The 56588-nt window shown below is 67.1% G+C and carries 53 protein-coding genes and 2 pseudogenes (2 of these 55 cut by a window edge); 25 read left to right on the top strand and 30 right to left on the bottom strand.

The features are described 5' to 3' along the window. The 3 genes in view from ACIGII_RS15880 to ACIGII_RS15870 are tightly spaced (at most 16 nt apart) and all read right to left on the bottom strand, a layout consistent with a single transcriptional unit that may run on beyond the window. Positions 1-544, bottom strand: partial view of an O-antigen ligase family protein gene (locus ACIGII_RS15880; RefSeq protein ID WP_399639705.1) — the 5' portion only. Its footprint begins 779 nt before the window's first position; only the first 544 of its 1323 coding nucleotides appear in the window; the start codon lies at positions 542-544; the stop codon falls past the left edge of the window. Further along, positions 525-1637 carry a glycosyltransferase gene (locus ACIGII_RS15875; protein WP_399639678.1) on the bottom strand — a complete coding sequence of 371 codons (1113 nt, stop codon included), beginning with the start codon at positions 1635-1637 and terminating at the stop codon, positions 525-527. The genes ACIGII_RS15880 and ACIGII_RS15875 overlap by 20 nt, the downstream gene beginning before the upstream one ends. A gap of 16 nt (positions 1638-1653) precedes the next feature. Then, positions 1654-1851, bottom strand: coding sequence for a zinc-finger domain-containing protein (locus tag ACIGII_RS15870; RefSeq protein WP_399639676.1), 198 nt, complete (start codon positions 1849-1851; stop codon positions 1654-1656). A 326-nt stretch (positions 1852-2177) separates the two neighbouring features. Between ACIGII_RS15870 and ACIGII_RS15865 the strand changes: the two genes are divergently transcribed. Then, positions 2178-5516 carry a GH92 family glycosyl hydrolase gene (locus ACIGII_RS15865; RefSeq protein ID WP_399639673.1) on the top strand — a complete coding sequence of 1113 codons (3339 nt, stop codon included), beginning with the start codon at positions 2178-2180 and terminating at the stop codon, positions 5514-5516. Between the two features lie 530 nt (positions 5517-6046). On the opposite strand, the gene ACIGII_RS15860 is transcribed toward ACIGII_RS15865, so the two are convergent. Both ACIGII_RS15860 and ACIGII_RS15855 read right to left on the bottom strand, forming a co-directional pair. Then, entirely contained in the window at positions 6047-8335 is a 2289-nt protein-coding gene (locus tag ACIGII_RS15860) for an NADP-dependent malic enzyme (RefSeq protein WP_399639670.1), read from the bottom strand. Between the two features lie 232 nt (positions 8336-8567). Then, positions 8568-9917 carry a dicarboxylate/amino acid:cation symporter gene (locus ACIGII_RS15855; RefSeq protein WP_095363097.1) on the bottom strand — a complete coding sequence of 450 codons (1350 nt, stop codon included), beginning with the start codon at positions 9915-9917 and terminating at the stop codon, positions 8568-8570. A gap of 260 nt (positions 9918-10177) precedes the next feature. Between ACIGII_RS15855 and ACIGII_RS15850 the strand changes: the two genes are divergently transcribed. After that, positions 10178-11344, top strand: coding sequence for an OprO/OprP family phosphate-selective porin (locus ACIGII_RS15850; protein WP_399639668.1), 1167 nt, complete (start codon positions 10178-10180; stop codon positions 11342-11344). Positions 11345-11445: 101 nt separating this feature from the next. On the opposite strand, the gene ACIGII_RS15845 is transcribed toward ACIGII_RS15850, so the two are convergent. Then, complete coding sequence (locus ACIGII_RS15845) at positions 11446-12024, bottom strand: hypothetical protein (protein ID WP_399639665.1); 579 nt, start codon at positions 12022-12024, stop codon at positions 11446-11448. A 137-nt stretch (positions 12025-12161) separates the two neighbouring features. Between ACIGII_RS15845 and ACIGII_RS15840 the strand changes: the two genes are divergently transcribed. Next, entirely contained in the window at positions 12162-14810 is a 2649-nt protein-coding gene (locus ACIGII_RS15840) for a PAS-domain containing protein (RefSeq protein ID WP_399639662.1), read from the top strand. 207 nt (positions 14811-15017) lie between these two features. On the opposite strand, the gene ACIGII_RS15835 is transcribed toward ACIGII_RS15840, so the two are convergent. From ACIGII_RS15835 to ACIGII_RS15790, 10 genes and pseudogenes are all read right to left on the bottom strand, one after another. Further along, positions 15018-15353: a hypothetical protein gene (locus ACIGII_RS15835; RefSeq protein ID WP_399639660.1), complete on the bottom strand. Its 336-nt coding sequence runs from the start codon at positions 15351-15353 to the stop codon at positions 15018-15020. A gap of 432 nt (positions 15354-15785) precedes the next feature. Beyond that, complete coding sequence (locus tag ACIGII_RS15830) at positions 15786-16055, bottom strand: hypothetical protein (protein WP_399639658.1); 270 nt, start codon at positions 16053-16055, stop codon at positions 15786-15788. A 30-nt stretch (positions 16056-16085) separates the two neighbouring features. Then, on the bottom strand, positions 16086-16283 hold the full coding sequence (locus tag ACIGII_RS15825) for a hypothetical protein (protein ID WP_399639656.1): 198 nt from the start codon (positions 16281-16283) through the stop codon (positions 16086-16088). After that, positions 16283-16633: an ankyrin repeat domain-containing protein gene (locus ACIGII_RS15820; protein ID WP_399639703.1), complete on the bottom strand. Its 351-nt coding sequence runs from the start codon at positions 16631-16633 to the stop codon at positions 16283-16285. The genes ACIGII_RS15825 and ACIGII_RS15820 overlap by 1 nt, the downstream gene beginning before the upstream one ends. A gap of 85 nt (positions 16634-16718) precedes the next feature. Then, a pseudogene (locus ACIGII_RS15815) lies at positions 16719-16814 on the bottom strand (transposase); the annotation flags it as partial. Positions 16815-17886: 1072 nt separating this feature from the next. Beyond that, positions 17887-18330, bottom strand: coding sequence for a hypothetical protein (locus ACIGII_RS15810; RefSeq protein ID WP_399639654.1), 444 nt, complete (start codon positions 18328-18330; stop codon positions 17887-17889). Between the two features lie 506 nt (positions 18331-18836). Further along, on the bottom strand, positions 18837-19493 hold the full coding sequence (locus tag ACIGII_RS15805) for a LuxR C-terminal-related transcriptional regulator (RefSeq protein ID WP_399639651.1): 657 nt from the start codon (positions 19491-19493) through the stop codon (positions 18837-18839). 219 nt (positions 19494-19712) lie between these two features. Beyond that, positions 19713-20750, bottom strand: a complete 1038-nt coding sequence (locus ACIGII_RS15800) for an ABC transporter substrate-binding protein (RefSeq protein WP_399639701.1) — start codon at positions 20748-20750, stop codon at positions 19713-19715. Then, positions 20750-22135, bottom strand: coding sequence for a sensor histidine kinase N-terminal domain-containing protein (locus ACIGII_RS15795; protein WP_399639648.1), 1386 nt, complete (start codon positions 22133-22135; stop codon positions 20750-20752). The genes ACIGII_RS15800 and ACIGII_RS15795 overlap by 1 nt, the downstream gene beginning before the upstream one ends. Further along, entirely contained in the window at positions 22122-22811 is a 690-nt protein-coding gene (locus ACIGII_RS15790) for a response regulator (RefSeq protein ID WP_399639645.1), read from the bottom strand. Before ACIGII_RS15790 ends, ACIGII_RS15795 begins: the two co-directional genes overlap by 14 nt. Positions 22812-23026: 215 nt before the next feature. Between ACIGII_RS15790 and ACIGII_RS15785 the strand changes: the two genes are divergently transcribed. Genes ACIGII_RS15785 through phbB form a run of 3 tightly spaced genes read left to right on the top strand, consistent with a single transcriptional unit; the run spans position 23027 to position 26329 of the window. Further along, positions 23027-24208 carry an OprO/OprP family phosphate-selective porin gene (locus tag ACIGII_RS15785; RefSeq protein WP_399639643.1) on the top strand — a complete coding sequence of 394 codons (1182 nt, stop codon included), beginning with the start codon at positions 23027-23029 and terminating at the stop codon, positions 24206-24208. 33 nt (positions 24209-24241) lie between these two features. Then, on the top strand, positions 24242-25567 hold the full coding sequence (locus ACIGII_RS15780; protein WP_399639699.1) for a CitMHS family transporter: 1326 nt from the start codon (positions 24242-24244) through the stop codon (positions 25565-25567). A gap of 21 nt (positions 25568-25588) precedes the next feature. Continuing rightward, complete coding sequence (phbB, locus tag ACIGII_RS15775; protein WP_145479238.1) at positions 25589-26329, top strand: acetoacetyl-CoA reductase; 741 nt, start codon at positions 25589-25591, stop codon at positions 26327-26329. A 116-nt stretch (positions 26330-26445) separates the two neighbouring features. On the opposite strand, the gene ACIGII_RS15770 is transcribed toward phbB, so the two are convergent. After that, positions 26446-28740 (bottom strand): TonB-dependent receptor, encoded by a 2295-nt coding sequence (locus tag ACIGII_RS15770; protein ID WP_399639696.1) that lies wholly within the window; start codon positions 28738-28740, stop codon positions 26446-26448. Between the two features lie 168 nt (positions 28741-28908). Continuing rightward, complete coding sequence (locus tag ACIGII_RS15765) at positions 28909-30150, bottom strand: flavohemoglobin expression-modulating QEGLA motif protein (protein ID WP_399639640.1); 1242 nt, start codon at positions 30148-30150, stop codon at positions 28909-28911. A 128-nt stretch (positions 30151-30278) separates the two neighbouring features. Between ACIGII_RS15765 and ACIGII_RS15760 the strand changes: the two genes are divergently transcribed. Continuing rightward, complete coding sequence (locus tag ACIGII_RS15760; protein WP_399639638.1) at positions 30279-30851, top strand: antitoxin Xre/MbcA/ParS toxin-binding domain-containing protein; 573 nt, start codon at positions 30279-30281, stop codon at positions 30849-30851. Beyond that, entirely contained in the window at positions 30848-31324 is a 477-nt protein-coding gene (locus ACIGII_RS15755; RefSeq protein ID WP_399639635.1) for an RES family NAD+ phosphorylase, read from the top strand. The genes ACIGII_RS15760 and ACIGII_RS15755 overlap by 4 nt, the downstream gene beginning before the upstream one ends. A gap of 19 nt (positions 31325-31343) precedes the next feature. Here the strand turns inward: ACIGII_RS15755 and rsgA are convergent, their stop codons facing one another. Then, positions 31344-32432 (bottom strand): ribosome small subunit-dependent GTPase A, encoded by a 1089-nt coding sequence (rsgA, locus tag ACIGII_RS15750; RefSeq protein WP_399639633.1) that lies wholly within the window; start codon positions 32430-32432, stop codon positions 31344-31346. 147 nt (positions 32433-32579) lie between these two features. Here rsgA and ACIGII_RS15745 point away from each other — a divergent pair, with 147 nt between their 5' ends. From ACIGII_RS15745 to ACIGII_RS15730, 4 genes are read left to right on the top strand one after another with little or no spacing between them, the layout of a single operon-like run. Further along, complete coding sequence (locus tag ACIGII_RS15745; RefSeq protein ID WP_399639631.1) at positions 32580-33854, top strand: pyridoxal phosphate-dependent aminotransferase; 1275 nt, start codon at positions 32580-32582, stop codon at positions 33852-33854. A 4-nt stretch (positions 33855-33858) separates the two neighbouring features. Continuing rightward, the gene (locus tag ACIGII_RS15740; RefSeq protein WP_399639694.1) at positions 33859-34482 is read left to right on the top strand and encodes an SGNH/GDSL hydrolase family protein; all 624 of its coding nucleotides are present in this window, start codon (positions 33859-33861) and stop codon (positions 34480-34482) included. Positions 34483-34538: 56 nt separating this feature from the next. After that, positions 34539-35180 carry a methyltransferase domain-containing protein gene (locus tag ACIGII_RS15735; RefSeq protein WP_399639628.1) on the top strand — a complete coding sequence of 214 codons (642 nt, stop codon included), beginning with the start codon at positions 34539-34541 and terminating at the stop codon, positions 35178-35180. Beyond that, positions 35177-35527, top strand: a complete 351-nt coding sequence (locus tag ACIGII_RS15730) for a hypothetical protein (protein ID WP_399639626.1) — start codon at positions 35177-35179, stop codon at positions 35525-35527. Before ACIGII_RS15735 ends, ACIGII_RS15730 begins: the two co-directional genes overlap by 4 nt. A gap of 19 nt (positions 35528-35546) precedes the next feature. Here the strand turns inward: ACIGII_RS15730 and ACIGII_RS15725 are convergent, their stop codons facing one another. After that, on the bottom strand, positions 35547-36329 hold the full coding sequence (locus tag ACIGII_RS15725; RefSeq protein ID WP_399639623.1) for a polysaccharide deacetylase family protein: 783 nt from the start codon (positions 36327-36329) through the stop codon (positions 35547-35549). Positions 36330-36389: 60 nt separating this feature from the next. Between ACIGII_RS15725 and grxD the strand changes: the two genes are divergently transcribed. Continuing rightward, on the top strand, positions 36390-37316 hold the full coding sequence (gene grxD / locus ACIGII_RS15720; protein ID WP_399639621.1) for a Grx4 family monothiol glutaredoxin: 927 nt from the start codon (positions 36390-36392) through the stop codon (positions 37314-37316). Between the two features lie 64 nt (positions 37317-37380). Here grxD and ACIGII_RS15715 read toward each other — a convergent pair whose 3' ends face one another. Further along, the gene (locus tag ACIGII_RS15715; protein WP_399639619.1) at positions 37381-37920 is read right to left on the bottom strand and encodes a DUF924 family protein; all 540 of its coding nucleotides are present in this window, start codon (positions 37918-37920) and stop codon (positions 37381-37383) included. 53 nt (positions 37921-37973) lie between these two features. After that, entirely contained in the window at positions 37974-38750 is a 777-nt protein-coding gene (locus ACIGII_RS15710; protein ID WP_399639617.1) for an AMP nucleosidase, read from the bottom strand. 183 nt (positions 38751-38933) lie between these two features. On the opposite strand from ACIGII_RS15710, the gene ACIGII_RS15705 reads away from it, so the two are divergent. The 8 genes and pseudogenes from ACIGII_RS15705 to ACIGII_RS15670 all read left to right on the top strand — a co-directional run bounded on the left by ACIGII_RS15705 (position 38934) and on the right by ACIGII_RS15670 (position 46423). Beyond that, positions 38934-40343 (top strand): amidohydrolase, encoded by a 1410-nt coding sequence (locus ACIGII_RS15705; RefSeq protein ID WP_399639616.1) that lies wholly within the window; start codon positions 38934-38936, stop codon positions 40341-40343. Further along, the gene (locus tag ACIGII_RS15700; RefSeq protein ID WP_399639613.1) at positions 40340-41605 is read left to right on the top strand and encodes an amidohydrolase family protein; all 1266 of its coding nucleotides are present in this window, start codon (positions 40340-40342) and stop codon (positions 41603-41605) included. Before ACIGII_RS15705 ends, ACIGII_RS15700 begins: the two co-directional genes overlap by 4 nt. A gap of 10 nt (positions 41606-41615) precedes the next feature. Further along, complete coding sequence (locus tag ACIGII_RS15695; RefSeq protein WP_399639611.1) at positions 41616-42251, top strand: 2-hydroxychromene-2-carboxylate isomerase; 636 nt, start codon at positions 41616-41618, stop codon at positions 42249-42251. Positions 42252-42334: 83 nt separating this feature from the next. Then, positions 42335-43279, top strand: coding sequence for a DegV family protein (locus ACIGII_RS15690; RefSeq protein ID WP_399639609.1), 945 nt, complete (start codon positions 42335-42337; stop codon positions 43277-43279). 73 nt (positions 43280-43352) lie between these two features. Further along, positions 43353-43688 (top strand): hypothetical protein, encoded by a 336-nt coding sequence (locus ACIGII_RS15685; protein WP_399639606.1) that lies wholly within the window; start codon positions 43353-43355, stop codon positions 43686-43688. Between the two features lie 97 nt (positions 43689-43785). After that, the gene (locus ACIGII_RS15680; RefSeq protein ID WP_399639604.1) at positions 43786-44751 is read left to right on the top strand and encodes a L,D-transpeptidase family protein; all 966 of its coding nucleotides are present in this window, start codon (positions 43786-43788) and stop codon (positions 44749-44751) included. 6 nt (positions 44752-44757) lie between these two features. Further along, positions 44758-45426, top strand: a pseudogene (locus ACIGII_RS15675) (M23 family metallopeptidase); the annotation flags it as partial. 136 nt (positions 45427-45562) lie between these two features. Then, positions 45563-46423 carry a PA4780 family RIO1-like protein kinase gene (locus ACIGII_RS15670; RefSeq protein ID WP_399639601.1) on the top strand — a complete coding sequence of 287 codons (861 nt, stop codon included), beginning with the start codon at positions 45563-45565 and terminating at the stop codon, positions 46421-46423. 23 nt (positions 46424-46446) lie between these two features. Here ACIGII_RS15670 and fghA read toward each other — a convergent pair whose 3' ends face one another. From fghA to ACIGII_RS15655, 3 genes are read right to left on the bottom strand one after another with little or no spacing between them, the layout of a single operon-like run. After that, entirely contained in the window at positions 46447-47277 is an 831-nt protein-coding gene (gene fghA, locus ACIGII_RS15665) for an S-formylglutathione hydrolase (RefSeq protein WP_399639599.1), read from the bottom strand. 18 nt (positions 47278-47295) lie between these two features. Continuing rightward, a complete protein-coding gene (locus tag ACIGII_RS15660) occupies positions 47296-48405 on the bottom strand; it encodes an S-(hydroxymethyl)glutathione dehydrogenase/class III alcohol dehydrogenase (protein WP_102945081.1) in 1110 nt (369 codons plus the stop codon). Between the two features lie 55 nt (positions 48406-48460). Further along, positions 48461-48736, bottom strand: a complete 276-nt coding sequence (locus ACIGII_RS15655) for a metal/formaldehyde-sensitive transcriptional repressor (RefSeq protein WP_399639691.1) — start codon at positions 48734-48736, stop codon at positions 48461-48463. A gap of 122 nt (positions 48737-48858) precedes the next feature. Here ACIGII_RS15655 and ACIGII_RS15650 point away from each other — a divergent pair, with 122 nt between their 5' ends. From ACIGII_RS15650 to ACIGII_RS15640, 3 genes are all read left to right on the top strand, one after another. After that, the gene (locus ACIGII_RS15650; RefSeq protein WP_399639596.1) at positions 48859-49149 is read left to right on the top strand and encodes a hypothetical protein; all 291 of its coding nucleotides are present in this window, start codon (positions 48859-48861) and stop codon (positions 49147-49149) included. A 73-nt stretch (positions 49150-49222) separates the two neighbouring features. Continuing rightward, positions 49223-50173: a cation diffusion facilitator family transporter gene (locus ACIGII_RS15645; protein ID WP_399639593.1), complete on the top strand. Its 951-nt coding sequence runs from the start codon at positions 49223-49225 to the stop codon at positions 50171-50173. Between the two features lie 111 nt (positions 50174-50284). Further along, the gene (locus ACIGII_RS15640) at positions 50285-53065 is read left to right on the top strand and encodes a PAS domain-containing protein (protein ID WP_399639688.1); all 2781 of its coding nucleotides are present in this window, start codon (positions 50285-50287) and stop codon (positions 53063-53065) included. A 24-nt stretch (positions 53066-53089) separates the two neighbouring features. Here the strand turns inward: ACIGII_RS15640 and ACIGII_RS15635 are convergent, their stop codons facing one another. The 4 genes from ACIGII_RS15635 to ACIGII_RS15620 form a co-directional block, all read right to left on the bottom strand. Beyond that, positions 53090-54046 carry a helix-turn-helix domain-containing protein gene (locus tag ACIGII_RS15635; RefSeq protein WP_399639590.1) on the bottom strand — a complete coding sequence of 319 codons (957 nt, stop codon included), beginning with the start codon at positions 54044-54046 and terminating at the stop codon, positions 53090-53092. 95 nt (positions 54047-54141) lie between these two features. Further along, positions 54142-54411 (bottom strand): DUF2845 domain-containing protein, encoded by a 270-nt coding sequence (locus ACIGII_RS15630; protein WP_399639587.1) that lies wholly within the window; start codon positions 54409-54411, stop codon positions 54142-54144. A gap of 93 nt (positions 54412-54504) precedes the next feature. After that, positions 54505-55509: a glycoside hydrolase family 43 protein gene (locus tag ACIGII_RS15625; RefSeq protein WP_399639586.1), complete on the bottom strand. Its 1005-nt coding sequence runs from the start codon at positions 55507-55509 to the stop codon at positions 54505-54507. A gap of 94 nt (positions 55510-55603) precedes the next feature. Next, positions 55604-55987, bottom strand: coding sequence for a VOC family protein (locus tag ACIGII_RS15620; RefSeq protein ID WP_399639584.1), 384 nt, complete (start codon positions 55985-55987; stop codon positions 55604-55606). A gap of 130 nt (positions 55988-56117) precedes the next feature. Between ACIGII_RS15620 and ACIGII_RS15615 the strand changes: the two genes are divergently transcribed. Further along, positions 56118-56525: a VOC family protein gene (locus tag ACIGII_RS15615; protein ID WP_399639582.1), complete on the top strand. Its 408-nt coding sequence runs from the start codon at positions 56118-56120 to the stop codon at positions 56523-56525. Between the two features lie 10 nt (positions 56526-56535). On the opposite strand, the gene ACIGII_RS15610 is transcribed toward ACIGII_RS15615, so the two are convergent. Then, positions 56536-56588: the end of a glutaredoxin family protein gene (locus ACIGII_RS15610; RefSeq protein ID WP_399639579.1), read on the bottom strand. It continues 358 nt past the right edge of the window; the window shows 53 of its 411 coding nt (coding positions 359-411); the start codon falls outside the window, past its right edge; it ends in the stop codon at positions 56536-56538.

Genomic DNA, 56588 nt, shown 5'->3' with positions numbered 1-56588 from the left:
GATCGGCCGTGGCCATCTCCGCCGGCGCGCACAAACCGTACCCGCTGATTGCCCACTTCAACTGGTCCATCGACCAGAACAGCGGGCTGGTACCGAACGCGGCCTGCGCCCCGGCATCCAGCGTCCACAGGCCGGTGATCACCGCGATACCCTTCAGGGTCAATGCACGCCGCTCCGGGGTGGCCACCGCAATTGCGACCAGCCACATGAACGGCAGGTAGCGCAGGCCGGCCGCCGTCTTGCGCCAGGCCGTACCGGGGTCGATCGCATCGATGCTGGAAAATGCCTGCGGCAGCCAGTACCCAAGGAACAGGATGCTGGTCAGTGCCCAGGCCGGGCTGCTCAGCATGCGCTGCTTGCCCTGTACCCGCAGCTGGACCATGCGCGCGGCCGCGTACAACGCACCGAGCACCAGCACGGTTTCCGCAATGCCCGGCAGCGGAAGCAGCGCCACGAACGCGATCACCCACCACGGCGCCCAGCGACCGGCACGGAAGCCCGGCGATCCGGGTACCTTCAGCGGCTCAGCCAGCGAGGGAGGTATAGAGCTGGAGCGTGTCACGTTGCATCGCCTGCAGGGTGAACGGAATACGCGAAGGCAGCGAAGGCGGCTGCGCCAGCAACTGCAGCGCGCGCGCCCGCAATGCCTCGGCGTCGCCCAAGGGTACCGCGCCCGATGGCTGCAGGTGGTGCAGCAGTTCCCCCACCCCGCCCTGGTTCCAGCCCAGTACAGGTCGGCCCACCGACAGCGCTTCGACCACGGTGCGACCGAAGGCTTCAGGCTTGTCTGACAGTTGCAGGACCAGATCGCTGGCGGCGTAAGCCTCGGCGATGCGCGACGTGGGCGCCGTCATCAGCACGGCGTCGGCGATGCCGAGCGCGCGCGCCTGTGCTTCCAGCTCCGCCACATAGCGCTCGCGCCCGGGCTCGCGGGTACCGGGCATCCACAGCAGCGCCGGCACGCCGGCCGCATGCAGCCCAGCCAGCAGGGTCAGCGCGTGGCCATGGCCCTTGAGCCGCGTGCCGCGTCCGGGCAGCAGCAACAGCGGTGCGTCACCGGCCAGGGCCGGATGCTGCGCGGCCACCGCCAGGCGCGGGCGCCGATCCTTGGCCCCCACGCGCGGGAACTGCGCCGGATCCACGCCGCGCGGAATCACCTGCAGCCGCTCCGGGGGCACGCTCGGGTAATGGGTCTGTACGAACGTACGCACGCAGTTGGACACGCAGATCACCCGCTCGCCGCTGGTCATCACCGCGCTGTAGCGACTCGGCGAGTTCAGCCCATGCACGGTGGTGACCCAATGCGGACGCGTGGCGGCCGGCAGGTTGCGCACCGCGTACAGGCCCAGCCAGGCCGGCAGGCGCGAGCGCGCATGCACGATATCGGCGCGGGTTTCCGCCAGCAGGACGCGCAGCGTGCGCACGTGGCGCAGCGTCCACAGCGACTTCCTGCCGATATCCAGGGTGAGGTGTTCGGCGCCACTGGCCAGCAACGGCTCGACCAGGCGGCCGCCGGCCGACACCACGATCGCGCGGTGCCCGGCCCCGACCAACGCGGCGGCGATTTCCAGCGTGGAGCGCTCGACCCCGCCCGAGTGCAGTGCCGGCAGCAGCTGCACCACGGTCAGTCGGCGCACGTCCGGTGCCGCCAGCTCAGTCGGCCAGCACGAAGACCGACCCGCAGTACGGGCACGCGGCTTCGCCGTTCGGCTCGTCTTCGATCGGCAGGTACACGCGCGGGTGCGAGTTCCACAGCGCCATTTCCGGCGTCGGGCAGCTCAGCGGCAGCTCGCTGCGGTGCACGGTGTAACGCTTTTCGGCATTGGCGGGCGCGGTGGCGGTATGGCTCATGGCGGGGGCACGGGAAGGAATTGCGAGGGCCCCGATTCTAGCACCCGGGGCAGCAGGCGCGGCGTGGCCGGTCAGGCGCCGCCGCCGCCGGGGAAAACGCCGATTTGCGATTTTTCCGGGTTTAGATCGAACTAATTTCACTTGCCAGACCCGCTCCCGGTGTTGCAGGATCGGATGCGTTCCGATCAAACACCCGATCGCATGGCCCGTCCCCCGCCGGGCCTGCATCGCGTCGACTGCCCCTGCGGGCGGCCGGCGTGATGCTGTCTGCCGAGGTCGCCGATGCGGGCTTCGCCTGCCGCCTGTCCCACCCGGGAGATCCCTGCATGACCCAGCCGCACCCCCGCCCTGCCCGCCGCGCCCTGCTTCCGCTCGCGCTTGCCCTGGCCTGCTCGCCTGCCTTCGCGCAGGGCCTGCAGACCTCCTTCGAGCCGGGCGAACCGGCACCGCAGGCCAGCCAGGGCGGCGTGCAGGTCAAGATCGGCAAGGGCCCGGAAGCGCCGTATGCGGCCAAGCCGGGCGTCGGCTACAGCGGGCTGCGCGCCCTGCATTACGCCAGCGCCGGCGGCACGGCCAGCACCCGACTGTTCACCACCGATGTCACCATCGAGGCCGATACCACCCTGTCGTGGCTGGTGTTGCCGGAAATCGTGGGCGGCGACACCGTGGCCTCCACGTATGTGTCGCTGGACCTGCTGCTGGATGACGGCAGCCGCGTCTCGGCCAGCGATGCGCGCGACCTGCATGGCGTCGCGCTGGGTGCCAGGGCGCAGGGCGACTCCAAGACGCTGTACCCGCAGCAATGGGCGCACAAGTCCGTGCGGCTGGGTGACGTGGCCGCCCTGCGCGGCCGCCGCGTTGTCGGCGTGGAACTGGCGCTGGCCAGCGCCGACGGCGCGCCGGTGTCGGGCTGGATCGATGACGTGCGCCTGGACACGTCGCCGCGCAACGCCCCCGCCCGCCCCTCCGACTGGGTGCTCACCACCCGCGGCACCCAGGCCAACGGCACCTTCTCGCGCGGCAACAACTTCCCTGCCACGGCGGTGCCGCACGGCTTCAACTTCTGGACCCCGGTGACCGATGCCGGTGCGCTGAACTGGCTGTATCGCTGGAACGAACAGAACAACGCCGCCAACCGCCCGCAGCTGCAGGCCCTGGCGCTGAGCCACCAGCCCAGCCCCTGGATGGGCGACCGCCAGACCTTCCAGGTGATGCCCTCGGCCACCCGCGGCGTGCCGGAAGCGGACCGCGCCAAGCGCGCGCTGTCGTTCTCGCGCGACAACGAGAGCGCACGCCCCTACCGCTATTCGGTGCGCTTCGACAACGGCATCGCCGCGGCCATCGCGCCGACCGACCATGCCGCGCTGTTCCAGTTCGACTTCCCGAAGGACGGCGACGCCAACCTGCTGTTCGACAACGTCGATGCGCGCGGCGGGCTGACCCTGGATGCGGCCACACAGACCCTCTCCGGCTACACCGATACGCGCAGCGGTCTGTCCAACGGCGCCACCCGCATGTACGTGGTGGCGAGCTTCGACCGACCGTGGCGCAGCAGCGGCACCATCGCCAACGGCCGGCCCACCGGCTACATCAAGTTCGACCCGGGCAGTGACCGTCGGGTGACCATGCGCATCGCCACCTCGCTGATCTCGGTCGAGCAGGCCCGCCACAACCTGGCGCTGGAAATTGCAGCCGGTGACACCCTGGACACGGTGGCCGGCCGTGCCCAGGACGCGTGGGACCAGCGCCTGGCCCGCTTCGACATCGGCCAGGCCAGCGACGACCAGAAGACGACGCTGTATTCCAGCCTGTACCGCCTGTATCTGTACCCGAACTCCGGCCATGAAAACGCGGGCACCGCCGCTGCCCCGGACTGGCGTTACGCCAGCCAGGCCAGCGCCGAGGACAACAACACCGACGGCAGCGCGGTGCGCAGCTTCGCGCCGATCCGCGACGGCAAGGTGTACGTCAACAACGGTTTCTGGGACACCTTCCGCACCACGTGGCCGGCGTATGCGCTGTTCACCCCGGACGATGCCGGCCAGCTGGTGCAGGGCTTCCTGGAGCAGTACCGCGCCGGTGGCTGGGTGGCGCGCTGGTCCTCGCCCGGCTATGCCGACCTGATGGTGGGCACCAGTTCGGACGTGGCCTTCGCCGATGCCTTCCTCAAGGGCATTAAGGGCTTCGATCCGGATGAGGCCTACCAGGCCGCATTGAAGAACGCCACCGTGGTGCCGCCGGACCGCCATGTCGGGCGCAAGGGCATGGATAAATCCACCTTCCGTGGCTACGCCAGTGCCGACGTGCATGAAGGCATGTCGTGGACGATGGAAGGCGCGCTCAACGACTTCGGCATCGCCAACATGGCCGACGCACTGGCCCAGCGTGCCGGCACCGCCGCCCTGCGCGAGCGCTACAGCACCGAAGCCGATTATTTCCGCCACCGCGCCGGCACCTACGCCACCGTGTTCGACCCGGCCGCCGGCTTCTTCCAGGGCCGCAAGGACGATGGCAGCTGGCGCGTGCCTGCGAAGGACTACGACGCACGCGTGTGGGGCCACGATTACACCGAATCCAACGGCTGGACGTTCGCCTTCACCGCCGCGCACGATGGCGAAGGCCTGGCTGGCCTGTACGGTGGCCGCGAAAAGCTGGCCGGGAAGCTGGATACGTTCTTCAGCACCCCGGAAACCGCCGACCCGAAATTCTCCGGTTCCTACGGCGGCACCATCCATGAAATGACCGAAGCGCGCGATGTGCGCATGGGCATGTACGCGCACAGCAACCAGCCCTCGCACCACATTCCGTGGATGTACCTGTACGCCGGGCAGCCGTGGAAGACCCAGCAGCACGTGCGCGAGATCCTGTCGCGGCTGTATGTGGGCAGCGAGATCGGCCAGGGGTATCCGGGCGATGAAGACAACGGCGAAACCTCGGCGTGGTACGTGCTGGCCTCGCTGGGCCTGTACCCGCTGCGCATGGGCGCGCCGGAATATGCGATCGGTTCGCCGGCCTTCAAGCACGCCAGGGTGGAGCTGCAGGGCGGTGCCGTGCTTACCGTGAACGCACCGGAGAATTCGGACCGCAACATCTACGTGCAGTCGCTGAAGATCAACGGCAAGCCGTGGACGAAGACCTGGGTACCGCATGAGGTGATCGCCAAGGGCGCCACCCTGGACTTCGCGATGGGACCGGCGCCGTCCACGTGGGGCACCGGCCCGGACGATGCACCGCGTTCGCTGACCGCGCGTGGCGAGCGCCCGGCGCTGCTGCATGACCTGCTGGGCAGCGGTGCGCGTGCGCAGCTGGAGGATGGGAAGGTGCTGGCCGCGCTGGTGGATGACGATGCGGGCACCGTGGTCCCGTTCGGTGGCAAGGGCAGCGTGGTGTTCACCGGCGTGGCCGATGGCGCGCCGACGATGTACACGTTGACCAGCGGCAATTCGCCGATCCGTGGCGGCAAGTGGACGCTGGAAGCGCGCAAGGCTGGCGGCAGTTGGGTCACCGTGGACCAGCGCAGCGGTGAAACGTTCGAGTGGCAGCAGCAGACCCGTCCGTTCCGGATCGCCAAGCCGGGCCGTTATGCCGAGTACCGGTTGCGCATTGAAGGGCCGGGCCGGATGCAGCTGGCCGAAGTGGAGTTGTTGGCGCCGGCGGCGCCGTAATGCATCGGGCGTGTCGGGACCGCGTAGGGACACGCCATGCGTGTCCGAGCACCGCCAGAACCCGAGGTAGAGCCACGCCCTGCGTGGCTTCGCGGTGCCGGAGCGACGTGCAGCCGGGCAGAGCCGGCTCTACCGGGCGCCGACCAGGCCGGCGTACAGCGCGAACAACTGCTTGAAGTAGCGTTTTGCAGGACGACGGCGCATGGCGCGTTTCCGGAGGGGGGAAGTGGTCGGGCCCGGGGTGGCAGGGTCCTGTGGACCACCGCCAAGCCGGGCCGCGTGGACATATTGGGCCAGCGGGAGGTTGCACCGGGGTTACGGCGGGGCTGCGGGAAGGTTGCGGTGGCCGACGGCGGGTAGAGCCGACCGTTGGTCGGCTGAACGGAGCCGCAAATGCAGAAGGGACCGGTGCGCTGCACCGATCCCTTCTTCAAGGTCTACCGACCAACGGTCGGTAGCTACCCATTCGCGTTTCGCTGCGCGAAACCGGAACGCGCAAGGCGCGTTCCGAGCTGGAATCAGAAAAGGCCTCAGGCCTTTTCCGCTTCCAGCTGTTTGCGAATTTGCGCATCCACCGCGGCGATCGCGGTCATGTTGAGCACGCGGCGCGAGGTGGCGCTGGTGGTCAGGATGTGCGCCGGCTTGGCCACGCCCATCAGGATCGGGCCGATCGCCACGCCGTCGGTGAACACGCGCACCAGGTTGTAGGCGATGTTGGCCGCTTCCAGGTTCGGCAGCACGAAGAGGTTGGCACGGCCCTTCAGCGTGCTGTCGGGCAGCAGCTTCTGGCGCAGCGCTTCGTCCCACGCGGTATCGCCCTGCATTTCACCGTCCACGTTCAAACGCGGGTTGCGCTTGAGCAGCAGCTCGCGCACGGTGCGCATCTTCAACGCATCCTTGGAATCGTGGCTGCCGAAGTTGGAGTGCGACAGCAGCGCCACCTTCGGCTCGATCCCGAACAGCTTCATGCGGTAGGCCGCCTGCAGCGTGGCTTCGCAGATCTGTTCGGCGGTGGGATCTTCCTGCACGTGCGTATCCACGAAGAAGAACACGCCCTGCTGGTTGATCACGCCGGTCATCGCCGAGGTCGAGGTGACCTTCGGCTCCAGCGGCAGCACGCTGCGTACGTAGCCCAGCTTCTTGTGGAAGCGACCCACCACACCGGTCAGCAGCGCGTCGGCTTCACCACGCGCCACCATCACCGCTGCGATCAGGGTCGGGCGCGAGCGCATCAGGTTCTTGGCCGCCGCCACCGTCACGCCGCGACGGCCGGTGAGGTTGTGGTAGTACTGCCAATACTCGTTGAACCGCGGATCGTCGTTGATGTTGGTGACGTCGAAGTCGGTGCCCGCCTTCATGCGCAGGCCCATGCGCTCGATGCGCGATTCGATCACGTCCGGGCGGCCGATCAGGATGGGGAACGCCAGGCCTTCATCGACCACGTTCTGCACCGCGCGCAGCACCACTTCTTCTTCGCCTTCGGCATACACCACGCGCTGCTTGTCGGCGCGCGCACGGTCGTACACCGGCTTCATCATCAGGCTGGTGCGGTAGACGAACTGGGCCAGCTTCTCGCGATAGGCGCCCATGTCGGCGACCGGCCGGGTGGCCACGCCCGAATCCATCGCGGCCTGGGCCACGGCGGCCGACAGCTCCACCAGCAGGCGGCGGTCGAACGGACGCGGAATCAGGTAGTCGCGGCCAAAGCTCGGGGTGTCATCGCCATACGCCGAACCGAGGTCGCTGGCCTCGCGGCGCGCCATCGCGGCGATCGCGTGAACGCAGGCGATCTTCATTTCCTCGTTGATCGCGGTGGCGCCCACGTCCAGCGCACCGCGGAACAGGTACGGGAAGCACAGCACGTTGTTGATCTGGTTCGGGTAGTCCGAACGACCGGTGCCGATCAGCGCGTCCGGGCGCACTGCGCGCGCCACTTCCGGCATGATTTCCGGGGTCGGGTTGGCCAGCGCGAAGATCACCGGGTCCTTGGCCATGGTCTTGACCATGTCCGCGGTGAGGATGCCCGGGGCCGACAGGCCCAGGAAGATGTCGGCGCCGTCGACGATCTCGGCCAGCGTGCGCTTGTCGGTGTCGCGTGCGTAGCGCTTCTTTTCCGGGTCCAGGTCGGCACGGCCGGTGTGGATCACGCCCTCGCGGTCGAAGGCCAGGATGTTTTCCGGCTTCAGGCCCAGCGAAACCAGCATGTTCACGCAGGACACGCCGGCCGCGCCCATGCCGGTCGTGGCCAGCTTCACCTCTTCGATCTTCTTGCCGGTGACCACCATGGCGTTGAGCACCGCCGCGCCGACGATGATCGCCGTGCCGTGCTGGTCGTCATGGAACACCGGGATGTTCATGCGCTCGCGCAGTTTGCGCTCGACGATGAAGCACTCCGGCGCCTTGATGTCTTCCAGGTTGATGCCGCCGAAGGTCGGCTCCAGCGAGGCGATGATGTCGACCAGCTTGTCCGGATCGTTTTCGTTGATCTCGATGTCGAATACATCGATGCCGGCAAACTTCTGGAACAGCACGCCCTTGCCTTCCATCACCGGCTTGCCCGCCAGCGGGCCGATGTTGCCCAGGCCCAGCACGGCGGTACCGTTGGAAATCACCGCCACCAGGTTGCCGCGGGCGGTCAGCTCGCTGGCCTGCTGCGGGTCGGCCATGATGGCTTCACAGGCGTGGGCCACGCCCGGCGAGTAGGCCAACGACAGGTCGCGCTGGGTCAGCATCGGCTTGGTCGCCGTGACCTTGATCTTGCCCGGCGGCGACATGCGGTGATAGTCGAGGGCGGCCTGTTTGAAATCTTCGTTGGACATCGCTTTCTGCAGATGAATGGGCGAGAGGAACAGGGGATCATACCCCCGTTGGCGGGGCCGGACCTGTCGCTACGCTGTCGCGATCGTGCTGCGACTGCACAAAACAGGCCGTTCGCTGGCGTATGTAATGCCAGCCTGCCGGGCCTGATGACAGACGACACCATCAGGATACTGCACGGAAAACGCCGGGCCCCGGCACCCCGTCAGGGGTACCGGGGCCCGGCCCGGTGGCTCAGCGGGCGGGCGCGGTCAGCGGCGACGGCAGGTCGTCGGTGGCCAGCGGCGGCAGCTCGGCTTCGCGGCCGTCCAGGGCCAGCGCCAGGCGGTTACGGTCCAGCGCGCCTTCCCAGCGCGAGACCACCACGGTGGCCACCGCATTGCCGATGAAGTTGGTCAGCGAGCGGCATTCGCTCATGAAGCGGTCCACGCCCAGGATCAGCGCCATGCCGGCCACCGGCACTTCCGGCACCACCGCCAGGGTGGCGGCCAGGGTGATGAAGCCCGCGCCTGTCACGCCGGCGGCGCCCTTGGAGCTCAGCATCGCCACCAGCAGCAGCGCGATCTGATGGCCCAGGGTCAGTTCGGTATTGGTGGCCTGGGCGATGAACAGCGCGGCCAGGGTCATGTAGATGTTGGTGCCGTCCAGGTTGAACGAGTAGCCGGTCGGCACGACCAGGCCCACCACCGACTTGCTGCAGCCGGCCTTTTCCATCTTTTCCATCAGCGACGGCAGCGCCGATTCCGAGGACGAGGTACCCAGCACCAGCAGCAGCTCGGCCTTCAGGTAACGGGCCAGCTTGAACACCGAGAACCCGCACAGGCGGCAGACCACGCCCAGGATCACCGCCACGAACAGGAACGCGGTGAGGTAGAACGAGCCCACCAGCCAGGCCAGGTTGATCAGCGAGCCCACCCCGTATTTGCCGATGGTGAAGGCGATGGCGCCGAAGGCGCCGATCGGCGCGGCCTTCATCAGGATGTGGACCAGGCGGAACACCGGGGCGGTCAGCGCCTCCAGGAAGGTCAGCACCGGGCGGCCGCGCTCACCCACCAGGGCCAGCGAAATGCCGAACAGCACCGCCACGAACAGCACCTGCAGGATGTTGCCATCCACGAAAGCGCTCACCAGCGTGGACGGGATGATGTCCATGACGAAGCCGGTGAGGGTCAGCTCATGGGACTTTTCCACGTAGCTGTGCACCGCGGTCTGGTCCAGGTCGGCCGGGTTGATGTTCATGCCGGCGCCGGGCTGCACCACGTGCGCCACCACCATGCCTACGATCAGGGCCAGGGTGGAGAAGAACAGGAAGTAGGCCATCGACTTGGCGAAGACCCGGCCCACCGTACGCAGGTGGGTCATGCCGGCGATGCCGGTGACGATGGTCAGGAAGATCACCGGGGCGATGATCATCTTCACCAGCTTGATGAAGCCATCGCCCAGTGGCTTGAGCGATTCGGCGAAGGCCGGCTCGTAATGGCCGAGGATGGCGCCCAGGACGATGGCCACCACCACCTGGAAATACAGCTGGCGGTAGAACGGCAGCGGCTTGGCCGCAAGGGGGGCAGCGGTGGGAACGTGCATGGGAAACTCCGGCAGTGTCACGGGGATGCCGGCCGCGGGCGGCGGCATCGGGCGTCGCCTTTTTACGCCCGCTGCATCCAGACGCAGATAACCTATTGGTACTAGACCCCCTGTTCAGCCAGCTGCAGTGCCTACACTGCACCGGCACCGCGCCCCCACGGCGGCGGGTGGCCGTGTCGTTCCGGGCCTTGTTGCCCAACAGTTTTCCTGCTCGCGGCCGTTGTTGTTCTGCCCCACTTTTAGAAGCCAGACCCTATTCCATGCGCCTGACCCCTCTGTTCATCGCTCTTACCGCCCTGTCCGCCCCGCTGGCCGCTTCGGCCGCCGACTGGGACAACTGGCCGACCAAGGTGTCCTTCAGCGACGGCACCGAACTGGCCGCCACCGGCAACATCGCCTACGACCTCAACGACTTTTCCGGCGCCGACGCGTTCGAAGATGACGACGCGGTGCGCCGCAAGGAGTTCGGCGCGACCCTGAAGAAGAAGGGCGTGTACGACGCGATGGTGTACTACGACTTCCAGGCCGACACCTGGCTGGACGTGTTCTTCCGCTTCGAGAGCAAGGCGCTGTTCGGCAAGGACGTGGGCCGCTTCCGCTTCGGTTACATGAAGACCCCGGTCGGCCTGGATTCCAACACCTCCTCGCGCGCCGGCAGCTTCGTGGAAACCGCCCTGCCCGTGCAGGCCTTCTACGCAGGCCGCCGCACCGGCGCCGAGTGGGTGCTGGAGCGCCCGGCCTACCTGATGCAGGTGGGTGCCTACGGCGGCAAGGACCTGCAGGGCGACAACCCCGGCACCACCCAGGCCGTGCGCGGCGTGTGGACCCCGGTGAAGGCGCCGGGCGACGTGATCCACCTGGGCCTGGCCTATTCGCAGGAAAACCCGCGCGGCTACCGCGATGGCCGCGACGTGCATTTCGACGCCAGCGCCCGCCTGCGCGCACGCCCCGAAGCCGGCCTGACCGACATCCGCCTGGTGGATTCGGGCGCGCTGGTCACCGCCGACCAGATCCGCCGCACCGGCCTGGAAGGCATCTACATCAAGGGCCCGTTCTCGGTGCAGGCCGAAGCGCTGCGCACCACCGTCACCCGCGATGGCAAGCCGGATTACACCGGTGATGGCCAGTACGTGATGGGCAGCTGGATCGTCACCGGCGAATCGCGCCCGTACAGCGCCGGCGCCGTGGCCAACGTGAAGCCGGCCCACAACTACGGCGCGGTGGAACTGCTGGCCCGTTACAGCCGCATCGACCTGGATGACGCCGACGTGTTCGGTGGCCGCCAGCACGACTGGACCGTGGGCGCCAACTGGTACCTGACCAGCCACTTCAAGTTCCAGGCCAACTACGTGTGGGCCGATGCCAGCCGCCGTGGCGTGCGGACGAAGCCGGAGATCTTCGAGCTTCGGGCGCAGGTCCACTTCTGATGAATCCGAGCGGGTGCACGCAACGTGCACCCGCTTTCGCTCGTTTGACTGACGCGCCGTGTTGACCGTGATGGTGCGGGGTGCACCGTCCCGCCGAAGAATCAATCGATACACGTTTCCTGGTTTGACTCCAGCAAGGAAACCACTTCACCGCTTTTGCGCTTCAGCGTTGCGGTGACTCGTAGATCGGGCGGCGTCGCACGCCCAAACGGACGGGCTATTGTGTTCACGTGGATGCTTAGCAGCGACAGCGCCCTCCCGGACTTGTCGATGCACACTTGCGGCGCATCGATTGCGCCGGTCACGTAGTTGATTCCATTCCTGTCGGGCCTCTCAACGCTCCAGGCCCCGAATTCAATACAGGCCTGTTGCCCTTCCTCGACGGCCAAGTGTCCGAACTTGAGCTCGACGGGCGCCCTGTTCGCATATCCCACACTCAGCGTCGCGGACTTTAGGTCATATTCGGTCTGCAGCTTCTGCGAATTCACAGGCGCCATCCCGTATACCGACACCCAGTAAACCGTAGCCGACCGATCCCAATCCGCCACACCCGTTGGAGGGTCGGGCACTTCCTTCGACTCACTAATATGCATCCGCCCTTGCCCCGGCTCACACTCTTTTGCGTTCGCGGCAGGCAGCACCAACACGAATGACATCGCGGCGATCATCGCGGATTTCATGAATTACCCCCGGGCGCATGGGCCCCAGATCAACGAAACGCCCCCGTTTCAGCGGACCCGCGATGCAGTCGGGGCCCGTGGGTGAACTATCATGCAAAGCAGTAAATCCTGCGTGAAATCCAGCTGCCCTGCCCCCCATGTACCGCGCCGCCCGCTACCGCCCCCTGCTGCTGACCCTGCTGGTGATGATCGGCGGCACGTTGCTGGCTGCGCTGGTCGCCGGACGCTATGCGCAACAGCGCGCGTTGGCCGCTGAGAGCACACAGGTGCGCCGCCAGCTGGACCTGTACGCGCAGACCCTGCAGCAGCGGATCGATCGTTTCGGCACCCTGCCCCAGGTGCTGGCGCTGGACCCGGACCTGCAGCAGGCCCTGCGCCAGCCACTGGATGCCGCCGAGCGGCAGCGGCTGAACCTCAAGCTGCAGCAGGCCAACAATGTCACCCGCGCCTCGACCCTGACCCTGATCGACCGGCGTGGCGTCGCCGTGGCCGCCAGCAACTGGGACCAGCCCACCACCAACGTGGGCGAGGACTACAGCTACCGCCCCTATTTCCAGCAGGCCATGGCCAAGGGGAGCGGCCGCTTCTACGGCATCGGCATGACCACCGCCGTGCCCGGCTACTTCCTCTCGCAGGCGATCCGCGACGACACCGGCAGTGTGCTGGGCGTCATTGCGATCAAGATCGAGCTACGTGCACTCGAACAGGAATGGCTGCAGAGCACCGACATCGTGCTGGCCAGCGATTCCCATGACGTGGTGTTCCTGGCCAACGGCGATGCCTGGCGCTACCGCCTGCTGCGCCCGCTGGCACCGGCCGAACGCGCCGAGATGATGGCTACCCGGCAGTACGCCGACCGCTCGTTGAAGCCACTGGAAGCCCGCACCCTGACGCTGCTGGAAGACGGCGGGCGCATGGTGCGGGTGATGCAGCCGTCGCTGCCCAGCCCGGTGCTGTGGCAGACCTACGTACTGACCGACCCGCACTGGAAGCTGCACCTGCTGCACGATGCCGGCGCCAGCGGTGCCGTGGGTCGCAGCACCGCGCTGGCCGCCGGCGGCATCTGGCTGGCGCTGTGTTTCCTCAGCCTGTTCGTGCAGCAGCGTCGCCGGTTGGCCGCGCACCGCCAGCGCAGCCGACGCGAGCTGGAAACGGTGCTGCAGCAGCACGCGCAGGAACTGCGTACCGCGCAGGACGGCATCCTGCAGGCCGCCCAGCAGGCCGACAGCGGGCTCAGCCGGAGCCTGGCGCACCTGCCGCAGGGCGTGGTGGTGATCGACAACGAACAGCGCGTGGTCGCCTGGAACGCGCGCTACCTGGAGCTGTTCCGGTTCCCGCCCGACCTGATCCGGGTGGGCCGCCCCATTGAAGAAGCGTTCCGCTTCAATGCGCGCCGCGGGCTCCTCGGGCCCGGCCCCATCGATGAGGCCATCGAGCGCCGCCTGAACCATCTGCGCAGCGGCCGCCCGCACATGCGCGAGAGCGAGAAGGACGACGGCACCGTACTGGAGATTCGTGGCAATCCTCTGCCCGATGGCGGCTTCGTCACCAGCTACGCCGATATCACCGCCTACAAGAACACCGCGCGCGAACTGCGCTCGCTGGCCGACGCGTTGGAACACCGCGTGGCCGAGCGCACCCGCGACCTTGACGAGGCGAGGCGCGAGGCCGAGCGCGCCAACCGCTACAAGACCCGGTTCGTGGCGTCGGCCGTGCATGACCTGCTGCAGCCATTGAACGCCGCTCGGATGTTCGTTTCCGTGCTGCGCGGCAAGCTGCATGGCGACGCCCGTGAGCTGAGCGAGCATGTGGATGCGGCCCTGGCGGCGCAGGATGCCATCCTCAACAGCCTGCTGGATATCTCAAGGTTGGAATCGGGCGCGTTGCAGACCCACGTGCATGCCTTCGCGCTGTCGCCGCTGCTGGAAACGCTGGCCCGCGAGTTCGGCCTGGCGGCACAGAACCGGGGGCTGCAGCTGGACTGGGTGGACACCCGCGCCGTGGTGGTGAGCGACGAAGCACTGCTGCGTCGCATCCTGCAGAATTTCCTCTCCAACGCGCTGCGCTACACCCCGCGCGGGCGCGTGCTGATCGGTTGCCGGCGGGCCGGCCACCAGCTGCGCATTGAAGTGCACGACCAGGGACCCGGCATTCCGGAAAGTCTGCAGGGCGAGATCTTCGAGGAGTTCCGCCGCCTGGATGACGGCGTGGACCAGGAGCGCGGGGCCGGGCTGGGCCTGGCGATCGTGGAGCGTATCGGCCGCCTGCTCGGCCACCGCATCAGCCTGCGCTCCACGTTGGGGCGAGGCAGCGTGTTCGCGGTGACGGTGGCGTTGGGCGACGCGGCGGCGATACCTGCCCCGGCTCCTGCGCCGGTAGTACCCGCCGACGCCGGCGACGAAAGCCCCCTGCGCCGGTGCCGCGTGTGGAGCATCGACGACGACCCGCGCGTGTGCGCGGCCACCCGGGCGTTGCTGGAGCGCTGGGGATGCGTCGTGGACCTGGCCGACGGCCCGCAGGCAGCGCTGGAAATTGCCTCCACGTTCAACGTGCCGCAGTTGGTGCTGCTGGACGTACGCATGGGCCAGTGGCATGGGCCGGACCTGTACGAAAAGCTGTGCGAGCTTTGGCAGGCGCGCCCACCGGTGATCCTGGTCACCGCCGAGCGCGACGACGCGTTGAAGGCGCAGGCGGCGGAGAACGGCTGGGGCTTCCTGTCCAAGCCGGTCCGCCCGCCTGCCCTGCGCGCACTGATGACGCAGTTGCTGGTGCGGCACCGGGCTTGAACCGGTCCGCGAACCACCTGCCGCCCCGGGAGGGTCGGACCGCAGTCGACCGCACGTAACATTGCAACGCTCGACGAGCGCATGACGCCCGAACGAAGCGCGCCTCTTCCCCGATGGTCATGCCACAACCGAATGCACGAAGAGGCCCGGCGGTCGATCGGGATGTGACCCTACCAAATGCATGCCGCGGCATCGCACCGATCCCTGTTACTCCGACACATCTTCTACTGTCGTTTCCGACGCGCGCAGCTTTTTCCTCGGCGTGTGGTCCTGATACCGGTAAGGCACGGGCACAGGCGTCTCATCCAACGTCAGCGTGATCTTCCCGCGCACCACTTCCACCAGCACACGACCACCCACCGGCATCTCGAACCGTTCCAACCACATGCCACGCAGGATCAGGCATGGAATCCGACCACCGCCAGGCAACCGATGGCCTCCAGGATGCTTGAAGGATCCAATCCGCAACATCTCCGGCACCCGCAGACCGATGCCCGTCTGCGGCTGTTCGCTTGAGGGTAAATCCGATGTTGAACGACGCATTTGCCACCTCCAAGGAAGTCTCCCTCGCCGGAATGGCGAGGGAGTCGGGAGGCTGAAACCGCTCGAACGCACACGGCATGACGTATTCCCGCGAAGGTGTTGTATTTCGCCACCCTCCCGACATGGGACGTCCACACTGCTGCGTTCGAGGAGGTTTCAGGCTCCGAGGCAACACGATGCGCCATACAGAGCGCAAAGTTAAATCGCTTGTTTTGAATGATATTTGAGTATCGATAGAAGCGCACTACTCATCGTCGCGACTGGCCCAAAATGCGTGCAGATTCGTTACTCCTCGCGATGTCCCTCAAGCGACGTCCGCGTGAAATCAGCCAACCTACTACGTGAATTTTCGTACGGATAGCCCGTAATCCGTTGGCGATTGATGCTCGGATGGCGATCCAGTCGAGCCAAGGCCACCCACGCGCACTGGAGTTACCAGTCCGAGCCGTCCCGCCCGGGAACCTCGTCCACTTCAGAGTCCCAGTCGGGTTTACCTTCGTCATCAGAGTCACACGTTCTGAGGGCCGCACCTTCGCTTGTGGCACCAGCGCTCTTCAAGTGCTCGATCACGTCCTTCATGTCGTCGATCACCCATGACTCGGCGTCCTCATCCTGCTCGAGCTTCGCGAGCAGCTTTTCGGCCAATTTCAGCGGCGGAATGCGTTTGTGACCACCAATCGAACTCCAGTCGTAGGTGGACATCAGATTTACATCTGCGCCCAGGTCAATCAGTTATTTCACCAGGTCCGAGCAGAAACCGACATCCTCCACCCTCCGCATGATGACCAGATGCAGAGGGGTAAACTCAAAGGAATTTACACGGCGACTGACCTGGCAGACGTTGGTGCGCATGGGCTCGCCCACCAAGGCAAAGTCATTGACCGTTCGCCCCAGAACGATTTTCTCGTTGTCCTCAATGAGCGGCTTCATTACATCGAAGAGCGTTCGCGTTTGCTGAGAGCCCTCAGCGAGAGGGGATCAGAACCTCGCTCAAGGAGCAATCTCACGTGCCTGCCGCTTCTCATCTTAACCGCCCAGGAGATCGCACTGTTCCCACCCCCGTCCATCGAGTTTGCATCCGCACCTCGACTAAGAAGCCATTCCGCGGATGCAAACCTTTTATTGCCGATACTAAATGGCAATGGCGTCCAGCCATCAATCATCTCACCGTTTACGTCTATTCCATCTGCCGCCACCTCGTCCAGGGCAGAGATATCCCCTGCAAGGAGCGCCTCGTAAAATGCCTGCGCTTCCTCAGTGCGACCACAAGAAGAAATCACAACCACTGTCGCCAAAAGTGAAAGTAGCCTTGGAATCACGAAACAGGCCCAAACTGACGCAGTTCTCCAGGAATGACCTTGCTTTCTCCCGGGCCACCTGGACACGGCTGATGCCTGGCTGACCTGCCTGCTCAATCGCACCGCGCTTGAACTAGGCACTGAACTTCCTACGCTTTGACATGAACACTCCTCATGGCGTGGACGGGACTTCTTGTAAGTGTCGGCGAGAACCGGGGCGAACCGCACCGGTCCAATTCAGCCGACGAGGACGACTCGAGGAGCCACTCAAGGCGGCTCCGGATAGATGTTGAGAACCAAACTGACTCCAATATCAGCGAGCGCCTTTGAATCCTTTGCCTCGATTGAGCATCCGAGTCTTCACTTGAGAACCAACCAGTGAAATAGTCCAATCGACCACCTTGTTCCAGATTTCGGTCGACTTCCATTAAGCCAACTCTGGCATTGTCCATTCCAATCACCGAAAGTTACAGCCGCGGCCAAGCAGCTGCCGCATCTCGCCCTCAAGATGATCCTTTTCAAGGTCTTCTAGCGCCCATCGCAGAATTCCTTCGCGCGTCGCACAGTCCGACCATTCGCTCTATTTTGCTGCAGCGTACTGACCAGGCCTTCGCACGAAATTCTTGCTGATTGCACTCCCGGATACACAAGTAGATTGCCCTGACGGTCGATTCCATCCAGGTAGAGCACCGCACACTCGCCATCAGGGGTCTCCACTCGGATCGCCCTGGTTCGAGCCTCGCTTAGTACGGCCGATCCTTCCTTACACATTTTCCGGTAGTAGAGGCCGCTCATGTCACCGTAAATTTCCTTCGTTTGCAGTTCACCCTTGACCCCATCATTGCACCCCGCGAGCAGCACGAAAGCAGAAGAAGCAACCAGTACTCGCGAATGGATGATGCCCAGGATCCCGGCCAGCCCAGCCACATGGGATGATTCATTTGATTGCATCGAGCACCGCCTTTGGAATCTCACCGCCCTTTGGTATGAAGTGATACTGAGCCCCCTCAATCAGCATCAACTCCTGAAACATTCGTCCGGAAGCGGAGACCGATCGTCGATGAGTCCAGTCGACATCAACGAGTCAGCGACGGCAGTTGCACAACTGCGACGCCGTACGTCGTAGGTAAAGGCCAGAACCAGCCATTCTGACGCCCCCCCTGGACCACAATCCGAAGTTCTCACGCAACTCGCGACTCGCGATCCAGGGCTCGCGGGAGATCAAACGGCCCCGCCTAAAGAACTCCCGAGCAGCCTGCGAATACCTGAACTGGAGGACTGTCGAGCCTTATCGCCACTACCCTTCTCACCGGCAAGGTGCAGGCGCCGAATCTGTTGAAAATAATGTAGACCCCGGCGTCGCTATTGAAGGCTGAAAATTCGCCTCCTCCTGCATCGCCTAACGCCCTTATCAAATACCACGAGCCTGCTTTCCCGGTTCTATCCTGCGGTAGGTTCAGGTCGTCGATGTGAACACCGGCGTCCGCCAAGAGCGCCAGCCTTACGCCGGATTGTCCCATGCGAGATACGGCAGTCAGCTCGGCTGGCCCGTCGAGCACGGCTATCCTCCCCGCGTCTACACGGTTGCTCTCAAGAGGCCTTATCCTGCCGTTACTTGGTTCGACCCAATCCGGGTCTCCAACGGGCAAGCTTGCACAGGAAGTGAGCGTGAAAGCCACCGTGAGTGCGGGCAGCAAACCTGCGCATGTGGCTATTCGCACTTTGAGCGCTCCTTGATCGCATCCCTGACCCTATTGTCCGGGACACCTAAGAACACTGCCATGACATTTGCTTCCCACGCCGACAGCGACGTGGCTTTTCCAGGCTCAGTGGCCGTTCGATCGTAAATGTCAACGCGATCCCCGTTCCGACTGATGGCGGCGAACGGCGTACGGTATGAACGGGATGCACCTTCGGTCAATCGTGAAAGCTTGCTCTGCTTCACGGTTCAACACATCGAGGAAAGCACTTTGGCTCTTTTAGGAAACTTCCTAGGTCCGCCACGGACTTTTCTTACAAGCCTGACGCGTGGCCAGTTCACATGCTGGATGTGTACAGCCAACACCCGTCGTACGGTAGTTTGCTGAGCATCACTGTCTGCGCCAGTAGCGCGGCTTCGACGTCCGTCAGGCCCTACCGGCTGGCGAGCAGTCCCAGCAGTCGACCGGGGTGCGACCCTACCGGGTCAGCCGTCGAGGCCCGCGGTTGCGTCGCCTTCTGGCTCGAGAGCCTTTACCAGGACCGCTGCCTGCGTGCGGCTGACGCATTCGAGCTTTTTCAGGATGGCGGTTACGTGCACTTTCACGGTGTTTTCGGCGAGGCCCAGTTCGTAGGCGATCTGCTTGTTGAGCAGGCCATCGGCAAGGCACAGGAGCACGCGGAACTGTTGCGGGGTGAGCTGGGCGAGTCGGACCGCCAGCAGGGCGTCTGATTCGGAGCGTTCTGCCGCCATCGCCGGGAACCATAGGCTGCCGTCGAGGACGGCGGCGACGGCTTGGCCAATGGTTTCGGCCGGGGCGGATTTGGGAATGAACCCTGCCGCGCCGAACTGCTGGGCGCGGCGGATGACGCGCGGGTGGTCGTTGGAGGAGACGATGACCACCGGGATGTCCGGGTGGGAGCCGCGCACGTGGAGGAGTGAGGAGAAGCCTCGTGCGCCGGGCATGGTCAGGTCCAGGAGGACCAGTTCTATTTCCGGGTGCTGGTTGAGGGCGGCCTCGAGGGCTTGGGCGCTGGCGACCTCGATGACCTGGACGGCCGGAAGGGCCTGGCGCAGGGAATGGACGACGGCGGCGCGGAGTAGCGGGTGGTCGTCGGCTACGAGGATGGTGGTTTCGCTCATGGGGGCATTGTAGGGGGGTTTCTGGGGTGCGGCTGGGGCAGCCACGCAGGGCGTGGCTCTACGCAGGGGTGAGATCGTGCGGACGGTGGGGAAGCGCGGACACGCATGGCGTGCCCCTACGCGGTTGTTTGGCTGGCGTGTCCCTGCGCGGGGTTCGGGTAGCGACACGCCATGCGTGTCCTGCGCGGGAAGGAGCGCAATCGCCGCTCTCTGCGTGGCTCAGCGCGGCTGGGTGCTGCCCTTCCAGGCGTCGAGGAACTGACGGCGCTTCAGGGCATCCAGATAGACCAGCAGGCCCGGGCCCAGCAGGATCGGGCGATAGCTGCGGCCCGAGGCGCGGCCGCGTTGGGTCGGGAGGATGGACATCAGGCGCGCTTCGCGGGACAGCACCTGCTGGCCGCGCGGGGACAGCAGGTAGTCGAGGAAGCGGCGCGCTTCCGCGGCATTGGGTGCGGTACGCGGGATGACCGCAGTACGCAGCACCACCAGGGTGTAGTCCTCCGGCTCGACGATGCCCAGTGGAGCACCGGCGTCGATGCGGGCCTGGGCGTAGGAGCCGAGCACGTTGTATGCAAGGGAGAGCTGGCCGCTGCTGACCTTGTCCAGCAGCACGCCGGTGCGCTCTTCGAGCTGTACCCGGTTGTCGCCGAGCGCACCCAGCACGGCGCCGGCCATGCTGCCACGCTGGCCGTCCTGGGTGGCGAGCAGGTAGCCGACGCTGCTGCGCTCCACGTCGTAGGTGCCTACCTTGCCGGCCAGCGGCGCGTCCGGCGCGCGCAGCAGCTCGAGCAGCTGGCGGCGGGTCCTGGGCACGCGGGCGGCTGGCAGGGTGCGGGTGTTGTAGACCATCGCCACCGGTTCGTAGCTGATGCCGAAGGCTTCGTGCCGCCACTGCGCCCACGCGGGCAGCGCGTCGGTCTGCGGCGAGCGGTGCGGCAGGGCGTGGCCGTCATTGACCAGCTTGGCCTGCAGGTCCATGCCGCTGCTGATCAGCATGTCCGGGCCGGTGGGCCCATGCCGATCACGCAGATACTGCGCGTACATATCCTGCGCGATGACATCTTCGTAGATGATCTCCGTGCCGGGGTGCAGCCGCTGGTAGTCGGCGATGACGGTGCCGAATACTTCGATGTCGGTGGATCCGTGCAGGCGCAGCTGGGCGGTGGCCGGGCCGTTGGCGGGGAAGCGCTGCACGTCGCCCGGCTCGGCCAGCGCGGGGCTGGCAAGGATCAACATCAACACCATCACGATGCGCATCATGCGTGCAGCCTCGGCAGGCGGATGGTAGCGACCAGGCCACCGCCGGGGCGGTTGCTCAGGTCGATGTGGCCGCCGTGGCTGTCGACCACGCGCTTGACGATGGCCAGGCCCAGGCCTGCGCCGCCCGGGGCGGCATCTTCACCGCGGGCGAAGCGTTCGAATACGCGCTCGGCATCGCCCGGCGGAATGCCGGGGCCGTGGTCGGCGATGGTGACCACGCTGTAGGCGCCCTCCTCGGTCAGCGCGACCTGGAGGGGACCATCGCCGCCGTACTTGAGGGCATTGTCGATGAGGTTCTTGATCGCTTCGCGCAGCAGCAGCGCATCGCCCTGCACCCACGAGGAGGCCACGCCCACCGCCAGCTGCACGCGCGGTGCGGGCAAGGCCTGCGGCAATGCCTCGTGCAGCGCCTGGTGCACCGTTTCCACCATGTCCACCGGCGCGAAGCGCTGCAGGTTGGAGCGGTGGATGACGCTGGCGTCGCTGAGCAGCTGGTTGAGCAGGCGGCTCATGTGGGTGGCGTTGCGGTCGATGGCGACCAGGCTGCGCCGCATGTCTTCGGGATCCTCGTCGTCCAGCGCCAGCTGCGCCTGCGCACGCAGGGCAGCCAGCGGGGTGCGCATCTGGTGGGCGGCCTCGGCCATGAAGGCGCGCAGGGTTTCGTTGCTGTTGGACAGGCGCGCCATGAAACGGTTCAGCGCGGCCACCATCTGGTCCATCTCGCGCGGCACGCGCGCATCCAGCGGGCTCAGGTCGGACGGCTCGCGACGCGACAGCTCGCGCTCCACCTTCACCAGCGGGCGGAACGCGCGGTGCACGCCGAAGGCGACCAGCGCCAGCGACAGCAGCGAGAGCACGCCGATGGCCAGCAGTGCACGGTTGACGATGTCCTGCGCCACCGCTTCGCGCGCACGCCGGGTCTGGCCAACCTGCACGCGCACTTCGGCCTGCGCCGACGGCGAGGACACGCGCCGTGAGACCACCACGAAGCGCACTGTCTCGCCGCTGTACTGGGCATCGAACAGTTGCGGCTCATCGGTGGGCGTGCTCGGCGGCGCAGGCAGGTCCGGGTAGCCGGTCACGGTGCGGTTGCGGGCATCGAACACGCGGTAGAACACGCGGTCATCCGGGGCCATCGCCAACAGATCGAGCGACGCGTAAGGAAGGTCCACTTGCCATTGCGCCTCTACCAGGGCCACCGAGTCGACGATGGACAGCGCTGACGACACCAGAAGATGGTCGTAGGAACGGTTGGCGGCACGTTGGCCGTAGTCGCGCGCGGCAAACAGCAGCGCCACGGCGAATACCGCCAGCAGCACGCCCAGGTACAGGGTAAGCGTGCGCCGCAGCGAGCTGGGCGCGCGCGCGTCAACCTTGGGCATCGGGCGTGCCGTCGATGGCTTCGAGCAGGTAGCCGCTGCCACGCACGGTGACGATGCGCAGCGGCGCGTCGGCCAGTTTGCGGCGCAGGCGGCCGACATACAGTTCGATGGCGTTCGGGCCCGCTTCGTCGTCGAAGCCGAACAGGCCGTTGCCGATCTCGTCCTTGCCCACCACATGCCCGAGCCGCCCCATCAGGATTTCCAGCAGGCGGAACTCCCGGTTGGGCAGTTCGATCGGCTGGCCATCGAGGCTGACGCGGTGCGAGGCGTTGTCGAACTGGAAGCCGCCGATCTGCACCACTTCGCTGGCCTGGCCGCGGGCGCGCCGCAGCAGCACGCGGCAGCGCGCTTCGAATTCGCGGAAATCGAACGGTTTGCCCAGGTAGTCGTCGGCGCCGACATCCAGCGCCTGCACGCGGTCTTCGATGCCGTCGCGGGCGGTGAGCATCAGCACCGGGGTGGCATCGCCCCGCTCGCGCATGCCGGCCAGCACGCGCAGGCCATCCAGTTTGGGCAGGCCGATATCGAGCACGACCAGGTCGAAGCTCTGGTAGCGCAGCACGCTGGCGGCGGCCAGGCCATCGCTCTGCCAGTCCACCGCGTGGCCGCTGCGGCGCATGCGGCGAACGATGGCGTCGGCCAGGTCCGGGTTGTCTTCTACCAGCAGGATGCGCATCGGGTGGAAACAGGCGGGGGTGCAGGAATCCTAGCGCGAGCGGGGTGTGCCGTGGGCTGCGCTGCGTTGCAGCAGGCGCCGACAGGTGGATGACAGCTTCCCCGCACTAGGCTGCGCCATCGCCATGCACCCCCGTGCGGACGCGTCCCGACAACCTGCGGGCTGGCACGGCCACACGGCCCTGCCCGCCAACCGCCATGTACCTGGGAGGGTTCATGCACTTAGATCTCCTGCGCCGCCGCGGGCTGGCCGCCTGCGCCCTGTTGTTGCCCATCGCCCCGCTCTGGGCCGCCGACGACGCCGAGGCGGACCGCCCGGTCACCGCGACCTTCGGTGGGCGCCTGCACCTGGATTTCGCGGACTTCGACAACGACGCGCGCGGCACCCCGAACAAGGACGACACCGAGATCCGCCGCGCCTGGCTGGACATGTCCGGCCGGTTCTTCGTGGTGGACTACAAGCTGGAAGCGGACTTCTCCGGCGACCGGGTCGAAGCCAAGGACGTGTATGTCAGCCGCGATTTCAGCGGCGGCAAGCTCAGCGTGGGTCAGTTCAAGCAGTTCTTCTCGCTCGATGACCGCACCGGTTCCAACTACGGCAGCTTCCTGGAGCGCGGCAACGCCGGCACCACGCTGGCCCCGCTGTACCGGTTGGGCGCGTCGTGGCAGGCCGCCAGAAACGACATGACCTGGGCCGCCAGCGCCTACAGCCTGGAGAGCATCGATGCGTGGCAGGTAAAGGGCCGTGCGGCCGGTGGCCGCGCTACCTGGGCGCCGGGCGCCACCGCCGGCGATGTGCTGCACCTGGGCCTGTCGCTGGCGCACGAGCGCTACGACACGCCCGGCGCCAACGGCGTTCCTGCCCTGCGTATCCGCCCGCGCCCGGCCGGGCACCTGTCCGACAACAGCCGGCTGACCCTTGTCGACTTCTCGGCAGGCCGCGATACCGACGTGAACAAGTGGTCGCTGGAGTACGCACAGGTGCGCGGCCCACTGTCGTGGCAGGGCGAGTTCAGCGGTGCCACCTTCGACGACGGCAGCCAGCGCGGTACCGTGCTGGCCGGCTACGGCATGCTGAGCTGGTTCGTCACCGGGGAATCGCGCGGCTACGACCGCAAGACCGGGCGCTTCGCGCGCATCAAGGACATCCGGCACAAGGCCGGTGCCTTCGAGCTGGCGCTGCGTTACGACCAGATGCGTGGTGAGCAGCACCTGATCGGCCAGCCGGACCTGCGCGACGGGCTCACCGAAGCCTGGACCCTGGGCGGCAACTGGTACCTGCGCACGAACCTGCGCTTCATGCTGAACCTGATCGACAGCCGCAACCGCGACCGCCTGGCGGCCACCACGGTGGACCACACCCGCGCGGTGACCGGCCGGCTGCAGTTCAATTTCTAACCTTTCCTCTACGCAGTAAGGAGTCCGCAGATGATGCTGAGCATCCTCGGCTTTGGCATGGTCATTACGTTCATGTACTTGATCATGAGCAAACGACTGTCGCCGCTGGTCGCCCTGATCACCATTCCGATCATCTTCGCGCTGCTGGGCGGATTTGGTAACGGGCTGGACGAGATGATGCTGGACGGCATCAAGAAGATCGCGCCGACCGGCGTGATGCTGATGTTCGCCATCCTGTACTTCGGGGTGATGATCGACGCCGGGCTGTTCGACCCGCTGGTGCGGATCATCCTGCGCCTGGTCAAGGGCGATCCGATGAAGATCGTGCTGGGCACCGCCGCGCTGGCGATGTTGATCTCGCTCGATGGCGACGGCTCCACCACCTACATGATCACCGTGTCGGCGATGCTGCCGCTGTACCAGCGACTGGGCATGAATGCGTTGAACATGACCTGCGTAACCATCCTCGCGGGCGGCGTGATGAACCTCACCCCGTGGGGCGGCCCTACCGCGCGTGCGGCCACCGCGCTGCACGTGGACCCCGCCGATGTGTTCGTGCCGCTGATCCCGGCGATGGTGCTGGCCTGCGCCTCGGTGCTGCTGCTGGCCTGGTACCTCGGTCTGAAAGAACGTCGCCGGCTGGGCGTGGTGAAGCTGCCGCACGGCGGCAGCTGGATGGACTCCAGCGTGTCCGACGACGGCGCGCTGCCGACCGTGGAAGACGCCGAAGACACCAAGCGGCCGAAGCTGCTGTGGGTGAACCTGGCGCTGACCCTGGCGCTGATGACCGCGCTGATCCTGGGCGTGCTGCCGATGCCGGTGCTGTTCATGGTGGGCTTCGCCATCGCGCTGGTGATCAACTACCCCAACCTGGCCGAACAGCGTCGCCGCGTGGTCAACCACGCCGGCAATGTACTGTCGGTAGTGTCGCTGATCTTCGCGGCGGGCATCTTTACCGGCATCCTCAACAACACGGGCATGGTGGAGGCGATGTCGCGCAGCTTCCTGGCCGTCATTCCGGATGCGTGGGGTCCCTACCTGGCGGTGATCACCGCGCTGGCGTCGATGCCGTTCACCTTCTTCATGTCCAACGACGCCTTCTACTTCGGCGTGCTGCCGATCCTGTCCGAGGCGGCCGGCAATTACGGCATCACCCCGGTGGAAATGGCGCGCGCCTCGCTCGCCGGCCAGCCGGTGCATCTGCTGAGCCCGCTGGTGCCGTCCACCTATCTGCTGGTGGGACTGGCCAAGGTGGAATTCGCCGACCACCAGAAATTCACCCTGAAGTGGGCGGTGATGGTGTCGCTGGTGCTGATGGCCGGCAGCCTGCTGTGCGCCCTGTATCCGTTTGCTGCCTGATGATCTTCAAGGAGTCCTGACATGACGCTTCGCATCGCATACGTCACCAGCGGCATGGGCAGCGTGGGTACTGCCATCTGCCAGAAGCTGGCCCGCAACGGCCACACCGTGGTCGCCGGCTGCGCCCCCAACTCGCCGCGGAAGGCCGGCTGGCTGCGGGAGCAGCGCGAGCTGGGCTTCGATTTCATCGCCTCCGAAGGCAACGCGGCGGACTGGCAGTCCACGGTGGCGGCCTTCACCAAGGTCAAGGCCGAGGTCGGGGAGATCGATGTGCTGGTCAACAACGCCGGTGGCAGCCGCGACGTGCTGTTCCGGCAGATGAGCCAGGACGACTGGAATGCGGTGATGGGCTCGAACCTGCATGCCTTGTTCAACATCACCAAGCAGGTGATCGACGGCATGGCCGCACGCAGCTGGGGCCGGATCATCAATATCGGGTCGGTGAGCGCGCACAAGGGCCAGATAGGCCAGGTGAACTTCGCCACCGCCAAGGCGGCGATGCACGGTTTCAGCCGGGCGCTGGCCAATGAGGTGGCCACGCGCGGGGTGACGGTCAATACCATTTCGCCGGGCTACATTGCCAGCCAGTCGATCAGCAGCTTCCCGCCGGATGTGCTGGATCGGCTGGCCGGCTCCGTGCCGATCCGCCGGCTGGGCAAGCCCGAAGAGGTGGCCAGCCTGTGTGCGTGGCTGGCGTCGGATGATGCCGCCTATGTGACCGGCGCCGATTATGCGGTCAATGGCGGATTGCATATGTTCTGATGCAGTGCCGGGATGACGGGCAATGTGCCGACCAACGGTCGGCACCTACCCTGCATCCCAGATGGATGTCGCACCGGGCGGTAGCGCCCGACCGTTGGTCGGGCGGCAACCCACCGTCAGAACTCCGCGCTGACCGTCATGAACAACTGCCGCGGCGCGCTCGCGTGGATGGCATACCGCGTTCCGGCCGGATCGGTCGGAGCGAATGAGCTCAGCTGCCCGGCGTAGCGCTTGTTGGTCAGGTTGGTCGCATTCAACGACACCTTGACGTCGCGCAACCCCAGCCCCGGCCCAAACGCATAGCCCATGCCCGCATCGAAGGTGGTCACACCCGGCACCGACTGGTCGTTGGTATAGGTGTAATACCGCTTGCCGGTGTACTTGGCGCGCAGGCTCGCGAAGAAGCCGTCGCGGTTCCAGCTGATCTCGCTGGACGCCATGCGCTGCGGGGTATCAACGGTGATCTTGCCAGCCACCGGCACGATCGCACCACCGGAGGTGTAGTCGTCCTCGTAGGTGCTCTTGTTCCACGACACCGCGTTGTACCACTGCAGCCCGGCAACCGGCTTGAGGATGAAGGTCAGCTCGGCGCCCTGGCTCTTCACCGACCCCACGTTGATGAAGCGGGTGATGCACTCCGGGCGCGTGCCGACTTCGATGCTGGTGCAGGGATTGAGCGACAGCAGGCGGTTGTCGAACATCACATGGTAGGCCGCGATCGAGGCCTGGTACTTCTCGCCGAAGGTACGGAAGCCGGCTTCGAACGAACGCGACTTCTCCGGCTCCAGGTCGTTTACGCTGGCCGCGAACGATTCCGGCGACACCTGCAGCGGACCGCCGCTGCCACCGCCCACGAAGGCCGCGATGTTTTCCGAGTACGAGGCAAACACCTCGTTGTTGGGGCTGAGCTTGAAGCCGATACCGGCCTGCGGCAGCACCGATTCCTTGGCGGTCAGCGTGCCGGACGCATAGCTGGCTTCGGTGCCGGGCCTGGACACGGCGGTCATGCGGGTGTTCGGGCTCTTGATGCCCACGTCCACGGTCAGGCGATCGTCCAGGAAGCGCATGCGATCCTGCACATAGAACTGGCGGGTGCGGATGTCGTAGTCCTGGTCGAACAGGCGACGGTTCGGGTAGTTGAGGTACCCATCATCCAGGAACGGGCCGGTGATGTAGTAGAAGTTGCGCTCGACATTGTGGTCATTGCGTTCGTACCACAGGCCGGCCTCCAGTTCGTGCAGGCCCAGCTGCCAGCTCAGCGCGGCGGTGACGCCCTGGCGGTTGATGGTGTAGTTGGTGCTGCGGATGGAGATCGGCAGCGCCTGCGGCGTGCCGGGGTTCGAGGCCTGCCCCGGTGCCCACCAGTGGCCCTGGCCACGGTTCTCGTGGTGGTAGGCCAGCAGCTTCAGGCGGGCGCTGTCGCCCAGGGCAAGGTCGGCATCCAGCGAGTACAGGTTGTCGTCGCGCAGCGCGCGGCTCTGGTAGTAAGCATCGTCGATGCTGTTGACGCCACCACTGAAGGCGCAGCGCTGCGCGTTGTAGGTGGCCGGCGCGCAGTAGGCGGCGGCCAGCGCGCGGTCCCAGTCGGGCGCGTAGATGTTCCAGTCCCAGCCGAGGCCGCGTTCGAGCATGCTCTTGGAGAGGTAGGCATAGTTGGCCTGGCTGACCCGCGAGGTGGCGGCGAAGGCGCCGAAGCGATGGTCGCCCACGTTCCAGACGGCCTTGGCGTTGAACTGGCGGGTGGTCTGGTTCTGGTTCGGTTCGGCCCACATGTCCGCGTCCTGGTGCACACCGGACACATAGGCCGAGAAGCCATTGAGATCGCCCGTGTCCACGCGCAGGAAGCCACGGCGCTGGTTGTCGTCGCCCAGAGTGACGCTGGCACGGCCGCCGAATTCGGTGGCCGGGTCCTGCGAGAAATACTGGATGGTGCCGCCCAGGTTGCTGGTGGACGCCACACCCAGTGAGCCGATGCCCTGGGACAGCTCGGCGCCGGCCAGGTTTTCGGCGATCAGTGCACGGGCGATGCTGAGCCCGTTGTAGTTGCCGTAGCTGTTGTCGCCCAGCGGAATGCCGTCGAGCGTGTAGCCGAGGCGGCTCTTGTCGAAGCCGCGCAGGCTGATGGTCTGCGATTCCTCGTTGGCGCCGAAGGCGTCATTGGACTGCACGGACACGCCGGGCAGGCGGTCGAGGATTTTCTGCGCGCTGGTGCCCGGCGGCAGCACCTGCTTGTCCACGGCGGTGATGCGCTGCACCTGCCGGGTTTCACCCTGGCCGATCACCGATACGGCGTCGAGGGTGCGGGCGCTGGCCGCGCCGTTGGCGTCGAGGGTGGCGTCCACGTCGGCGGCGTGCGCGTTGGAAGCGCACAGCGCGATCGCCACGGCGATCGTCAGGGGTCGGTTGAGCATGAGGGTCCGTTGCATGATGGAGGTGCCTGCGTGATGCAGGTGCGCGGCCATCTTGCGGACGCAACATGAAAGGATTCTTACGGGTGGCCGAAGCGTGTCGCAAAGTGCGACGAGGTGCCTGTATTCAAGGGAATCACGGCGCGCCCGCCAACGATGGGTGCTACCGCCTCATTCTGCAGCCAGCTGATCCATCCGGATACGGTTGGCAAACAACGAGAACGCCAGCATGCCCGCCAAGCCGTTGGCGCGGCTGACCCAGTGCGGCAGCCAGCGCGGCGGGCGAAGAATGCCTTCTTCGAACAGCGGGGCAAAGTCCAGGGCGTCGGTCAACGACATCTTGCCGGCGAACAGCCACCGGCAGTTCTGGAGGCGGTCCTCGGCCAGCATGTGGCGGAAGAAGGTGTGGACGGAGACCAGTCCGCGCAGGTAGACGGTGTCCTTGGTGAAGGCCGCGCCGCCGGTGACGGGAACGCCGCGGAACACGCGCTGGGCCGAGGCGAAACTCTCTTCGCTGTTCTGCCCGGCGTCGCAGAAATACCGGAACACCTGGATGAAGTCCGCGCCTTCGCGGGCCATGGCAATGGCTTCGGTGCGCAGGCTGATGCGCTTGAGACGCTCGATGTCGATGCTGCCGGTGATCTGCTCGGCGAAGGTCGCCAACCCTTCCTGCGTGGCGGTAACGCGTGGCGAGGCCAGCGCCAGGCTGGGCAGGTGCGGCTGTTCGCGCCCGTTCAACGCGGTGAGAGAATGCACCAGGGCTTCATGGTGGAACAGCTGCGCGCGGTCGTAGGCGCTGAAGCGCGCACTGGTACGCAGGCGGATGCGGGTAGGACCGGCGGCAGCCTTCGAAATCAGCTCCGGATCCAGCTGTACGCTGATGATGCGCGACTCGAAGAACGCGTCCAGGTCGCTCTGCAGCTGGAGCTGCAGCGCGGTGGCCGACACCGGCACCTGTTCCTCCGGCGCCAGCAGTTCGTGATCCAGCTCCTGGGCGATCTGGATGAAATGGCGTGCGGCGTCGCGGGTACTGGGGCCGGTGCCGGGCAGCGGCTGTTCGGGTGCGCCGTACAGCTCCACCGAATAGCGGTCCACGTCTGCGGTGCCGAGGGATTCCAGCAGGCCGGCGGCCAGGTCCCAGCTGTGCGCGGAGCGGCGGACGTACAGGCCGATCGGATGGCTGGGGTCGCATTGGGCGCTGATCGCGGCCAGCTCCCGTCGGGTGTCGGCAAAGTCCAGTTTCGGGTACGCCAGCACCGGCATCAGCGGCTGACCGCGCGCTACGCTGGCCAGGAACGGGCCCTGCAGCGACGCGGGCCAGCTGGTCAGCCCAAGCAGCTTGATGTCCGCCACCGCCTGCACCAGGCGCGCGTCCAGCGCGGTGTGGTGGGCGACGTCACGATCCACGGTCATCGGCGGCGTTCGTGGGACGCTGTTCATGAATGGACCTTATCAGGGTCTGGGCAGACATGTGAGCCAGTTCCGGCTTGTTGAGCATAATTGGCCTACAGTTGGTACAGAAGTAGCCAACGGAGAGTCCCGTGTCGCCCACAGATCGCCGCAGCCGCCCCGATCCTGACAAGCCCACCGCGCGTGGCAGCGCTGCTCGCAGCACCAGGCGCAGCACCGGCTCCGTCCACGAGCCGCTGGCCGCCTGCGAGGCGCCCGCGAGGGTGAATGCCTTCCGAACCCTGCTGCGTACCGCGCCGCTGGCCGAGCGGGTGCGCATCGAGCGCGAGGGCGTGCCTTATCAGGTGGTGAAGAGGCTCATTGACGACATTTTTGCCAGCAGCACGGAATTCCAGACGTTCGTCCGGATTCCCAAGGCCACCTTCACCAAGAAGATGCGCGACAAGTCGCTGTTTGCCGGCACCACCGGGCAGTCGGTGGTCGGGTTGATGGAGCTGATCAACAAGGTCGAGGACATGCTCGCTGCGGAACCGGACAACCCCGCCGCCAAAGACTTCGATGTGGAACGTTGGGTGGGCCAGTGGATCCAGCGCCCGCAGCCCGCGCTGGGCGGGCTGGCGCCGGCCGAGCTGATGGACACCCCCAGCGGGCGCGCATCGGTGATGCGGGTACTGGGCGCGGTGCAGAGCGGCGCCTATCAATGAAGCTGGCCCGGATCGGGTCCACCGGGCCCACCTGGGCACCGGACGACATGACCGGCGCGGGCGCCGCCACCTCGCCCGGGCGCTGGAACCGTGAAGGGGAACGGGTGATCTATGCCGCGCCCAGCCTCGCCATGGCGGTGCTGGAAACGGCTGCGCATATCGACGACAGCGGCTTGCCGCTGAACACGTACGTGATCGAGATCGACGTGCCCGACGAGGTGTGGGCGGCGCGGTTGAGCGTTCCAGCCCACGCGCTACCGGTGGGCTGGGATGCGGTTCCGCACGGGATGGTGTCGATCGAGACCGGATCGCACTGGTATGCCGACGGCGCCCACGCGATCGTCGAGCTGCCGTCGGCGATCGTGCCGGAAGAAACCATCGTGCTGATCAATGCACAGCATGCGGACAGCCGGCGGATGCGTGCGCGCGCTGCGCGCCGGTTGCAGTACAACCTGTTGTTGCGGGGGCGTTAGGGGCCGCTCAGGCGTGGAGTCAGCGTTTTTTCGTGGGCCGCCACTGTGCGCCTTTGCTGACGTGGCGGCGTTCGATGGCCTGCTGGGCCTGGCGGACCGCAAGCTTCGCAGCGGCGGCGGCCACCTCTTCCTTGAGCTTGAAATAGTTGAGCAGGCGCTCCTCATCGAGCTCGCCGGAGTCGATCGCCGCACGAACCGCGCAGCCCGGTTCGCGCTGGTGGGCGCAGTCGCGGAAGCGGCACTGTTCGGCCAGCGCTTCGACGTCGGCGAAGCCCACTTCACCCAAGGCTTCTTCGCCGGTGGGCTTGAGTTCGCGCATGCCGGGGGTGTCGATCAGGCAGGCACCGGAGGGCATCGGAATCAGCGCGCGGTGGGTGGTGGTGTGGCGACCCTTGGAATCGTTGCCCCGCACCTCGGCGGTTTTCATCAAGGCGTAGCCCAGCAGGGTATTGGTCAGCGTCGACTTGCCCGCACCCGAGGAACCCACCAGGACCACGGTCTGCCCTGCTCCCAGCCACGGCAGCAGCGCGCTGGCGCTGGCCGGATCGCGACCGTTGATGGCCAGCAGCGGAATGTCCTGCGCGGCCAGCTCTTCCAGCACCGCCAGGGCATCTTCGCTGTACTCGGTCTGGTCGGCCTTGGTCAGCACCACCACCGGGCGCGCACCGCCGCCGCCGACCAGCATCAGGTAGCGCTCGATCCGGCGCGGGTTGAAGTCCGCGTCCAGCCCGCAGACGATGAAGACGGTATCGATGTTGGCCGCGATCACCTGCTGGTGGTAGTGCTCGCCGGCGGCGCCACGCTTGATCGCGGTACGGCGCGGCAGCAGGGCCACGATCAGGTTGCCGTCCAGCAGTACCCAGTCGCCCACGGCGGCGCGTTCGTGGCTGGGAAAGCGCGGGCGCTGCCATTCGGCCGGCGACTCGGTCTTGATCGCCGCGCCAGGGGCATCGGCCACCACATAGCCGGTGCGGTGCTGTTCGACCACCCGGCCGGGGCGGGCCTGCGGGTGTTGTTCGAACAGGGCCTGCCAGGCCGGCAGCTCGGGGGCGCCTGCCCAGGGCCAGCCCATGGTCTGCAGGGCGCGGTAGTCGATCGGTTCGCTCATCCGCCCATTCTAGGGGTCCACCTCCCCCCGCGTCTCAGCCATGGGCGGCAACTGCCCGCCAATACTGGGGTTTTGCCCGGGAACCCTTGCCCTGCAACGCAGCATTTCCGCTAGTATGCGATTTCCATGCCCGATCACGGCCCCGCCATGTCCACGCCCCCGCTGAAGCCGCTTGCCACCCGCGAGCGCCTGTCCGAAGTCCGCTACGAAATCCGGGGCGAACTGGCGCGGCGAGCGCGTGAGCTGGAGGCGCAGGGGCGCAAGCTGATCAAGCTGAACATCGGCAACCCGGGCAACTTCGGGTTCCGCGCGCCGGAACACCTGCAGCGCGCCATTGCCGACGACATGGGCCGCACCGATCCGTATACCCACCAGCAGGGCCTGCCCGAAGCGCGTGAGGCGATTGCGACGGCGTATGCACGCCGCGGCGCGCCCGACGCGCACCCGGACCGGGTATTCATCGGCAACGGCGTGAGCGAGCTCATCGACCTCTCGCTGCGCGCCCTGCTCAACCCGGGCGACGAAGTGCTGGTGCCCTCGCCCGACTACCCGTTGTGGTCGGCGGCAACCATCCTCAACGACGGCCGCCCGGTGTACTACCGCTGCGCGCCCGAGAATGGTTTCCAGCCGGACCCGGCCGAGATCGAAACGCTGGTGTCCTCGCGCACCCGTGCGATCGTGTTGATCAACCCGAACAACCCCAGTGGCGCCAGCTATCCGCGCGCGCTGCTGGAGCAGATCGTAGACATCGCGCGCCGGCACAACCTGCTGCTGATGGTCGATGAGATCTACGACCAGATCCTGTACGACGATGCGGTATTCCAGCCGGTCGCGCCACTGGCCGGCGAGCACCCGTGCATCACCTTCAGCGGGTTGAGCAAGGTGCATCGTGCCTGCGGCTGGCGGGTGGGCTGGGCGATGCTGTCCGGTGCGGCCGAACGGCTGGGCGAATTCCGCGCGGCGATGGACCTGCTGAGCGCGCTGCGCCTGTGCGCCAACGTGCCGGGGCAGTACGCCATTGATGCAGCCGTGAATGGCCCGGACACCGTATCGGCCCTGTGTGCGCCCGGTGGGCGCCTGTACGAAACCCGGCGCGCGGTGATCGAGGCGTGCAGCGCCAGCGAACACCTGTCGCTGGTCGCGCCGGCTGGCGCGCTGTATGCCTTCCCGGCCGTGGTGGGTGCGGCCGCACGCGGTTTCGATGACCATGATTTCGCGCTGGAACTGATGAACGAGGAAGGCGTGCTGGTGGTGCCCGGGTCGAGCTTCAACGTGCCCTATCGCCACCACTTCCGCGTGACCCTGTTGCCTGAAGCCGAGGTGATGCGTGATGTGTTCGCGCGCATCGACCGCGCGTTGGCGCGCCGCGCCGAGGCCAATACCAAGGTGGTTCCGCTCAAGCCGCGCAGTGCGGTGGCCTGAGGTGGTGGCGCTGCGTTACCTGGCGCTGGGCGACTCCTACACCATCGGTGAAGCAGTGGACCCTGCCGGGCGCTGGCCGGAACAGCTGGCCACGGCCCTGCAGGAGGCCACCGTGGTGGTGGGCGCACCCCAGATCATCGCCACCACCGGCTGGACGACTGATGAGCTGGACGCCGGCATTGATGCGGTCGCGCCGCAGGGCCCGTTCGATCTGGTCAGCCTGCTGATCGGCGTCAACGACCAGTACCGCGGGCGCAGCGTGGAGGAGTACCGTCCGCGCTTCACCGCCCTGCTGGAGCGCGCGATCGCATTCGCCGGCAAGCGTCCGCAGCGGGTCCTTGTGCTGTCGATTCCCGATTGGGGCGTGACCCCGTTCGCACGCGACAACGGCCGCGACCCGGCACGGATCGCGCGCGAGCTGGATGCCTACAACGCGGCCGCGCAGGCGATCTGCGCCGAACACGCGGTGGCGTTCGTGGACATCACCGCGGTCAGCCGCGCGCGTGGCGCGGAACCGGCGATGCTGGCCGGGGACGGCCTGCATCCTTCGGCGGCGATGTATACCGAATGGACGCGTCTGGCCTTCCCGGTCGCGCGTACCCTCCTGGATGACGAGGCCACACGCTGAGCACGGACGCATCACCACTGGCCAGGGAACAGGCCCGCCGCATCGCCGATGCGTTCATGCCGGCGCGGCGCTTCGGCAACCGCCGCGATTACTACTACAGCCGGGGAAAGCTCGGCAGCGATCCGCTGTACCCGGGCGTGCTGGGCGCGCTGGCACCGTGCTCGCGGCCGCTGCTGGATATCGGCTGCGGGCTGGGGCTGCTGGCGCACGTGCTGCGGCAGAACCAGCGCCACCAGGCGTATGTCGGCGTGGATATCGACCCGGACAAGATCGCGCGTGCACAGCGCGCCGGGGCGCGGGCAGCGCTGGCGGATGCGCGCTTTGCGTGTGTGGACGCCAGCGCCGCCCTGCCCGACCACCACGGCAGCGTGGCGCTGCTGGACGTGCTGCAGTACCTGCCGGCCGAGGCCCAGCCGGTGCTGCTGCGTGATGCCGCCGCGCGGGTGGCGCCCGGCGGCCGGCTGGTGATCCGCACCACGCTGGCCGACAACAGCGGCCGCGACCGCACGACCCGCGTTACCGACATGCTGGCGCATCTGGTGGGATGGATGGGCACGCGCCCGCGCCATTACCCCGACGCGGCGAGCGTACGCGCACCGCTGGAAGCGGCCGGGCTGCAGCTGGCGATGGCACCGCTGTACGGCAATACGCCGTTCAACAACTGGCTGGTGACCGCGGTGCGTGGGGAGCGGGCGTGAGCGTTCCGCGCCCGCGCCATTCCGCGCTCGGCATCGCGGCACTGGTGGTAAGCCTGATGGCGCTGGTGCTGTTCGCGGTGACCGCGCATGTCGCCCACCTGCCGCGCTATGCGGGCATGCACGAAGCGCCGGTGGCGGTGCTGGTGATGCTGTTCGTGTGCCTGGGGGTCACGGTGGTGGGCCTGCTGTTGGGCATCGGCAGCGCGTTGCAGCACCAGCGCAGACGGGTCACCGGGGTGCTGGCGCTGGGGCTGTCGATCACGTTGCTGTGGGCGCAGGCGTCGCTGGGCAGCTGGGTGCACCAGCAGTGGGAGCACGCCCACCCGGTAGCGGCAGACCGGCGGTAGCGCCACGCAGGGCGTGGCGCTACGGGGTGTGCGGCAAGGCCGCCTGCAGGCCGCGCGCCTGGATGGCCTGGAGCACGGCTTCGATGATCGCGAGGTTGTGGCCGTGGGCGGCGCCTTCGTGCAGCAGGATGATCGCGCCCGGGCGCAGATCCGCCACGATGCGGTCGATGACCTGCTGCGGCTGGCAGTTCACACCGTCGAAACCGCGCGCGCTCCAGCCGACCCGGGTCAGGTTCCAGCGCTTCAGCGCCGGGGCGACGAACGGGTTGGTCATGCCCACTACCGAGCGGTACCAGCGTGGCGGGGTGCCGGCGATGTCGGCCAGGGCCTGCTGGCAACGGGCGATCTCGTCGGCCATGGTCGACGGGCCCAGCCGCCAGAAGCGGGTCTGCGGGTGGGTGTTGCTGTGGTTGCCCAGGTCGTGGCCGCGCGCCAGCACCTGCCGCACGAGGTCGGGACGGGCGGCGGCGCGCTCGCCGACCATGAAGAACGTGGCCCTGGCCTGGTAGCGGTCAAGCAGGTCCAGCACCGCGGGGGTTTCGGCCGAGGGACCGTCGTCGAGGGTCAGCCAGACCTGTCCGGCCGGGTCCGGCAGCCGGCTCAGTACCGGCGCGTAGAAGCGGCTGTTGGGCAGGAACACCGGCACCAGGAACAGGGCGTGCGAGGCCACCATCAGTGGCAGGCCGACGGACCAGCCCAACTGCCACCAGACCAGCGCAACGGCCAGCTGGGAGAGCGCCAGCCAGGGCAGCCAGCGCCACGGGCGGCGGGGAATGCGATGCAACGTTTCTGGAACGGTCATGCCCCATGATGCCATGCCGCGTAGAATGGACGGCTCGAATACCCCCGGACCCTGACCATCATGTCCCTTGATCCCGCCCTGCGTTCGCGCATCGAATCCATCCTCACCGCCGACCGTGTCGTGCTGTTCATGAAGGGCCAGCCGACCATGCCGCAGTGCGGGTTCTCGGCCAAGGCCGTGGGCGCGCTGCAGGACCTGGGCGTGGAGTTCGCCCACGTCAACGTGCTGGCCGACCCGGAGATCCGCGAGGGCATCAAGGCCTACGGTGACTGGCCGACCATCCCGCAGCTGTACATCGACGGCGAGCTGGTCGGCGGCAGCGACATCATCCTGCAGATGGCCGGCAGTGGTGAGCTGAGCAGCGTGCTGGGCCTGGCCGCGCCGGACCGCACCCCGCCGCGCATCACGGTGACCCCGGCCGCGGTGGAGATGCTGCGCGGTGCGCTGGCCGACGCCCCCGGCGCCGCGCTGCAGCTGGGCATCGACGCGCAGTTCCAGCCGAACTTCCAGCTGGCCCCGCACGACGACAACGCCATTGCCGCTGAATCCAACGGCCTGCGCGTGCAGTTCGACCTGGCCAGCGCGCGCCGCGCCGAGGGCATCACCATCGACTGGGTGGACGACATCCGCGGCAAGGGCCTGGCCATCGACAACCCGAACGCGCCAAAGGCCGTGCAGGAACTGGCTGTTCGCGACGCTGACGACCAGCGCCGCGCCGGCACCGTGACCATCGTGGACGTGCGCCCGGCGGACGAGCGTGCGATTGCTGCGATCAACGCCCCGTTCGAAACCTTCGACGGCGACAACCGCGCCCGCCTGGAAGCCCTGCCCAAGGACACCCCGCTGGCGTTCCTGTGCCACCACGGTGGCCGCAGCGCGCAGGCGGCCGAGCAGTTCCGCGCACTGGGTTTCAGCAAGGTCTACAACATCACCGGCGGCATCGATGCCTGGTCGGACGCGGTGGACAACAGCGTGCCGAAGTATTGATCACGCGCAACACCGACGCGTGTCACGCTTCAAGAAAAACGCCGGCAATGCCGGCGTTTTTTGTCTACCCCGCGAAGCCACCCTCGGCGAGGTAATCCAGTTCCTCCGGCGTCGGCATGCGGCCCAGTACCGCGTTGCGGTGCGGGAAGCGTCCGAAGCGGCGGATGATGTCACGGTGCAGTTCGGCGTACTGCAGGTATTCCTTGTCGCCCAGCACATCGAACATCGCCACCGAGCGCTCCTGGTCCTGCGGGTCTTCGGAATGCTCGAACGGCAGGTAGATGAACGCGCGCAGCTTGGGGACCAGCTGCAGGTCCAGGCCCTCTTCCACCGCGCGCATGGCGTAGTGGCGCGCCAGCCCGTCGGTGGCGTAGGAATGGGCGGTGTCGCGGAAGCAGTTGCGGGGAAACTGGTCGAGCAGGATCATCAACGCCAGCGCGCCATCGGCGCTCTCCAGCCAATGCTCGCGCGCGCGCCGTGCAGCGGCGAAGTGTTCGTCGAGGAATGCCTCGTGGAAACGCGCATCGAACGCGTCATCGCGCGTGAACCACTTCTGCGGTCCCGCGTCGCGCCAGAATTCCACTACGTTTGCCGCCACGTCCATTCATTACCCCTGCGGGCGGCGCGCCGTCCAGGCGCCCACCCAAGCCAATGCCATCACTCGTCAAAGCGCAGGTGGCGGACCGACTTGCCGTTGCGCCGTATAAGCTTAAGCGCCTCGATACCGATCTGGATATGGTTTTCGACGAACTGGGAGCTGACCTTGGCGTCGGAGGCCTCGGTCTTGACCCCATCGGGAACCATCGGCTGATCGGACACCAGCAGCAGCGCCCCGATCGGGATGTGGTTGGCAAAGCCGGCCGCGAACAGGGTGGCCGTTTCCATGTCGATGGCCATGCAACGCATCAGCCGCAACCGCTCCTTGAATGCCTCGTCGTGCTCCCAGACCCGCCGGTTGGTGGTGTAGACGGTGCCGGTCCAGTAGTCGTGGCCGAGGTCGCGGATGGTGGTGGACACCGCGCGCTGCAGGGCGAAGGCCGGCAGCGCCGGCACTTCCGGCGGCAGGTAGTCGCTGGAGGTTCCCTCGCCGCGGATCGCCGCGATCGGCAGGATCAGGTCGCCCAGCTGGTTCTTGCGCTTGAGTCCGCCGCACTTGCCCAGGAACAGCACCGCCTTGGGCATCACCGCCGAGAGCAGGTCCATGACGATGGCCGCGTTGGGGCTGCCCATGCCGAAGTTGATCAGGGTGATGCCGTCGCTGGTGACGCTGGCCATCGGCCGGTCCAACCCCTGCACCGGTGCCCCGGTGAGGTGCGAAAACAGGTGCAGATAGCCGCCGAAGTTGGTCAGCAGCACGTGCGGACCGAACTGGTCCAGCGGCACGCCGGTGTAACGCGGCAGCCAGTTTTCAACGATTTCCTGTTTGCTTTTCATTTTTGGTTCCGTTGCCAAGAGCAGCCGAACAACAGTCGGCTCTACCGGTCGGCGCCGCCCTATTTTCATGCGCTTGGATGGATAAGCAAGCGGGGCGGGGCCGCACCGTGCGTTTGGTCACTTGGCAAGGCCGGGCGCAGCCGTTAGCGTCGCGGGAGTATTTCACGCCGCATCGGGGACCACATGCGTACACGATTGACCGCCGGGCTGGGCCTGGCGCTGTTCACCCTGGCTGCGCCTTCGGCACCGGCAGCATCGCGCTTCACCCAGGATCCCTACCCCAGCACCTACGCGCCGATTGCCTCGGCCCCGGTGCTGATCCGCAATGCCACCGTGCTGACCGGCACCGGGGCCCGCCTGGAGCGCACCGACCTGCTGCTGCGCGAGGGTCGCATAGCGGCGCTGGGCACCGCGCTGCAGGCACCGGCCGATGCGGTCCAGGTGGATGGCAGTGGTAAATGGGTCACTCCGGGCATCATCGATGTGCACTCGCACCTGGGCGTGTACCCCAGCCCCAGCGTGGGCGCGCATGCCGACGGCAATGAAATGACCGCACCGGTCACCGCCAACGTCTGGGCCGAACATTCGGTGTGGCCGCAGGACCCGGGCTTTGCCGCCGCGCTGGCCGGCGGCGTGACCTCGCTGCAGATCCTGCCCGGCTCGGCCAACCTGGTCGGCGGCCGTGGGGTGACCTTGAAGAACATTCCGGCCACTACCTACCAGGCGATGAAATTCCCCGGTGCGCCATGGGGCATGAAGATGGCCTGCGGCGAGAACCCCAAGCGCGTGTACGGCACCGGCAAGGGCGTGGCCCCGCAGACCCGCATGGGCAGCGTGGCCGGCTACCGCGCTGCGTTCATCGATGCCAGCGAGTACCTGGCCAAGAACGCGCCGAAGAAGGTCAGGAAGAAGCGCTGGTTCGGTGGCAGCGACAAGGGCGACAGCGCCGGCGACAGCGGCGGCAAGCGCGACCTGAAACTGGACACGCTGGCCGGGGTGATCGACGGCGACATCCGCGTGCACATCCACTGCTACCGCGCCGATGAAATGGCCACCATGCTGGACCTGGCCAAGGAATTCGGCTTCAAGGTCGCCGCGTTCCATCACGGCGCCGAGGCCTACAAGCTGGCCGACCGGCTGGCCGCCGAGGGCGTCTGCGGCGCGCTCTGGGCCGACTGGTGGGGCTTCAAGATGGAGGCCTTCGACGGCATCCCCGAAAACATCGCACTGGTCGACCGCCCGGCCAACAGCTGCGCGATCGTGCACTCCGATTCGCCCGAGGGCATCCAGCGGCTCAACCAGGAAGCGGCCAAGGTGATCGCCAACGCGCGCCGTGCCGGCATGCAGATCGCGCCCGAGCGGGCGATCGGCTGGCTGACGCTCAACCCGGCCCGGTCGATGGGCATCGAACAGCAGACCGGCAGCCTCGAGGTCGGCAAGATGGGCGACGTGGTGGTCTGGAACGGCAGTCCCTTCAGTTCCTACGCGCTGGCCGAGAAGGTCTATATCGACGGCCATCAGGTCTACGACCGGCAGGACGCACGCAGGCAGCCGCTGTCGGACTTCATGCTCGGCCAGGAGGCACGCCCATGAGCGCGCGTTCGCGGATGTCCCTGCTGGTGCTGGCACTGCTGGCGGCTTCACCGGCCAGCTGGGCGCAGGACCTGCTGGTGCGCAATGCCACGGTGCACACCGCCAGCGCGCGCGGCAGCCTGGAGCACGCCGACGTGCTGGTGCAGGGCGGCGTGATCCGTGCGGTCGGCCCCGGACTGGCCGCGCCGGTGGGGGCGACGGTGGTCGAGGCCAACGGCAGGCCGTTGACCCCGGCCTTGTTCGGCGGGATCACCGACATCGGCATCGAGGAGGTCTCCGGTGAGGCGACCACGGTGGACAGCACGCTGAAGCTGGACGACCAGCCGCTGCGCCCGGAGTTCGACGTCACCCTGGCCTACAACCCGGCGTCGGTGCTGATCCCGGTGGCGCGGCTGGACGGGATCGGCTTCACCGCGCTGGGCGCCAACAGCGGCGGCGGGTTCGTCGCCGGCCAGGGCGGGGTGATGCGGCTGGATGGCAGCGCCGATCCGATCGGCCCGTTGTCGCTCTACCTGCGGCTGGGTTCGGCTGCAGCCGAACTCACCGGCAACTCGCGCGCGGCGCAGTGGATGCTGCTGGAGCAGATGGTGAGCGAAGCGCGCGGCCGGGTACCGGTCGACTCGCCGCACGCCCTGCTGACCCCGGCCGGGCGCGCCACGCTGGCGCGCTACCTGGCCGGCCAGGGCCGGCTGGTGGTGGAGGTGGACCGCGCCGCCGACATCCGTCAGCTGGTGCGCTGGGCCACCCGGGAAAAGCTGAAGGTGGCCGTTGCCGGCGGGGCTGAAGCGTGGCGGGTCGCGCCGCTGCTGGCACAGGCCGGGGTACCGGTGTTCGTCGATGCATTGGGCAACCTGCCGGCCAGCTTCGACCAGCTGGGGGCCACCCTGGAGAATGCCGCGCGCCTGCATGCCGCCGGCGTGGCGGTCAGCTTCACCCAGCGCGACGACCCGTCGCACAACGCACGCAAGATGCGCCAGCTGGCCGGCAATGCGGTGGCCAACGGCCTGCCCTGGCAGGATGGCCTGGCCGGGCTGACCCGGGTGCCGGCACAGGCGCTGGGCGTGGGCGACCGGCTGGGCAGCATCGAACCGGGCAAGCTGGCCGACCTGGTGCTGTGGGAAGGCGATCCGCTGGACGTGGGCCACTACGCCGAGCAGGTCTGGCTGGGCGGGCGCGCGGTGCCGATGCGTTCGCGCCAGACCGAGCTGCGCGACCGCTACGCCGCCCCGGCCGGCAGCGAACCGCGCGCATATTCGCACTGAGGACCCTTCCATGAGCCTGCGCTGGTACTTCGATTTCGTCTCGCCGTTCGCCTACCTGCACTGGCAACAGCTGAAAACGCTGCCGCAGTTCGACCGGATCACCCCGGTGCCGATCGCCTTGGGCGCAGTGCTGCACCACATGGGCAACCTGGGCCCGGCCGAGATCCCGGCCAAGCGCCGCTTCACCTACCGGCAGGTGCTGTGGCAGGCGCAGCAGCAGGCCACGCCGCTGCGCTTCCCGCCCGGCCACCCGTTCAACCCGCTGGCGGCGCTGCGCCTGTGCCTGGCGGCGGACGCCACCCCGGCGGCGGTGGACATCCTGTTCAACTGGATCTGGCGCGACGGCCGCGCCGGCGACACCCCTGCGGCGCTGGCGCTGCCCGGTGCGATGCTCGATGTGGCCGACGTTGCCGCGGCGGTGGCAGCGCCGTCGGTGAAGGAGCAGCTGCGCCAGAACACCGAGGCCGCCATCGCGGCCGGGGTGTTCGGGGTACCCACCCTGTCCATCGGCGGCGAGCTGTTCTGGGGCAACGACAGCCATGCGCTGATGGCGGCGGTGCTGGCCGACCCGGGCCTGTTGCGGCAGCCAGAGTGGGAACGGGTGCTGGCCCTGCCGGTAGCGGTGGAGCGCAGCCGGCCAAGCTGACCGGCGTGGTCAGGTAAGTCGGCGCGTTTTGGGATAGCTTTCACATTTTCGAACACACACCCTGCCTGGAGGGGGCAAACAGGATGCGCATCGGAATCGTGGTCGACTCTGCCTGTGATCTACCGCAGGACTTCATCCAGCAGCACAACATCGTGCTGCTGCCCATCACCGTCCGGATTGGCGAGGCCGTGCTGGCCGACCACCGCGACGAACAGGCCACCTTGAGCTTCCTGCACGCCCACGTCGCCGAACACGGCGCCGAGGCCGAAACCATTCCCTTCAGCGTGGCGCAGATCCGCGATCTGTTCCTGGGCAAGCTGGTGATCGACTACGACCATGTGTTCTGCATGACGATCACCAAGACCCGCAGCCCGATCCACGAGAACGCGATGCAGGCCAGCTTCGCGATCCTCAACGACTACAAGCCGGTGCGCCAGGCGGCCGGCCACAACTCGCCCTTCGCGCTGCGCGTGCTGGATACGCAGAACCTGTTTGCCGCCCAGGGCGTGACCGCGGTGGAAGCGGTACGGCTGCGCGACAGCGGCGCCGGCGTGCAGCAGATCCGCGAGCGGCTGGAAGAACTGGCGCTCAACGTGCACGGCTACATGGTCACCCGCGACCTGTACTACATGCGCGCCCGCGCACGCCACAAGGGCGACCGCAGCGTGGGCCTGATCAGCGCCGCGCTGGGCAGTGCGCTGGACATCAAGCCGGTGCTGCACGGTTACCGCGGCACCACCGGTCCGGTGGCGAAGATCAAGGGCTTCGACAACGCGGTGCAGAAGCTGTTCGACTTCGTGGGCCAGCGCGTCCGGGCCGGGTTGCTGACCCCGACCGTGTGCGTGAGCTACGGCGGCGAACTGGCCGACCTGCAGGCGCTGCCCGGCTACGCCAGCCTGCGCGAAACCTGCAAGGCGCACGGGGTGGACGTGTACGAGTCGGTGATGAGCCTGACCGGCATGGTCAATGTCGGCAAGGGCGCGGTGACCATCGGTTTCGCCGACGGCCCGCACACGTTTACCGCCTGAGTGATCCGGCCGGTTCGTGCACGCCGATTGCACCCGGCGTCTGCGAACCTTGCCGCACTCGATGGAGACCACCATGACCCAGTACAGCATCAGCCTGCCGGATCCGGCCAAGGCCCGCGGCAACGATTCCGACCTGTCCTTCCATTCGCAGAGCGCCGGCGGCTTCGCCGAAGAACTGCAGGATGCCCTGCGCAGCACCACGTTGTTCGAGCGCTGGCGCGCCAAACAGCCTGATCCTGATGCGGTGGAGCTGCAGTGGGGGGCCACCGATCCCGGTGCCTCCGTGACCGGCGAGCAGAAAGACCTGCGGATCAACCTCCTCGTCTCGACCACGATCGACAGCGACGTGTTCAAGCAGCGGATGCGCCTGCTCGCCGGCAATCATTGGGAACTGCGCGACGTGCAATGAACGCCGCGCCCTGACGGTCAGCTTCCCGTCAGGGATTTCACGGGGCCCGTGCAGCGCGCTCCGGCATCGTGGGCGTGAATCCGCCCTGGAGTACCCGATGCCGCTGCGCCTGCCTGCCACTGCTTCCCTGCTCGCCCTTGCCCTGGCCGCTGCCGCCCCTGCGCTGGCGCAGGCCCCGGCCTCGCTGCCCGCCCCCATCGCTGAGGACGGCGTCGTGGCCACCGGCCCGCGCTCGGACCTGCATGCGCAGGTACTGCTGGACCGCGCGCACTTTTCGCCGGGCCAGATCGATGGGCTGCCCGGTTCCAACCAGAAGCGTGCGGTGGCCGGTTTCCAGGCTGCACGCGGCCTGAAGGTCACCGGTGAGCTGGACGATGCCACGTGGCAGGCCCTGCAGCCGGACAGCGCGCCGCCACTGGCGAGTTACACGCTCACTGCCGAGGACGTTGCCGGCCCGTTCCAGCCCATTCCGAAGAAGCCCGCAGATCAGGCCAAGCTGTCGGCGATGGGCTTCACGTCGGTGGGTGAGGCGCTCGGCGAGCGCTTTCATGCCGATCCCAAACTGTTGCAGGCGCTGAATCCCGGCGTGGATCTAGGCAAGGCCGGCGGCAAGATCCAGGTGCCGAACATTGCACCAGCCGCCCTGCCCAAGGCGGCCAAGCTGGTGATCGACAAGTCCGACTCCACGCTGCGGCTGTACGATGCAGCGGGCAAGGTGTACGCGCAGGTGCCGGTGTCGTCGGGCAGCCAGCACGATCCGCTGCCGATCGGCAAGTGGAAGATCCTGGGGGTCTCGCGCAATCCGCCGTTCCACTACAACCCGAAGCTGTTCTGGGACGCCAAGGCGGGCGACCGCAAGGCCACGCTGCCGCCGGGCCCCAACAACCCGGTCGGACCGGTCTGGATCGACATCTCCAAGCCGCATTACGGCCTGCACGGCACGCCCGAGCCGGGCCATGTGGGCAAGACCGAATCGCACGGCTGCGTGCGGATGACCAACTGGGACGCGCTGCAGGTGGCCGACGCGGTGGATGCGTCGGTGCCGGTGGTGATGCAGGAGTAAGCAACCATGGTGATGCGACTGCTGGCGTTGGGCGTGGTGGTGGGCGTGGCCGGCTGGTGGTTGCTGGCGTCGGAGAGTGGTGTTTCGGCGTCGGCCGGGGGCCAACCGGTCGCGGAGAGCAGCCAGGCACGGCCTGGCGCTACGCGGGAGGTCGTTCTGCCTGCGCAGGGCAGCCAGGCGCTGGAGGTCGTTGCGCCCGCGCAGAGCCGCCAGGCAGGGCCTGACGCTACCGGGGGTGCCTCGGGGCTGTTGTTGCCGGTGCAGGGGATCACGGCCGCGCAGCTGCAGGATACGTTTACCGACGCGCGCAGCGAGGGGCGGGTGCACGATGCCATCGATATCCTCGCGCCTGAAGGCACGCCGGTACTGGCGGTGGCCGATGGCACCGTGGAAAAACTGTTCGACAGCGAGCGCGGCGGGCTGACCGTGTACCAGTTCGAACCCGGCGGCACGTACTGTTACTACTATGCCCACCTGCAGCGCTACGCCGATGGGCTGGCCGAGAAGAAGGCGGTCAAGCGGGGCGAGGTGATCGGCTATGTCGGCCACACCGGCAACGCCAGCCCGGACGCACCGCACCTGCACTTCGAGATCCACCGGCTGGGCCCGGAAAAGCAGTGGTGGAAGGGCGAGTCGCTGAACCCCTACCCGGTCCTGCGCGGCGAGCAGGCCCTGCCCCGAGACGCGCCCGCCCCGGGGTGGCTGAACCGGGATGGGCCGGGCAATTGGCCCGGCCGCCGCGAAGGTGCGAGAATCGCCGGCCCTCCCTTTCCGGCTGGCGCACTGGCGCCGCCCTCCTGACCGAGACTACGTGAAGACCCCCGAAAGCCTGCAGGCGCTGATCGAAGACGGCGTCATCGATGAGGTGCTGCGCCCGCTCAAGAGCGGCAAGGAAGCGGCCGTGTATGTCGTGCGCAGCGGCGACGATGTGCGCTGCGCCAAGGTCTACAAGGACATGGCCCAGCGCAGCTTCCAGCAGCGCGTGCAGTACCAGGAAGGGCGCAAGGTGCGCGGCAGCCGCGAGGCCCGCGCCGTGGGCAAGGCCAGCAAGTACGGGCGGAAGCAGCAGGAAACGGCCTGGAAGAACACCGAGGTGGACGCGCTGTACCAGCTGCGCGACGCTGGCGTGCGCGTGCCCGAACCGCATGGCTACTTCCATGGCGTGCTGGTGATGGAACTGGTGACCGATGCGGAAGGATTCTCGGCCGCGCGTCTGGGCGAGGTCGAGCTGGAGCCCGACCAGGCCCGTGAGTTCCACGCGATCCTGGTGCGCCAGGTGGTGCTGATGCTGTGCTGTGGGCTGATCCACGGCGATCTGTCGCCGTACAACGTCCTGGTGGGGCCGGACGGCCCGGTGGTGATCGATTTCCCCCAGGTGGTGAGCGCCGGTGGCAACAACGCCGCGCGCAGCATGCTGCTGCGCGATGTGAACAACCTCACCGCCTATCTTGGGCGGTCGGCGCCGGAGCTGCTGGATACCTGGTACGGCGAGGAGATGTGGGCGCTGTTCGAGGCCGGTGAGCTGCTGCCGGACAGTCCGCTGACCGGCACCTTCGTGCATGACGAATCGACCATCGACCTGGACAGCGTGCGCCACGCGATCAACGACGCGCGCGAGGAAGCGCTGATCCGCCAGCAGGGTCGAGAAGCGGCGGAACAAGACGACGATTGACGGGGGCAAGCGTCGCCACGCGATCAGGCGTGCAGCGCCTTGGCGTGATGCGCGATGTGCTCGCCGATGAAACTGCTGATGAAGTAGTAGCTGTGGTCATACCCCGGCTGCAGTCGCAGCTGCAACGGGTGCCCCGCCGCCGTGCACGCGGCCTGCAGCCACTGCGGCTGCAGCTGGCTGTCCAGGAACTCGTCGCCGCCGCCCTGGTCGACCAGCAAGGGCAGCTTTTCCGTTGCGGTGGCCACCAGTTCGCTGGCATCCCACTGCGCCCAGCCGGCGCGGTCTTCGCCCAGGTAGGCCGAGAACGCCTTCTGCCCCCACGGCACCCGGGTCGGGGCGACGATCGGCGAGAACGCCGAGACGCTGCGGTAGCGGCCCGGATTGCGCAGCGCGATCACCAGCGCGCCATGCCCGCCCATCGAGTGGCCGCTGATGCTGCGTGCACCGGTTGCCGGCAGGTGCGCTTCCACCAACGCCGGCAACTCTTCCACGATGTAGTCGTACATCCGGTAATGCGGTGCCCACGGCTGCTCGGTGGCGTTGAGGTAGAACCCCGCGCCCTTGCCCAGGTCGTACCCTTCCGCATCGGCGACGTCGTCGCCGCGCGGGCTGGTGTCCGGCGCGACCAGGATCACCCCGTGCTCGGCCGCATACCGCTGCGCACCGGCCTTGGTGATGAAGTTCTGCTCGGTGCAGGTCAGCCCGCTCAACCAGTACAGCACCGGCAGTTTCTGCGTGGCGGCCTGTGGCGGCAGGTACACGGCCACCTTCATGTCGCAGCCCAGCACCTCCGACCGGTGCTGGTACACGTCCTGCCAGCCACCGAAGGCGGCGCGATGTTCAATGCGTTCCATGGGCGGGCTCCGCGGCGATCAGTAGTGGACGACCGAACGGATCGACTTGCCTTCGTGCATGAGGTCGAAGGCGTCGTTGATCTGCTCCAGTTCCATGGTGTGGGTAACGAAAGGCGCCAGTTCGATGTCGCCCTTCATTGCATCTTCGACCATGCCCGGCAGCTGGCTGCGCCCCTTCACCCCGCCGAACGCGGTGCCCTTCCAGGAACGCCCGGTCACCAGCTGGAACGGGCGGGTGGAGATCTCCTGGCCCGACCCGGCCACGCCGATGATCACCGACTGGCCCCAGCCGCGGTGCGCGCATTCCAGCGCAGCACGCATGACATTGACGTTGCCGATGCATTCGAAGGTGTGATCCACGCCCCAGGTGGTCTGTTCAACGATGACCTGCTGGATCGGCTTGTCGAAGTCCTTGGGGTTGATGCAGTCGGTGGCACCGAACTGCTTGGCCAACTCGAACTTGGACGGGTTGGTGTCGATGGCGAAGATGCGGCCGGCCTTGGCCTGGCGCGCGCCCTGGATCACCGCCAGGCCGATGCCGCCCAGCCCGAACACGGCAACCGAATCGCCTTCCTGCACCTTGGCGGTGTTGTGCACCGCGCCGATGCCGGTGGTCACGCCGCAGCCCAGCAGGCACACGTGTTCCGGGTTGGCCTCCGGATTGATCTTCGCCAGCGAGACTTCGGCCACCACGGTGTACTCGCTGAAGGTCGAGCAGCCCATGTAGTGGTAGATCGGCTGGCCGTTGTAGCTGAAGCGGGTGGTGCCATCGGGCATCACGCCCTTGCCCTGGGTGGCGCGCACGGCCACGCACAGGTTGGTCTTGCCGCTCGTGCAGAACAGGCATTCGCCGCATTCGGCCGTGTACAGCGGAATGACATGGTCGCCCGGCTTCACGCTGGTCACGCCCTCGCCCACTTCCACCACGATGCCGGCGCCTTCATGGCCCAGCACCGCCGGGAACAGGCCTTCCGGATCGTCGCCGGACAGGGTGAAGGCATCGGTGTGGCAGACCCCGGTGTGGGTGATGCGCACCAGCACTTCGCCCTTCTGCGGCGGGGCGACGTCGATCTCGACGATCTTCAGCGGTTCGCCAGCGGCGAAGGCAACGGCAGCACGGGATTTCATGGGGAGGACTCCAGGACAGATGACAGGACGGGACAGCGCGCGGCAGGACGCGCGCTTACTTCAGGTAGGAACGGATCAGCGCGCTCATGTCGCGCACGCGCTCGGCACGCTGCGCATCGGACTGCGCCGGCTGGCCGAATGCTTCGCGCAGGTGGGCTTCCATCACTTCGGACATCAGCCCGTTGACGGCGCCCCGGATCGCCGCGATCTGCTGCAGCACCGGACCGCATTCGGCGCCGGCCTCCAGCGCGCGGTCCAGCGCATCGCACTGACCGCGGATGCGGCGCACGCGGGCCAGGACCTTCTTTTTTTCTTCCGGGGAGTGCGGCACGGCGTCGGCGACCAGGGAACTATACTGGGGGATAGTATACATGACCGAACGGCGCTGCTGCACGACGCCATCACAGCGCTCCATGGATGCTCTTTCCACCCCCACCCCCAGCCGGACCGACGATGCCCGACGCCCGCTCTTTCGTTGTCCGCTCCTTCGAAGCCAACTACGCCGCCTCCGGCAGTGTCGAGCGCATCCTGTCGCTGACCGTGGACTGCAACTGCGGCACGACCTCCTCGTGCGGCTCCAGCCAGCTGATCCACCTGCCCGGTGGCGCGCTGTTCCGCTGCGAACAGTGTGGCTCGCACCAGGCGATCAGCCATGCGCGACTGGATGCCAGCGCCACGCCGTCACCCATGCTCGGCGACACCGCCTCCAACCGCAGCGCCCCGCTGGTCACCATCCGCTTCTGAGCCGCTGCCTGCACGTTGCAGGCACGGCCCTCCACCGATGATGGCGTAACTCCCCACTGCAGTGCCCCGCACCATGGCCAAGCCGTCCGGCTCCCGTCTTGTTGTCTACGCCGCCCTGGTCGGCAACCTGTGCATCGCCATCGCCAAGTTCGTCGCCGCCGGAGTGTCCGGCAGTTCGGCCATGCTGAGCGAAGGCGTGCACTCGCTGGTGGATACCACCAACGAACTGCTGCTGCTGTACGGCCTGCACCGCGCCGACAAGAAACCCGACACCGTGCACCCGTTCGGGTATGGCCGTGAGCTGTACTTCTGGAGCTTCATCGTCGCCCTGCTGGTGTTCGCCGCCGGCGCGGGCGTCTCGGCCTACGAAGGCATCCAGCACATCCGCACCCCCGAACCGGCCACCAACCACGCGTTGAGCTACGCCGTGCTGGGCATCTCGTTCCTGTTCGAGGGCGGCTCATGGTGGGTGGCGCTGCGCGAGTTCCGCGCCACCAAGGGAACGATGGGCTATTTCGAAGCGTTCCGGCGCAGCAAGGACCCGGCCACCTTCACCGTGCTGCTGGAAGACAGCGCCGCCTTGCTGGGGCTGGCGTTCGCCGCGCTCGGCCTGGCCGCCGCGCAGTGGCTGGACATGCCCGTACTGGATGGCGTGGCCTCGCTGTGCATCGCCGGCGTGCTGGCCCTCACCGCCTTCCTGCTGGCGCGCGAAACCAAGGGCCTGCTGGTCGGCGAGCCGGCCCACCCCAGCGTCGCCCGGCGGATCATGGCCGTGGCCGACACCGATGCCGACCTGCGCAAGGCCAACGGCGTGACCACCATGCAGATGGGGCCGGACCAGGTCGTGGCGATGCTGAGCGCCGAATTCGAGGATGATCGCACCACCCCGCAGATCGAGGCCTGCATCACCCGCATCGAACAGGCGGTCAAGGCCGAATACCCCGAGCTGGTCGCACTGTTCGTGAAGCCACAGACCCCGGAAGTATTCCGCGCGCGGCGCGCGGCCCTGGGCGACCCGGGATGAAGGCTTCAGCTGCCCGCCCATGGCAGGCCACGGCGTGTTCATGGCCTCCACGGCCGATCGGCTACTCTACCCGGCCCCTGCCTGCCCATCGCCCGCGAGATCCCCTTGAACGTGACCGACCCTGCCGACGGACACAGCCGACGCGATACCGAGCGCGTGAAGATGGCGCTGGCGGCGGGCGCCATCGTCGGGACGTGGTTCTGGGACGTGCCCAACGACCGGCTGACCGTGGACGAGGCCTTGACCCATGCCTTCGGCCTGGAGCCCGGCGCCGCACATCGCGAGCTGCGACTGGAACAGGTACTGCTGGGCGTGCATCCGGACGACCATGCCGATCTGGTGGTGGCGATCAACGACGCCATGGCCCGTGGCGGTCGCTACGCGCACCAGTACCGCGCGCGTAACGCGCAGGGCCAGTACCGCTGGCTGGAGGCGATCGGCCGGGTCGACCTGGACACGGCCGGACGACCGCAAGGGTTCCAGGGCGTGCTGATCGACATCGATGACCGCCGCCAGCTCGAAGCGCAGCGCGACCAGGCCCAGTCCCTGTTGCGCTCGTTCGTGGAGGCCGCGCCCGGCGTGGTGTATGCCAAGGACCGCCAGGGCCGGTTGCTGATCGGCAACCATGGCACCACCGAGCTGATCGGCCTGCCACCGGAGCAGTACGTTGGCCGTACCGATGCCGAACTGCTCAATGACCCGGCGCAGGCGGCTGCGGTGATGGCCGTGGACGAACGCATCATGGCCAGCGGCCGGGCCGAGCAGCTGGAGGAGTCGATCAGCTTCCCGGATGGGCGCCGGGCCCACTGGCTGTCGACCAAGGCGCCGCTGCGCGACGCCGACGGCAGCATCGTCGGCCTGATCGGCACCTCGCTGGACATCACCGAGCGCAAGGCCGCCGAAGCCCGCCACCAGGAGATTGAAGAGCGTTACCGGCTGGCCGCGCGCGCCACCAATGACGCGATCTGGGATTGGCGCATGGATGACGGCCACGTCATCTGGAACGAAGCCCTGGCCACGCTGTTCGGGCACACCCTGATGGAATCCGACGCGCAGTGGTGGTTGGACCACATCCACCCCGAGGACCGCGCGCGCATTGATCACGACATCCACCAGGTGATCGAGGGCGACGGCACCGCCTGGTATGGCGAATACCGCTTCCGACGCGCCGACGGCAGCTACGCCCAGGTCCTGGACCGTGGCGCGGTGCTGCGCGGACCGGGCGGCGAGCCGCTGCGCATGATCGGCGCGATGCTGGACCTGACCGCGCGCAAGAGCGCGGAAGCGGCGCTGGCCGAAAGCGAAGAACGCCTGCGCTTTGCCACCGATGCCGGCGACATGGGCTTCTGGGACGTGGACCTGGTCAATGACGTCCTGATCTGGCCGCCGCGCACCAAGGCGATGTTCGGCATTTCGCCGGAGGTGCCGGTCAGCCTGCGCGATTTCTACGACGGATTGCATCCTGCCGACCGCGAGGCGGTGCATGCGGCCTTCAGCGCCGCGGCCGATCCGGCCCAGCGCGCGTTGTACGACGTGGAGTACCGCACCATCGGCAAGGAGGACGGCGTGGTGCGCTGGGTGGCGGCGAAGGGCCGAGGTCATTTCGAGGGCGAGCGCTGTCTGCGCGTGGTGGGGGTGGCGATCGAGGTCACCTCGCGCAAACTCGCCGAGGCCCGACTGCATGAACTCAACGAACAGCTTGAAAGCCGCGTGGCCGAAGAGGTCGCCGAACGTACCCGGGTCGAGGACGCGCTGCGCCAGAGCCAGAAGATGGAAGCGGTTGGCCAGCTTACCGGCGGCATCGCGCACGACTTCAACAACATGCTGGCGGCGGTGATCGGCCCGCTGGACCTGCTGTCGCTGCGGCTGGGCGAAAGCGACCCGCTGGTCACCCGCTACATCGACATGGCCATCGACGGTGCCAACCGCGCCGCGCAGCTGACCCAGCGGCTGCTGGCGTTTTCGCGGCAGCAGCCGCTGCAGCCGGTGCCGGTGGATGCCAACCGCCTGGTGGCCGGCATGGCCGACCTGTTCGCGCATTCGCTGGGCGGCAACATCCTCCTGGAAACCGCACTGGCGCCCGATCTGTGGCTCACCTTCGCCGATGCGAACCAGTTGGAGAACGTGATCCTCAACCTGGCGGTCAACGCGCGCGATGCGATGCCCGGTGGTGGCCGACTGAGCGTTGCCACGGCCAACTGCAGCATCGATGCGTCCAACCTGGAAGCGCACCCCGCCATCCCTCGCGGCGACTACATCCTGGTGACGGTGTCTGACAACGGTTCGGGCATGTCACCGGAGGTGATCGCCAAGGCGTTCGATCCGTTCTTCACTACCAAACAGGTCGGGCAAGGCACCGGCCTGGGACTGTCGCAGGTCTATGGTTTCGTCAAACAGTCGGCCGGACACGTGAAACTGTGTTCTGCCGTTGGCGAGGGCACGACGGTGAAGCTGTACCTGCCACGGCTTGCCGCCGACCGCGAGGTGGTCAGCGCACCTGGCGCCCCCCACCTGCAGGCGCCAGGCGGCCTGCGCGAACGGGTGCTGGTGGTCGAGGATGAACCGGCCGTGCGGCAGTTCTCCGTCGACTCACTCACTGCGCTGGGCTACGACGTGCTGTCGGCCGAAGGCGCGGCGCCCGCACTTGCCTTGCTGGACGGACACCCGGACATCGCGCTGCTGTTCACCGATGTGGTCATGCCCGAGGTCAATGGCCGGCAGCTTGCCGACGAAGCCCTGCGTCGCCGGCCCGACCTCAAGGTGTTGTTCACCACCGGCTACAGCCGCAATGCGCTCGAGCGCGACGGGGTGATCGACCCGGGGGTGCAGGTGATCGGCAAGCCATTCAGCGTGCAGACGCTGGCCGCGCGGGTGCGGGCGGTGCTGGGCTGAGAGGGTGCCGCGCAGGGCGTGGTGCTACGGCCGGGACGATGCCAACGCGGCGGCAAGTTCCACGGACGGGTGCAGGCCGAAGGTGCGGTGGTACATGCCGGCGAAGCGGCCGGGATCCCAGACCCCGAACCGGGTGCAGATGGTGGTGACGGTGTCGCCGGGGCTGGCCTCGCGCAGCGCCTTGCGGATCACGTGCATGCGCTCAAGCATGTAGTACTGCTGCGGCCCCATCCCGAACACTTCATCGAACGCGCGGTTCAAGGATCGCTGCGAGGTGCCGGCGCTGAGGACCAGATCGCCGATGACCGCTTCGCCACGGATGCTCTTGTGGATATGGTCCAGGCTGCGCCGGATGATCTCATTGCGCGGCACGGGCGGGCGCCCGCGCGAACGCTGCACCGCTTCGGGGTTGGCCAGCACCATGCAGCGCAGCAGTGCGTGGATCAGCTGACCGCTGAAGGCCTTGCGCACGCTGGCTACCTGGAACAGCGCGGGATCGTCGCGGTCGATGGTCAGCGCGCGCGTGACCAGGGTGATGATCGCGGTGACTTCTTCCCGGCCGATGTTGACCGGAGTAATACGCGCGACATGGTCGTCGAACAACCCGGCCACCTCACGCGCGCGCTGCACCACCGCGACCGCATCCATGCTCAGCGCGATGAAGCGCGAGGATTTGCGTGAATAGCCGTGCACCTCGCTGCCGGGCGGATACCAGATGAACTGCTCATCGGAGGTTTCCTGGCCCTGCATGGCCGCATCGCTGCCGGGCAGCGAGATATAGGCAAGGTAGCGATCATGCTGGTTCAGGCCGTTGAACAGCACCGGCGCGCCATCGCTCCCCAGCATGGCGACCACGTCGCCGGCATCCAGCAGTTCCAGCGTCCACTCGCTCCTGCCGGGCCCGACCAGGCGCATGACGCCGTCCACGCCCGCAAGCGCGTCGGTGTAAGCCTCGAAATCGCTGAACCTCAGCAGCGGCATGGGGGTCGCCGTGAACGGAAGGAAGGTACTGCAGGTGCTGCTTGCCCGGCCGCGGCGATTCCCCCATCAAGGTCGCTGCCTGGCGCGCGTGGTGGCTAGTTGAAATTTTCCCGGATGGTGGTGACCCTGCCGTCGCGGAAGGTGATCTGGATGGTCTTGCGCGGCTGGTAGTACTCCCAGCGCTCACCGATGTTGCCGCCCTGGTCGCTTTCCAGCTGGACCACCCGGTCCGGCCGCCCTGCCACCTGGGTGACCTTGCCGGCGTCGTCGCCGGAGTTCACCAGGCCACGGTCAAAGCGTACGTTGTCCGCCGATGCCAGCCCGGCGAGCAGGCACAGCGCCAGCAGCATTGCGTTCCTCTTCATCATCGTGGTGCTCCCTGAGTGCCGGGACAGACACGTCCCGGGGCCGACTTTGCCACAACCCGGCCCCGGGCGACATTATCCCTGGGTCACACATCACCGCATTGGATCGGCCGGCACGCCCTCGTGCGTGATGCGAACCGGCAGCACGTGGCCCTGTTCATCGAAGTGCATGCGCTCGATGGCGGTGGCCCGGTGATCGCGCGCGGTGTCGCCCAGCGGACGTCGGTGGTAGACGATGTACCAGTTGTCGCTGCCCGGCGCGTGGATGACCGAGTGGTGCCCGGCACTGGTGGCGATGGCCGGGTCCTGTTGCAGGATCCGGCCGATCCGCTTGAACGGGCCGGTAGGCGCATCGGCGATGGCATAGGCCACCGAGTAATCCGGACCGCCCCAGCCGCCTTCGGACCACATGAAGTAATAACGGCCATCGCGCTTGAACATCAGCGGGCCTTCCACGTATTCCGGGGCCGGGGTGATTTCCTTGAACACGGTGCCGTCGGCCAGCGGCAGCACCCCGGTGAAATCATCCTTCAGGCGCACGATGTTGGCGTGCTTCCAGCCGCCGTACAGCATGTACCAGCTGCCATCGTCGTCCTTGAACACGAACTGGTCGATCGGCTGCGCGCCATTGTGGAACCCGCCCACCAGTGGCTTGCCGAGCAGGTCGCGGTAGGGCCCTTCGGGTTTGTCGGCCACGGCCACGCCGATCCCACCCAGCTCCTGGTCGTTCTTGATGTCGTTGGCGGAGAAGAAGAAATAGTAGCGACCGTCCTTCTCCACCACCGAAGGCGCCCACATCGCTTCGCGCGCCCAGGAAACCGCCTCGACCTTCAGGACGCCGGGATGCTTGGTCCAGGTCACCAGGTCGGGTGACGAGAACGCGTCGAAGCTGGTCTGCTCGGCGTACTCGCGCGAGCTGGTGGGGAAAATCCAGTACTGCTTGCCGAACACCGCCGCTTCCGGGTCGGCGTACCAGCCCGGCAGGATCGGATTGCCGGACATCGCCGGCGCCGTGTCCTGTGCCGCGCCGACTGCAGCGACACCGAATGAAACCGTTGTTGCCAGTACCGCGGCGATCATCGTGCTGCGAAGCGTCATGCCCTGCCCTCCCGAACCGGTAGATGAGGTTCGAGTTTAGATCGATTCAGCCCGAGATTTCCGTGCGCAGGCGTCGAAGAGCGGCATACGGGTCTCAGCTGGCGCCGTACTCGGCGATCTCGATCAGGTTGAGGTCCGGGTCGCGCAGGTAGATGGAGCGGATCGGCCCAACGGCGCCGGTCCGGGACACCGGCCCTTCCACGATCGGCACGCCCAGTGCGTGCAGCCGCTCGATCACCGCATCCAGCGGGACCGCAGCAATGAAGCACAGGTCCAGCGCGCCGGGCACCGGCAGGTGGGCCTTCGGTTCGAACTCGTGCCCCTTCACGTGCAGGTTGATCTTCTGGTTGCCGAACCGGAAGGCCTTGCGGCCTTCACCGAAGGTTTCCAGGTCCATGCCCAGTATCTCGACGTAGAAGGACGTGGCAGCAGCTTCATTGGTGGTGGTCAGGACCAAGTGGTCCAGGTGGTGGATCATGGCGACCTCCATTCGTACACACGGTGGTGCGACGATATCGCCGAAGGCCTGGCAAGGGTGTGCGGTGATCCACCGCAGGATGTGCAGGATCGGGCGCGGCGGAGCGGCACTGCTGCCTTGAGGAGGTCGCATGCAGTTTCTGGTCAACATCGATGTGGACAACCTGGATGACGCGCTCGCGTTCTATACGCGTGCGTTCGCGCTCCGTGTTGGCCGGCGGTTCGGGAAGGACGGCGTGGAGCTGCTGGGGGGCCCGGCGCCGATCTACCTGCTGTCCAAAGCCCCCGGCACCACGGCCACGCCCCAGGTGCGCGACCGCCGCGATTACCGCCGGCACTGGACGCCGGTGCATCTGGACTGGGTCGTGGACGATCTGGATGCCGCCCTGACGCGCGCGATTGCCGCGGGCGCGCGCGTGGAGCAGGCGCCGGCAACCCGTGTCTGGGGCCGGATCGCGCTGCTGGCCGACCCCTTCGGCCACGGCTTTTGTCTGCTGCAGTTCCTGGGTGGCGGCTATGACGAGATCATCAGCAGCTGAAGGCTGCCGCTCAGCGTGCCCTGAAGCGATAAATCACCGCGTCCGAACCCGGGCGCGCCAGGG

The organism is Stenotrophomonas sp. NPDC077420, from assembly GCF_044543385.1.
Taxonomy (GTDB): domain Bacteria; phylum Pseudomonadota; class Gammaproteobacteria; order Xanthomonadales; family Xanthomonadaceae; genus Stenotrophomonas.
The sequence above is the reverse complement of the archived record's forward strand: the minus strand, read 5'-3'. Positions and strand labels throughout refer to the sequence as shown.

Bases quoted from the DNA above. Each gene is read 5' to 3' on its own strand.
- ACIGII_RS15725 (WP_399639623.1), bottom strand. From the start codon at position 36,329: ATGACCGTTCCAGAAACGTTGCATCGCATTCCCCGCCGCCCGTGGCGC.
- ACIGII_RS15615 (WP_399639582.1), top strand. From the start codon at position 56,118: ATGCAGTTTCTGGTCAACATCGATGTGGACAACCTGGATGACGCGCTC.
- ACIGII_RS15765 (WP_399639640.1), bottom strand. From the start codon at position 30,150: ATGACCGTGGATCGTGACGTCGCCCACCACACCGCGCTGGACGCGCGC.
- ACIGII_RS15685 (WP_399639606.1), top strand. From the start codon at position 43,353: ATGACCCAGTACAGCATCAGCCTGCCGGATCCGGCCAAGGCCCGCGGC.
- ACIGII_RS15755 (WP_399639635.1), top strand. From the start codon at position 30,848: ATGAAGCTGGCCCGGATCGGGTCCACCGGGCCCACCTGGGCACCGGAC.
- fghA (WP_399639599.1), bottom strand. From the start codon at position 47,277: ATGGAACGCATTGAACATCGCGCCGCCTTCGGTGGCTGGCAGGACGTG.
- ACIGII_RS15745 (WP_399639631.1), top strand. From the start codon at position 32,580: ATGTCCACGCCCCCGCTGAAGCCGCTTGCCACCCGCGAGCGCCTGTCC.
- ACIGII_RS15690 (WP_399639609.1), top strand. From the start codon at position 42,335: ATGCGCATCGGAATCGTGGTCGACTCTGCCTGTGATCTACCGCAGGAC.
- ACIGII_RS15850 (WP_399639668.1), top strand. From the start codon at position 10,178: ATGCGCCTGACCCCTCTGTTCATCGCTCTTACCGCCCTGTCCGCCCCG.
- ACIGII_RS15785 (WP_399639643.1), top strand. From the start codon at position 23,027: ATGCACTTAGATCTCCTGCGCCGCCGCGGGCTGGCCGCCTGCGCCCTG.
- ACIGII_RS15805 (WP_399639651.1), bottom strand. From the start codon at position 19,493: ATGAGCGAAACCACCATCCTCGTAGCCGACGACCACCCGCTACTCCGC.
- ACIGII_RS15635 (WP_399639590.1), bottom strand. From the start codon at position 54,046: ATGCCGCTGCTGAGGTTCAGCGATTTCGAGGCTTACACCGACGCGCTT.
- ACIGII_RS15840 (WP_399639662.1), top strand. From the start codon at position 12,162: ATGTACCGCGCCGCCCGCTACCGCCCCCTGCTGCTGACCCTGCTGGTG.
- phbB (WP_145479238.1), top strand. From the start codon at position 25,589: ATGACGCTTCGCATCGCATACGTCACCAGCGGCATGGGCAGCGTGGGT.
- ACIGII_RS15770 (WP_399639696.1), bottom strand. From the start codon at position 28,740: ATGCTCAACCGACCCCTGACGATCGCCGTGGCGATCGCGCTGTGCGCT.
- ACIGII_RS15620 (WP_399639584.1), bottom strand. From the start codon at position 55,987: ATGATCCACCACCTGGACCACTTGGTCCTGACCACCACCAATGAAGCT.
- ACIGII_RS15735 (WP_399639628.1), top strand. From the start codon at position 34,539: ATGCCGGCGCGGCGCTTCGGCAACCGCCGCGATTACTACTACAGCCGG.
- ACIGII_RS15630 (WP_399639587.1), bottom strand. From the start codon at position 54,411: ATGAAGAGGAACGCAATGCTGCTGGCGCTGTGCCTGCTCGCCGGGCTG.
- ACIGII_RS15660 (WP_102945081.1), bottom strand. From the start codon at position 48,405: ATGAAATCCCGTGCTGCCGTTGCCTTCGCCGCTGGCGAACCGCTGAAG.
- ACIGII_RS15860 (WP_399639670.1), bottom strand. From the start codon at position 8,335: ATGTCCAACGAAGATTTCAAACAGGCCGCCCTCGACTATCACCGCATG.
- ACIGII_RS15650 (WP_399639596.1), top strand. From the start codon at position 48,859: ATGCCCGACGCCCGCTCTTTCGTTGTCCGCTCCTTCGAAGCCAACTAC.
- ACIGII_RS15795 (WP_399639648.1), bottom strand. From the start codon at position 22,135: ATGCCCAAGGTTGACGCGCGCGCGCCCAGCTCGCTGCGGCGCACGCTT.
- ACIGII_RS15830 (WP_399639658.1), bottom strand. From the start codon at position 16,055: ATGTCCACCTACGACTGGAGTTCGATTGGTGGTCACAAACGCATTCCG.
- ACIGII_RS15835 (WP_399639660.1), bottom strand. From the start codon at position 15,353: ATGCGTCGTTCAACATCGGATTTACCCTCAAGCGAACAGCCGCAGACG.
- ACIGII_RS15705 (WP_399639616.1), top strand. From the start codon at position 38,934: ATGCGTACACGATTGACCGCCGGGCTGGGCCTGGCGCTGTTCACCCTG.
- ACIGII_RS15645 (WP_399639593.1), top strand. From the start codon at position 49,223: ATGGCCAAGCCGTCCGGCTCCCGTCTTGTTGTCTACGCCGCCCTGGTC.
- ACIGII_RS15715 (WP_399639619.1), bottom strand. From the start codon at position 37,920: ATGGACGTGGCGGCAAACGTAGTGGAATTCTGGCGCGACGCGGGACCG.
- ACIGII_RS15870 (WP_399639676.1), bottom strand. From the start codon at position 1,851: ATGAGCCATACCGCCACCGCGCCCGCCAATGCCGAAAAGCGTTACACC.
- ACIGII_RS15680 (WP_399639604.1), top strand. From the start codon at position 43,786: ATGCCGCTGCGCCTGCCTGCCACTGCTTCCCTGCTCGCCCTTGCCCTG.
- ACIGII_RS15865 (WP_399639673.1), top strand. From the start codon at position 2,178: ATGACCCAGCCGCACCCCCGCCCTGCCCGCCGCGCCCTGCTTCCGCTC.
- ACIGII_RS15825 (WP_399639656.1), bottom strand. From the start codon at position 16,283: ATGAAGCCGCTCATTGAGGACAACGAGAAAATCGTTCTGGGGCGAACG.
- ACIGII_RS15790 (WP_399639645.1), bottom strand. From the start codon at position 22,811: ATGCGCATCCTGCTGGTAGAAGACAACCCGGACCTGGCCGACGCCATC.
- ACIGII_RS15780 (WP_399639699.1), top strand. From the start codon at position 24,242: ATGCTGAGCATCCTCGGCTTTGGCATGGTCATTACGTTCATGTACTTG.
- ACIGII_RS15710 (WP_399639617.1), bottom strand. From the start codon at position 38,750: ATGAAAAGCAAACAGGAAATCGTTGAAAACTGGCTGCCGCGTTACACC.
- ACIGII_RS15800 (WP_399639701.1), bottom strand. From the start codon at position 20,750: ATGCGCATCGTGATGGTGTTGATGTTGATCCTTGCCAGCCCCGCGCTG.
- ACIGII_RS15625 (WP_399639586.1), bottom strand. From the start codon at position 55,509: ATGACGCTTCGCAGCACGATGATCGCCGCGGTACTGGCAACAACGGTT.
- ACIGII_RS15700 (WP_399639613.1), top strand. From the start codon at position 40,340: ATGAGCGCGCGTTCGCGGATGTCCCTGCTGGTGCTGGCACTGCTGGCG.
- ACIGII_RS15855 (WP_095363097.1), bottom strand. From the start codon at position 9,917: ATGCACGTTCCCACCGCTGCCCCCCTTGCGGCCAAGCCGCTGCCGTTC.
- ACIGII_RS15845 (WP_399639665.1), bottom strand. From the start codon at position 12,024: ATGAAATCCGCGATGATCGCCGCGATGTCATTCGTGTTGGTGCTGCCT.
- grxD (WP_399639621.1), top strand. From the start codon at position 36,390: ATGTCCCTTGATCCCGCCCTGCGTTCGCGCATCGAATCCATCCTCACC.
- rsgA (WP_399639633.1), bottom strand. From the start codon at position 32,432: ATGAGCGAACCGATCGACTACCGCGCCCTGCAGACCATGGGCTGGCCC.
- ACIGII_RS15695 (WP_399639611.1), top strand. From the start codon at position 41,616: ATGAGCCTGCGCTGGTACTTCGATTTCGTCTCGCCGTTCGCCTACCTG.